Genomic DNA, 53,974 nt, shown 5'->3' with positions numbered 1-53,974 from the left:
CCGGACCCGCGGCGCTGGCGCGGTGAGCGGAGGCCTGATTCCAGGGCATTTTTTCCGTGCTCTGCCAAGAGCTTGACCGGCAACGTAACGACAGCGCGATTACCTTGTGAGATTTGGTCACTCTTTCGGGGGCCAGAGATCACAGCGTCTCCCGGCGATGTCATTTCCCCCTGTTTGCGGACCGTGGAAGCGTGTCTGCACACCACATAAGGAGGAGGGATAATCCCATGAAACAGGTGCATAACGGGCGCTTGACCCTGGCTGCTGCCGCGCTTGCCGGCAGCGCGGGCCTGGCGCAGGCGGACGCCGCATCCGAACTGCAGGATCTGCGCGCGCGGGTTGAAGCCCTGGAAGCTGAAAACCAGCAAGCAGCCAGCATCCCCGGCGATTTCCGGCTGGGCAATACGGCGGTCGATATCTACGGCTATGCCAAGGCCGATTTTTACTACGACTTTGATTTCGTTCAGGGCGATACGGCATTCGTCAACAATATCGGCGAGCCGGTAAACGCAACCGACGGCGAGTTCGGCGCCACCGTGCGCCAGTCGCGCCTGGGCATCCGCACCACCACGGAAAGCGATATCGGCACCCTGCGGGGGCAGCTGGAGTTTGACCTCTTTGCCTCTGGCGGGCGGTCCGAACTGCGGCTGCGCCATGCCAATATCCAGATCGGCGATCACTGGACCTTTGGCCAGACCTGGACCAACTTCATGCCGCTGGGCCAGTATCCCGCCAGCGTGGAGTTCAACGGCCCTGTCGGCATTGCCTTTGCCCGGGTGCCGCAGATCCGCTACAGCAACAGCTTTGGCGATGGCTTCGACTACAGCCTGTCGCTTGAGGAAAACAGCGCCTCCTCCAGCGATCCGGTGTTCACCGCCGCGGCGCAGTACAGCAACGATTTGTTCACCGCGCGGATTGCCGGGCTGACCGGCACCATCGAAAGCGGCGGCGTGGAAGTGGATCAGACCGGCATCACCCTGTCGGGTTCGATCACCCCCTGGGAAGGCGGTTTGTTCCAGGCCACCTATGTTGACGGCGAAGCCCTTGGGCCGCTGCTGATCGGTTTGGGTGATGCTGTGGTTGGCGGCCAGGCGAACGACGTGGAGGGCTACACCCTCGAGTTCCGCCAGGACATCGGCGACAAGTGGAATGTCGGCATCGGCTACGGGCGCGAGGATTACGATCTTCCGACCTCGACCGGGACGCTGTCGTTCACCGAGCTGGAAACCATTCACGTCAATGCGTTTTACCGCCCCACCGACAATCTGACGCTCAGCGCGGAGTATATCTTTGGCGAGCGCAATGACGCGGCCACCGGCAACAGTTTTGACGGAGACCGGGTGCAGCTGGCGGTGCAGCTGAACTTCTGAAGCACGGCGCCCCGAACGCTGCAGCAGGCATCGCGGAAAACTCCGCGGTGCCGTCTGCGTGCTTTGCGTCCAGGGCTGCGCCATTACTCGAACGCCTCCGGGAAGGACGCGCGCGCAACCGGCTCGTCAATAACCAGGAGCGCCTCATAGCTTTCCGGATCAAACGGATCCTCGGCCGGGATCACCTCGCGGCCGAACAGCCAGCTGAGACGGCCTGCATCCAGGTTGCCGCGCTCAAACGGCTGGTCGCCGAAATGCTCCCACAGCGCCTGCATGAACGTCTGATCGACGCGTCTGTCGACATTCTTGCGGTCGCGGAATCGCTCGCGCCGGGTCAGCGGCGTCACCCCCTTGGGGTTCGGACGGCGGATGGTGAATTGGAAATCGGTGCCGGGCATACGGCCCGGGAACCCGCGGTGTTTCAGCATTTGGGTGCCTCCGGTCCGGCACCCCACGGGGCGGCGGGGGCCGGCCGCAGGGCCGGACCCCTGATGTGATTAGTTGTACTTGCCGGTGAAAACCGGTTCTTCGGAAACCGGCTGCGGTTCGACAACCACGTATTCTTCTTCCTGCTGGGCGCAGGCAGTGACGGCGGCCAGCAGGCCGGCCAGGGCGATAAGCTTGATGCTCTTGGACATTTCTGTCTCCTGATAAATTTTGTGAAACCTGCGGCAGCTCTGCCGACCGCGTGCCTCAACCTCAATGCGAAGGCAGCCTTGTGACTGCCCGCGCCAAGGATAGCCGGGTTTGCCGCCATGTCACATGCAAATCGCGGCAACTGGCTGGTCTGTGGCTGCAATGCCGCAAGAATCCGCCGGTCCTGCCCATAGCCCGCAAGATATTGTGGATGCATCAGAAAGCCTCCCACATGCAGGCCGCGCCTTCGGGGCGGTAAGCTTCGAAATACTGCGTTGCAGCGGCATCCTGGGCGCCAAAAGGCACTATCCGGTCCGAGAGCGAAATCACCACCCGCGCCGCGGACAATCCGTGTTCGGCCAGATAGGGCAGCGCGATGCTGCCGCAGAGATGGTCCATGTCGGGGGCCGCCACCTCATAGCTGACGGCGCCGGTTCCGCGGGCGATCTGCGGCGCCAGGAAGCGGAACCGCGCCCATGTCTGGCCGGGCTGGCCGGGAGCGTCGTCCAAGAGAACCTCTGCCAGCGTCACCGCCTGGCCCGAAGGCACGGGAACTGCATCCGCAGCTGCGGCAGTGACCGCATAGAGAGCAAAGGGGATTGCCGCCAGATATCCGCAGCCCCGGCCCCTGGCGGACCAGGCTCCTCCGGCCGGAGCTGCAGGCGCTGCGCAAGTGGCGCGCGCTGTCTGATATCGGCTGAGGCGGATCATGACGCTGATTCGCTCTTCATGTCAATTTTTGCCGCGATTCTATGCGAATCCTTCGCATCTGCCTGGGAATCGGGCAGCGCGGCGTCCTGACCCCGCGCGGCATGGCGGATCCAGCGGGCGCGGCGGGCGGGATCTTCCAGCACATCCGCAATTTGCCCGGCTGCATTGGCAGGCACCCGGCCCCTCACCTGGCCGCCCGCGCGCACCCGCAGCCCCCGCCCTGCGGCGGAAATTTCCACCACCGGGGAGAAGCCGCGCAAGCGTTGCAGGCGCCGCCACATGTCCTGACGGATCTGATGCGCCAGCCGCAGCGGATCAGCGGCGGGCAGCACGGTTTCCGCCGCCACGTCGAAGCACGCAGGCAGGCGGCGCGACAGCGTCAGCGCGCTGTCCGTGCGGGTGATATGCCAACGGCTGCGGGTCAAGCTCCCGGCTCCCTTTTCATGTGGCTAAAAATATCCTCGGGGGTGCGGGGGCAGACAGCCCCCGCTGAGGCATCCGCCGTTACAGCGGAATGTTGTCGTGCTTTTTCCACGGGTTCTTCAGCTGCTTGCCCCGCAGAGAGGCAAAGGCGCGGCTGACCCGTTTGCGGGTGGACTGGGGCATGATCACCTCGTCGATGAAGCCGCGTTCGGCCGCCACGAAGGGGTTGGCGAAACGGTCTTCGTATTCGGCGGTCTTCTGGGCGATCTTGTCCGGGTCGTTCAGATCGGCGCGGTGGATGATCTCGGTGGCGCCCTTGGCGCCCATCACCGCGATTTCGGCGGTCGGCCAGGCGTAGTTGAAGTCGCCGCGCAGGTGTTTGGAGGCCATCACGTCATAGGCGCCGCCATAGGCCTTGCGGGTGATCACGGTGACCTTCGGCACGGTGGCTTCGCCATAGGCGAACAGCAGCTTGGCACCGTGTTTGATGACGCCGCCGTATTCCTGGGAGGTGCCCGGCAGGAAGCCCGGCACGTCGACGAAGGTCAGGATCGGGATTTCAAAGCAGTCGCAAAAGCGCACGAAACGGGCTGCCTTGCGGCTGGAGTCGATGTCGAGGCAGCCCGCCAGCACCATCGGCTGGTTGGCAACGACGCCGACGGTCTGGCCTTCGAGGCGGATGAAGCCGGTGATGATGTTTTTGGCGAAATCCTCCTGGATCTCGTAGAAGTCGCCCTCGTCCGCAACCTTGGTGATCAGCTCCTTCATGTCGTAGGGGCTGTTGGGGTTTTCCGGGATCAGGGTGTCCAGGCTTTCCTCGATCCGGCCGGGCTGGTCGAAGAACGGGCGCACCGGCGGTTTTTCCCGGTTGTTGAGCGGCAGGAAGTCGACCAGGCGGCGGACTTCGGCCAGCGCCTCGACGTCGTTTTCAAAGGCGCCGTCAGCGACGGAGGACTTGCGGGTGTGGGTGGAGGCGCCGCCCAGCTCCTCAGCGGTCACCACCTCGTTGGTCACGGTTTTCACCACATCCGGGCCGGTCACGAACATGTAGGACGTGTCCTTGACCATGAAGATGAAGTCGGTCATCGCAGGCGAATACACGGCGCCGCCCGCACAGGGGCCCATGATGACGGAGATCTGCGGGATCACGCCGGAGGCCATGATGTTGCGCTGGAAGATCTCGGCGTAGCCGGCCAGCGCATCGACGCCTTCCTGGATACGGGCGCCGCCGGAATCGTTGATGCCAATGACCGGCGCGCCGTTCTGCACCGCCATATCCATGATCTTGCAGATCTTCTGGGCATGGGTGGCCGAAACAGAACCGCCGAGCACGGTGAAGTCCTGGGAGAAGACATAGACCTGGCGGCCGTTGATGGTGCCCCAGCCCGTGACCACGCCGTCGCCGGCCGGGCGGTTGTTCTCCATGCCGAAATCGGTGCAGCGGTGGGAGATGAACATGTCAAACTCTTCGAAGCTGTCCTCGTCCAGCAACAGCTCGATCCGTTCACGGGCTGTCAGCTTGCCGCGCCCATGCTGTGCGTCGATGCGGCGCTGGCCGCCGCCCAGCCGCGCGTCCTCGCGGCGGTCTTCCAGCTCGGAAAGGATGTCTTTCATGGCTCATGTCCCCTGTAGATTTCACCGGGACCATATATTGCGCGCCCGCCAAGCCAAAGGACATTCTCGCAAATTTGCAAACCGTTTGCATACGAAGCTGGCAAAGTTGAAAATCAGCAAACCCCGGAGGCAATTCCCGGCTCCTGCTGCGGGGCCGGGCCGCCCTGTCAGGCGGCCTTTGCAATCCCGGCCATCTGCCGCAGGGCGCTGGTCAGCGGCGCCTTCACCGGGGCGGAGATGCCAAAGGGGTTGTCCTCCACCAGGGCAATCACCGGGTCGTCCTTGAGGAACTTGAGATAGGCGGCGATCTGGGCCAGCAGCGCCTGCGCCGCCGTCTTGCGGGCTTCGCCGGTGGCGGAGTTCATCTCGAACAGCGCCTTCATCAGCGCGGTTTGATTGCCATCAGTGGCACCGGCCAGCCCGGCATCGGCGATCTGCGCCAGTACCGGGTGGTTCTGGGTCCGCAGCGCCGTCTGCAATTCAGAGATGCCGCTGTCCACCTGCTCCTTGGCGGCCTGCCAGATTTCCATGACATCCGGTTGCGGCGTCTCTGTCTCCGCTTCTGCCGGGGTATCCAGCGCCTTGATCAGCGCCTTGAGGCCCTCTGCGGCCTGCGGCAGCGCGCCGGACTTGAGGCTGGCCGCAATGGCGCGGGCCTGTTCCGCCAGCGGCGCGGCCTGTTCCGGCGGCAACGTCTTGATCCTGGCCGCCTGTGCCGCCAGCAGCTTACTGAGCTTGGCGGCCTGGGCGGCATCCGCCGGTGCAGATTTGGGCTGGGCTTGCAGCTTGGCCAGTGCCGCGTCCAGCCGGTCGAGGCGGGCAGCGCAGCCATCGTGGTCGCCCTGCCCCAAGAGTTTGGCGCTGGCCTTCAGTTCCGGCGCCAGCTTGCCCGCAAGATCAGGATTGCCCAGCGCCTTCACCGCCTCTGCCGCGGCGGCGATGCGCTGTTTCAGCCCGGTGGCGGCGGCGTCACCGGATTGCGCCGGGGCAGCGGTTTCAAGCTCCTCCGCGTCGTCATCCGGCAGGCTGTCCTCATCGATGACGCTGCCGTCAGGGCCGACCAGCACCGGCTTGAACTTGACCATGCCTTCGCCCTTGAACCGCTTTTTCAGCTGTTTGACGATGCCCTTCAGCGGCTTTTCCGGCTGCAGGAAAACCTCGTTCTCCTCCACCCGCAGGGTGCCGAAACAGGTTTTCTTGATGCCCGGCATCTTCTTCAGGTCGCCGCGCAGCACCTTGCCGGGCTTGCGCAGGTCGATCATCAAACCGCAATTTTCCGGCTTGGCCGCAAGCCCGAAGGCAAAGGGCAGCTCTTTGCCGGACGCCTTGGATTTCTTGATCAGTTTCAGGACGGCGTCGGCGTCAAAAGCCTGGTCAGGCATGGCATTCTCCTAGCTGGCGCCGGTGGCGGCGGCCCATTCCTCTGCGCTCATTTCGGCAAACTCCAGATCAGCCTCGTCACCGGGTTCGGAGAGCGGCTGGTCCGGCCAGATCATCCCGTAGGCGCGGCGGAACAGCGCCACCAGCTCCGCATCGTCGAACGGGTACTGCTGGCCTGCAAACTGGCTGATGCGGCCGCCCGGGCTGGCGATCAGCGAGTCCAATGCGAGGCGCAGCCAATCCAGGTTGCCGTCCTTGTGGGCGCGTTTGTGCATGGCGCGGATGTCGGCGTCGAATTGCGCCAGGTCTGCCATCGGGTCAGGCGCGTTGACGGCCCGGCCCATGGTCAAGAGCCGCGTGTAGCCTTCGATCAGTTCCTTGCGTATCTTCATGGGATCATGTTGTCCGGATTGCCATTGGTGTAGGTCTTGGTCTCGTTATCCCAGCCGTCGGCGACCGGGTATTGCTGCATCATCACCCAACGGCCCGGAATCTTGGCCGGGGCGGCACCGTGCCGGGTTTTGTATCTCTCGACATAGTCGGCGTTATCCTGGGGCTTTTCCGCCGGGTAGTGCGTGCCAGGGTCAGGATGACTGGTGGTTTCATCCGGCAGTTCCTCCGGCTCCCAGATAAAGTTCACATAGGCGCGGGTCAGCCCCTCTACCTCCTCGAAGGTTTCATAAGTCTTGTCGGGGACCGGTTCGTCATCCATGCGGACGTGTTTCTTGTGGCCGATGTAGGCCTTGTCGATCGGGCGTCCGTGCTCGACGGTGAAATCGGCGGTTTCATCAGGGTCCGTGAGCGGATCGCCGGTGTATGTCATTTCCGTCTCAGTGATGTCGATGCCATCTGCCAGCGCCGCCTGCGCTGCCAGCTCGCGGCCCGCGAGCCAGTCCTGCGGGCTGTCGAACCTGGACGAGGCGCCAGTGTAGGAGCGCTCATCATCGGAGTGCGCGTTCGGCGGCTTGCCGGTCTTCAGACGGGTTATCAGATCCTCGTCGCTGACACCGGGGCCGTGGCGGTCCAGCGAATGGCCTGCATTGCTGCCGACACCGTCCATCATTTCATAGGCTTCCGCCGCCTCAGCGCTGAGCTTTTCCAGATCTTTGCGGATCTGATCGAAGGCGGTTTTGGCCTTGGAAAAATCCGGTTTCTTCGCCTCGGCCTCAGCCGCTGTAATCTTGACCTCGAAGGCGTCCAGCTCATCCTGGGGGGCGCTGGCCCGTTTCAGCGCTTTGATAATGCCCTGCACCTGATAGCGGGCGGTGGCCATCGGCTTCACCTCGGCCAGCAGCTTCTGGTGGGTATCGAGCATCAGGAAGGCGTCGCCGTATTCCCTGTCAGTGTCCGCACGGTCCGTGGCGGTCTTCAGCGCGGTATCCAGTGCGGCCTCGGCCTCCGGCAGTTTGAGGTATTTTTTGGTGCGGGCGTGTACCTTTTCAACCTTGGCGAGCTTGGCGCGGTAGTCGGCCATTGCCAGCACCAGATCCATATAGTCCGTGCCGTCCAGCACCGCCTGCAGGTCCACCGCTGCCTTGGCCGGATCGCCGCCGCGTGCGGTCACTTCCGCTGCCTTGATTGCGGCATCCAGCGGGTCGCGCAATTCATCCGCATCACCGGGCAGCACCGCCAGCAAGTCCCCTGCCGCCTGTTTGGCATCCAGATAGGCAGGCATTGCGCGCAAGAGCGCCAGGGCAGCCGGCACCGCGGCTATTGCATCAGCATACTTTCCGGCCGCCAGGGCATCCGCGACCGGTTTCTGGAAATCATAAGCCGCGGCAGCCGGATAACGCTGGAGGATCAGCGCCATCTCGCGGCGCTCGTCCACCACCTTTTCCAGGTTGAACAGCTGGTTCAGCTTGGCGTGGTATTGCGGCGCGCCGGTCTTTTTGTCGAAATCATCATTGTCGGCCAGTGCCTTGTGCGCGTTCCATGTGGTGGTCAGATCGCTCAGCTCCGGGTCGGAGAGCAGCTTTTTCAGGGCCTCGTATTTCTTTTCCAGCGCTTTGACGATCTGCTTGGAATGGCTCTTGCGCATCAGGGCGCGGTTGGCCTTTTCCCAAACCTTCAGATCCGCCATTGCGCCCGCCGGATCGTTGGCGCCTTTGAACTTCTGCTTGGTGCCTGCTGCCGCCAAAGCGTTGCGGAACCCCTCGTCCGCCCGCAGGGAGCCGTCAAAGCCGCGCATGTAGCGGGCCAGCTTGCCGCGGTCCTTGGAGCTGTAGGCGATCAGTTCCTGCAGCAGCGCTTCTGCCTCTGCAAATTTCTGGTCCTTATAGGCCTTCTTCTTGGCGTTTTTCAGGTGGTTCTTGAAGTCGCGGGCATCCGGCACCGCGCTGTTGATGATAAAATCGCTGCGCTCATGTGTGCTGGCCAGGTACTGCTCCATCAGCGTGGCAAAGCTGACAGCCGCAGCAAGGTCATCCTCGTCGCCAAGGTTGGTCTTCCAGCCCTCCAGAGCAGACTTGGCAGTGCCGAAGTCACCAGCTTTAGAATGGCCGGCCGCGGTTTTCATTCTGGCGCTGCGGTCGTCCTGCGCGTCATCTTTGCCGCTGCCGCTCATCGCGGCAATCAGCGCCAGCGTGCCGCGGGTCCAATTGTCGAAGAAGGTGCCGTAGGCCTTGGCGTCGTCCGCTTTGGCGGAGATATCCTTGGCCTGTGCCTCCACCGTTTCGAAATCAGTGTCCGAGACCGCCGCTGCCATCGCCTTATGCGCCGCTTTGATGCGCCCCTCCACATGAGTAAAAGCACCCTGGTCGAGACTGTCGCGCACCGATTTGAACTTGTCCTCTGCCGCAGCAAGGGCGGATTGCGCCTTGGCCCGGGCGGCAGCGACGGCCAGTTGAGCGGCGATCCGGGTTTCCAGTTCCTTGATGTCGCTGTCGATCTTGTCAAACACCTCTGCGGCGCCGGCGCTGATGATTTCCTTCTTCAACGCCTTGCGCCCGCCTGCCAGGCTGCGCCGCGCGCCGGAGCTGAGCGCGGCAGGGATGGTGATCTTGCCGAGGGCCGCCAGCGCAGCCGCGCGCCGCTGCTCCGTGGCCTCATCACCGCCGCCGGGCGGGTCAGGCATGGTCCAGGCCTTGACCGCGTAAAAGCGTTCCGCCCATTGGCGGATGGCCGGATTGTTGGCGAGCGGGTCCGGGGTATTGGCCATTTGTCACCTCGTCAGGACTGGGGGCGGCCTTGAAATCGCAAATAAATCTGTTGCCTGCCCCAGCATAGGAGACGCCATGATTTTTAAGCAAGCGCCATTTGACGCGGCGTCACCGCTGTGCGCCGCCGCACAGCGGACTGATGGACAACGCCCGCAGACTGTTCTAACCGGATGGTATGTCCACATATGATACCCGGGCCCCTGGCCAGCGGACGCCTCCGCGCATTTTCACCCTGATCCTGCTGGCAGGCCTGTCGGCGCTTGGCATGAACCTGCATCTGCCGTCGCTGGCGGGGATGGCAGAGTATTATGCGGTCGACTACCGGGTGATGCAGCTGTCGGTGGCGCTGTATCTGGCGGGCAATGCGGTGGTGCAGATCTTTGTCGGGCCGATCTCTGATCAGATGGGGCGGCGGCCGGTCATTCTGGGCAGCATCGTGCTGTTCCTGCTGGCCACGCTGGGCTGCATCTTTGCGCCGACCGCGGAGCTGTTCCTGCTGTTCCGGGTGGCGCAGACCGTGGTGGCCGCAACCATGGTGCTGAGCCGTGCGGCGGTGCGCGACATGTATGACACCAGCGAGGCCGCCAGCATGATCGGCTATGTCACCATGGGCATGGCGGTGGTGCCGATGATCGGCCCGGCGATCGGCGGGTTTCTGGACCAGTGGATGGGCTGGACCGCCAACTTCTGGCTGCTGTTCCTGGTCGGCGCGGTGACGCTGCTGATCACCTTCACCGACTTCGGCGAGACTGCGCACAAGAGCGGCAAGACACTGGTGGCGCAGTTCCGCGAATATCCCGAGCTGCTGCGCTCGCCGCGGTTCTGGGGCTACTCGCTGTCTTCCGGCCTCGCGTCTGGTGCCTTTTTTGCCTATCTCGGCGGCGCGCCTTTTGTCGGCACTGAGGTCTACGGGCTGAGCACAGCGGAACTGGGGGTGTATTTCTCGGCCCCTGCCCTGGGCTATTTTGCCGGCAATTTCATCTCCGGGCGGTATTCCACCCGTCTGGGGGTCAACCGGATGGTGCTGTGGGGCTGTGTGATCAATGGCGGCGGAGTGCTGCTGTCGCTGCTGATTGCAATGGCGGGCGCAGACACGGTGTGGACCTTTTTCGGCCTGATGTGCTTTGTCGGCCTTGGCAACGGCATGGCGATCCCCAATGCCACCGCCGGCGCGATTTCTGTCCGGCCGCATCTGGCGGGCACGGCGTCCGGCCTCAGCGGCGCGATCATGATCGGCGCGGGCGCCGCGCTCAGCGCCTTTGCGGGGATGCTGCTGGTGCCGGGATCAACTGCGGTGCCGCTGCTGGCAATCATGTTCGCCACCGCCCTGTGCGGGCTGATTGCAATCCTGCTGGTGGTCTGGCGGGAGCGGCAGATCGGCACATAGCGCCGCCGCGGGCTTGCAGGCGCTGATTTGCAATTATACCATTCGCAAGAATTGGATTTGCAAAGGCGCGCCGCATGGCCACCCAGAAACTATACGCCGGCGCCAAGCTGCGCGAGATGCGGCAGCGGCTGGAGCTGACGCAGAAGGATTTCGCCGCCAAGCTGGGCGTCTCCCTGCCCTATCTGAACCAGATGGAGAACAACAACCGCCCGGTGTCGACGACGGTGGTTTTGGCGCTGGCGCAGGAATTCGGCATGGATGTGACCGAGCTGAGCGCGGGCGACAGCGAACGCCTGGTCAGCGATATGCGCGAGGCCATGGCAGATCCGGTGTTTGCCGATGATGCGCCGCCCTTGGCCGATTTGCGGCTGACCGCATCCAACGCCCCGGCGCTCGCGCGGGCCTTTTTGTCCTTGCACCGGGCCTACCGGCAGACGCACGAACGCCTTGCCTCATTGGATGAGGCGCTGGGGCGGGAGGATGCGCGCATTCAGGCATCGCCTTGGGAAGAGGTGCGCGATTTCTTTCATTACTGCGACAATTACATCGACGCAGTGGACCACGCGGCAGAACGCTTTGCCGCCACCAGCGACATCCGTGCCGCCGCCATTGCCGAGCTGGAGCGCGGCGGCATCAAGGTGCGCCAGACCGAGATGGAGGGGCTGCGCCATTTCGACGCCGAGACGCAGGTGCTGCATCTGTCGAACCGCTCTGCGCCGCAGACGCAGCTGTTCCAGATGCTGCTGCAGGTGGCGCTGCTCAGGCAGAATACATTGCTGGAGGCGACGCTGGATTTTGCAAAATTCCAGAGCGAAGAGGCCCGCGCCATCGCCAAGATCGGACTTGCCAACTATTTCGCCGGCGCGGCGCTGATGCCCTACCGGCGGTTTCTGGAGGCGGCGCAGGCCTGCCGCCATGATCTGGAGCTGCTGGCGATCCGCTTTGGCGCCTCGATCGAGCAGATCGCGCACCGGCTTTCCACCCTGCAGCGGCCGGGCGCCAAGGGGGTGCCGTTCTTCTTTGTGCGCGTGGATCAGGCGGGCACCATCACCAAGCGGCACTCGGCCACGCGGCTGCAGTTTGCCCGTTTCGGCGGCGCCTGCCCATTGTGGAACGTGCACCGGGCGTTCGAGACCCCGGGCCGGTTCCTGCGCCAGTTGGCGGAGACGCCGGACGGGGTGCGCTATATCTCGCTGGCGCGGGATGTGTCGAAACCGGGCGGCTCCTTCGGCGCGCCGGTGCGGCGGTATGCGATTGCGCTAGGGTGCGAGGTGCGCCACGCGGATGCGCTGGTCTATGCCGACGGCATGGATGTAAGCCAGGACAGCGCCTATGAGCCGATTGGCATCTCCTGCCGGATCTGCGAGCGGAAAGACTGCCACCAGCGCTCTGTCCCGCCGCTGGAGCGGCGGCTGACCATCAACACAGATCAACGCGGGGTCTTGCCCTATGAGGTGAGCTGACGCACTGAAATGACAATCGCAAGAATGAGGTCCGAGTAATGCCACCGCGCCGCAGGAAGCGCCTGATCCTCCACGCCGGAATGCACAAGACCGGCAGCACCTCCATTCAGGCTGCGCTCGCCTCTGGTCGCTCCGAAGGCGCCCACGCCATGCGGCTTGGCCGCCCGAACCACTCGGCACCGTGCATAATCCTGTTCCAAGATCATCCGGAGCAGCACTTTGCCTTCAAGAATAAAGGGCTGAGCGCAGCGGACCTGAAGGAACAGCGCGGCAAACTGGAAAAGCGTGTCAGACGCCAGCTGCGCAATCGGCCGGAGAATACCTTTATCTTGTCTGCGGAGTGGTTTTCCACTGCAGGTGAAGCGGCATTGACGCGAGTGCGCAACCGGTTCAGCCCGCATTTCCAGGAGATCTCAGTCTACGCCTATGTGCGGCCTCCAGCCGACTATCTCGGAAGCTCGCTGCAGCAGGACATCAAGACCGGCGCTGCGGTCTTTGCCCCCCGCTGGCCCGACTACCGGAGGCGCTTTGAAGCCCTCGATCGCGTCTTCGGAGCGGAAACTGTCCGGCTGCGAGTCTATGCGCCCGGCAGTTTCACCGGCGGAGACGTCGTTCAGGATTTCACGGGCTGGGCCGGCATCGCGCCGGTAGCGGGCGCCCGTGAAAACCGCAATACCCGCATGACGGCCACCGCCTTGGCTCTCATCTCCTGCTACCGCCGGAACGGCAACGTCCGGTTTGGCACACCCGCCCTGGCACGCAGGGACCGCTTGATCGTCAATGCGCTTATGGAACTGCCCGGCCCGCGGTTTGAGTTGTGTCCGGATCTGGCTGCCAGCGCCATTTCAGCAAACGCGGAAGATCTTGCATGGATGGAAGCGCGGATTGGCCAGACGCTGGACTATGCGCCGCCGCAGCCTGCAAGCGGCACCTGCCGGATCGGCAGCGATGCGGATCTGAAACTGGCCGCTGCGGCCTTTGCCCCCGTGCTGTCGGGCGCAGCGCCGGAGCCCTGGACGGATGACCCCGAGCAAGCGGACATTGCGGCTTGGAAGTTGCTTTCGGAATTCATTGCAAAGCTTCCTGAACCCGAAGGCGGCTAGGCCGGCGCTGGGTCTTGCCCCGTGAGATTAGCTGACACGGCGGCTGGCCGGTGCGAACCGCGTGCCCTAGGTTAGGCGGCATGACAGCATTTGAACAACTGGTCCTGTCCGGCGGCGGCTGCCGGTGTTTCTGGCAGGGCGGCTTTCTGCACGTGGTGAAAGATGAGCTGCGGCTGCGCCCCGCCCGGGTGACCGGGGTGTCCGGCGGCGCGCTGACGCTGGCCGGGTTCCTGGCGGGCCGCGGCGAACGGGTGCTGGCGGAAATGAAAGACGCGTTCCGCAGCACCGATCACAACCTCAACTGGCACAAGCCCGGCGCCGACAAGCTGACGCCGCATCAGCGGATCTATGCAGAAGTGGTCACCCGGGCGCTGGACGGTGAGGCGGCGGCCAGGGTTGCTGCCGGACCGCAGGCGCAGATCCTCTTGGGACATCCGCCGTCGTCCCGCTGGGTGCGGCTGTCAGGCAGCCTGGCCACACTGGCCTATGAGGCCGAACTGCATCTGATCGGCTCGCCGCATTTCAACTGGGCGGAACGATTCGGCGTTTCCTCCAGCCTGGTGGACGCCCGCGCAGCAGCGCAGGAGGGCAAGCTGGCCGATCTGGTACGCTTTGCCGCCACCATCCCGCCGGTGTTCGACCCGCCCTGCTGGGACGGCCGTGCGGTGATCGACGGCGGCATGGCTGACCAGGCGCCGATGCCGGAGCCGGACAAGGGGCGCACGCTGGTGCTGCTGACCAGACCTTACAAACGCCTGCCGGACGTGGACGGGCGCCTGTATGTGTGGCCCGCAGAAGAGGTGCCAGCGGACAAGATAGACTTCACCGATCCGGACAAGATCCAGGCGACCTGGGACGCCGGGCTGGCAGCTGGAGAAGCATTCCTGCGAGAGAGCCGCAACGAACCATGATCCCAGCCGGCGCAAAGCGCAGTGCTGCGAGACGAGCTGTCGAGAATCTGCGATGAACGGGCTGGCAAATCACCCGCGCAGGCGGTCCAGCAGGCGGGTCATAAGGGCGCGGTCTGCTTTGGCAGCCGCTTCCGGCGGCTGTTTGGACTGGTCTGACGGAGCCGGGTGCCAGTGGGGCACGCGGCCTGGTTCCGGCTCCCGCCCCTGTGCCGGGACCTCTGCGTCGGCCCTGACCACGTTCCGGATCAACACAAGCATTTCCGCATCAGAGGTTTCGTCTGGCACCCCTTCGATCTCCTGCCAGCGCCCCGGCTGATAGATCTGTCCCATTGGGCTACTCCTTCGCACACAACAGCGCCACGGCCGGTCTGAGGCCGAACCCAGGCTGCAATCTGCATGTAGCGCATCAGGCCGCAATTTTGACCAATTTGCCTCAAATTCACCAAAATTTTCTTATTTTCCGGGCCGCTAACTCAACAGTCCCTAAAAATACCGGAACTGTTTCCAATTTACGGCCAATCCGCCCCCCCTCGAATCGCGAAACGGCGAGGATGCAGATGGACCCGCTTGCCAGAACGCGAAAAAGGGCGCCGCAGGCGCCCCTTTCCCAGAAGTTTCCGCACAGCCTTATGCCTGGGACAGGATCCCCCAGATTTCGTCTTTCAGCGCGGCACGCTGTTTGCGCATTTCGGTCTCGGCCTGTGCGCTCACCGGCTCCACGTTGGTTTCGGCCCGGTGCACGGCGCGGTTCACCGCGTGGTATTCATCAGACAGCTTGGCAAAATGCGCATCTGCCTGCTTCAGCTGGCTCATCAGCGCCGCTTTGTCCGGGAATTCCTCAGCCAGTTCATGGGGGGTATTGGACACCTGCTCGCTCCTTTTTCCTAGGGTCGGTTGCAGGGTATTGCCTGCCCTGCCCGGCCGCTTTGACGCGGATCAAAAGGTGCGGGAAAGGCGCTGATTTTCAGGCAAAAAGTAAGCCGCCCGCACAAAGGGGAGGTGGCGGGCGGCTTGCTGGCTTGGCAGCAGGATCAGCGCTGCGCTTCTTGCCAGTTCGGGTTGAACCACGGCTCTGCGTTGGACGACGGCAGGCGGCGGCCCAGGATGTGGTCAGAGGCCTTCTCGCCGGTCATGATCGAGGGTCCGTTGAGGTTGCCGTTGGTGATGCGCGGGAAGATCGAACTGTCGGCGACGCGCAGGCCGTCGACGCCGATCACCCGGCATTCCGGATCAACCACCGACATCGGATCCTCTGCCGCGCCCATCTTGCAGGTGCCGCAGGGGTGATAGGCGCTTTCCACGTGCTCGCGCAGGAAGCCGTCGATCTCGTCATCGGTCTGCAGGTCGGCGCCCGGCTGGATCTCGTGCTTGAGGAACGGTTTCATGGCGTCCTGGGCAAAGATCTCACGCGTGAGGCGCACGCATTTGCGGAAATCAATCCAGTCCTGTTCTGTCGACATGTAGTTGAATAGGATGTTCGGCGCGTCCTTCGGGTCGCCGGAGGCCAGCGTGACCTCCCCCCGCGAGGGGGAGCGCATCGGCCCGACGTGGGCCTGGAAGCCATGGCCCTCTGCCGCCGCCTGGCCGTCGTAGCGGACCGCAATCGGCAGGAAGTGGTACTGGATGTCCGGGTAATCCACGCCCTTGTCGGAGCGGATGAAAGCCGCGCTTTCGAACTGGTTCGAGGCACCCAGGCCGGTCTTGGTGAACATCCACTGGGCACCGACAAGGCCCTTGCCGAAGAGGTTCCAGTATTTGAACAGGGTGATCGGCTGCTTGCAGGCAAACTGGAAGTAGAATTCCAAGTGGTCCTGCAGGTTCTGGCCGACGCCCGGGCGGTCGACGACCACGTCGATGCCGTGCTCGGCCAAGTGCTTGGCCGGGCCGATGCCGGACAGCATCAGCATCTTGGGGGAGTTCAGCGAGGAGGCGGCCAGGATCACCTCGGCATTTGCGCGGATCACCTCCACCTTGCCGCCGCGTTCGATCTCGACGCCGACGGCGCGGCCGTCCTCAATCACCACCTTGCGGGCGAAGGCGCGGATCATATCGCAGTTTTCACGCTTGAGCGCAGGTTTCAGATAGGCGTTGGCGGCGGACCAGCGGCGGCCCTTGTAGACCGTCATCTCCATCGGGCCGAAGCCCTCCTGCTGCTCGCCGTTGTAGTCGGAGGTGACCGGGTAGCCCGCCTGGCTGCCTGCCTTGACGAAGGCATCATGCAACGGGTTGTCGCGGGGGCCGCGGGTCACATGCAGCGGACCGTCCTTGCCGCGCCAGTCCGGATCGCCGCCATGGCCGCGGTCGTTCCAGGTTTCCATGCGCTTGAAGTACGGCAGCACGTCAGCGTAGGACCAGCCCGCTGCGCCGCTTTCGGCCCAGTGGTTGTAGTCGCCCGCGTGGCCGCGCACGTAGACCATGCCGTTGATCGAGGAGGAGCCGCCGACCACCTTGCCGCGCGGGCAGACAAGTTCGCGGCCGCCCAGATGCGGCTCTGGCTGGGATTTGTATCCCCAGTCGTAAAGCGGCATGTTCATCGGGTAGCTGAGCGCGCCCGGCATCTGGATAAACGGCCCCGCATCGGTGCCGCCGTGTTCGATCACCAGCACCTTTTTTCCGGCTTCGGACAGCCGGTAGGCCATGGCACAACCGGCTGACCCGGCGCCGACAATCACATAATCCGCGTTCATTTCTACTCTCCATCCGGCAGCCGGAAGACCTGGACTGCTGCCGCTTTCTTCAGATTGGGCGGGCGCGCGCGGCGCCCTGCCCGGCCGTTGTTTTCAGGCAGGCGCCAATCAGAACGCCGCTTCGACGTCGCCCATGCGGACGTAGACAGACTTCACCTGGCTGAAGTGCTTGATCGCCTCTTTCGAGTTTTCGCGGCCAACGCCCGATGCCTTCACCCCGCCGAACGGCGCCTCGACCGGCGCGTCGTTGTAGGAGTTGATGAAGCAGCTGCCGGCCTCAAGGTTGCCGATCACGCGATGGGCGCGGGTGAAGTCCTTGGTGAAAACGCCCGCGGACAGGCCGAATTCGGTGTCGTTGGCCCGGGCCACGACTTCCTCTTCGGTTTCGAAGTCCAGAACGGACATGACCGGGCCAAAGATTTCCTCGCGCGCGATGGTCATATCGTCGGTCACGTCTGCGAACACTGTTGGTTCGATAAAGTAACCGTCCTTGTCGGCGCGGTTGCCGCCACAGATCAGGCGGGCGCCTTCTTCTTTGCCCTTCTCGATGTAGCCCAGCACGATGTTCATCTGGTTCTCGGTGACCATCGGGCCAAAGCTGGTGGCCTCATCCATCGGGTCGCCCAGGATGGCGTTGCCGGTGCGTTCTGCAAGGCGGGCGAGGAATTTCTCCTTGATGCCCTTCTGCACGAACACGCGGGTGCCGTTTGAGCAGACCTGGCCGGAGGAGTAGAAGTTGCCGTTGATGGCGCCGCCGACGGCGTTGTCGATGTCGGCATCGTCAAAGATGATCAGCGGCGACTTGCCGCCCAGTTCCATGGTGACGTGCTTCATGCCTTCGGCAGCGGCTGCATAGACCTTCTTGCCGGTCGGAACGGAGCCGGTCAGCGAGACCTTGTCGACGCGCGGGTCGGTGACCAATGCGCCGCCAACCTCGCCCATGCCCTGAACGACGTTGAAGACGCCCGCGGGGGCGCCGGCTTCGATCAGGATTTCAGCCACTTTCAGCGCGCAGAGCGGGGTGGTCTCGGACGGCTTGAACACCATCGAGTTGCCGCAGGCCAGCGCGGGCGCGCCTTTCCAGCAGGCGATCTGGGTCGGGTAGTTCCAGGCACCGATGCCGACGCAGAGGCCCAGCGCCTCGCGTTTGGTGTAAACCCAGTCCTCGCCCAGCGGGATATGCTCGCCGGTGAGGCTAGCGGCCAAGCCGCCGAAGTATTCCAGCGCATCAGCGCCGGAGGTGGCGTCAGCGACCAGAGTTTCCTGCAGCGGTTTGCCGGTGTCGTAGGTTTCCAGAACAGACAGTTCATGGTTGCGCTCGCGCATGATATCGGCGGCACGGCGCAGGATGCGGCCGCGCTCGGTGCCGGTCATCTTGGCCCAAGCCTTTTGCGCTTCCTTGGCGGTGGAGAGCGCCTGTTCCACGATCGCCGGGGTGGCGGCGTAGACGGTGGCGATTTGCTCACCCGTGGCGGCATAGATCACCGGGATCGGGGTGCCTGCGGTGTCTTCGACGTATTCGCCGTTGATGAAGTGGCTGGCTTTGGGTTGTGCGGGGTGGGTCATAATTTCATGCCTCCGGCGGGGATATTTGGGGCCAGATGAACTGGCGGGATGTTTGTTTCGGGTTATTCACCGCGGGGAAAGCGTTTGCTTTCCTCGAGGGTGTCGAGATTCATGTGGTTGCGCATGTAGCGCTCCGAGGCCTTCTGCAGCGGCTGGTAATCCCAGGGGTAATAGCCGCCCTGGCGCAGCGCCTCGTAGACGACCCAGCGGCGGGCCTGGCTGGCGCGCACTTCTGCGTCGAAAGTGTCCAGGTTCCAGCGCGCCTCTGACTTGGCGCGCAAGGATTCCAGCGTGCCTGCATGGGCCGGATCGTCCGCCAGGTTGTTGAGCTCGTGCGGGTCGGCCTCAAGATCGAACAACTGGTCGGGGTCAAGGGCGCAGCGGTTGTATTTCCACTTGCCATAGCGGAGCGACACCAGCGGCGCATAGGACGCCTCAGCCGCGTATTCCACGGCGACCGGGGCGGTACGCTCAGTACCGGTGGCCAGCGGCACCAGGTTCTGGCCGTCGGTCCAGGGTTCGATTTCACCCATATCGACACCGGCCAGCGCGCCCAGCGTCGGGGTCACGTCCAGCGTGGAGACCGGTGTTTCGATCAGACCCGCAGGCAGGTCCGGCGCGGAGATCATCAGCGGCACGCGGGAGGAACCCTCGTAGAAGCTCATCTTGAACCACAGTCCGCGCTCGCCCAGCATATCGCCGTGGTCGGAGACGAAAAGGATGATCGCCTCCTGCCGGGTGGTTTCCAGCACATTCAGGATCTCGCCGATCTTGTCATCGAGATAGGAGATATTGGCGAAATAGGCGCGGCGGGAGCGTTTGATGTTTTCTTCGGTGATATCGAAGCTGCGCCAGTCGTTGGCGTCAAAGATCCGCTGAGCGTGGGGGTCGTGGTCCTCGTATGCCATTGCCGGAACTTCGGGCAGCAGATGCTCGCAGTCCTCATACAGATCCCAGTATTTGCGGCGCGCCACATAGGGGTCATGCGGATGTGTGAAGGAGACCGTCAACGCCCAGGGGCGGTCATCGAGACCGCGCGACAGTTCATAAAGCTTGGCGGTGGCGTTGTAGGCGACCTCGTCGTCGTATTCCATCTGATTGGAGGTCTCAGCGACCCCTGCCCCGGTGACACTCCCCATGTTGTGGTACCACCAGTCGATCCGCTCTCCCGGCTTGCGGTAATCCGGGGTCCAGCCGAAATCAGCCGGGTAGATGTCGGTGGTTAGCCGGTCCTCGAACCCGTGCATCTGGTCGGGGCCGACAAAGTGCATCTTGCCCGAAAGGCAGGTGTAATACCCGGCGCGGCGCAGATGGTGGGCGTAGGTCGGGATGTCGCTGCGGAATTCGGCGGCGTTGTCATAGACGCCGGTGCGCGAGGGCAGCTGGCCGGACATGAAGGAGGCGCGGCCCGGCGCACAGAGCGGCGACGCGGTATAGGCATTTTTAAACCGGGTTGAGCGTTCCGCCAGCTTTTTCAGGTTCGGTGCATGCAGCCATTCGGCGGGGCCGTCCGGGAAAAGCGTCCCATTCAACTGGTCAACCATCAGGATCAGGATATTCGGGGCACTCATCGCGGACCTCCCAGTATTGGCGATGCTTTACAAAGGCGCCTGGCAGGCCCGAAGGCGCTGCCAGGCAGTTTGGTGGCTGGTCCCGTCATTCGGGGAAACTTGGGGGCCAGCCGGGAGACCGCCCTTAGTGGGCTGCCTTGATCTTTTCGAAGTCGAGCGTGTTTTCCTCGGGCGAGGCGTCGATGCTCATCACTTCGCTGCGTTTGACGAAAGCAATGTAGGCCAGGCAAGCGAGGTAGAGGCCGATCACCGCGGTGCCGATCCACTCAATCTTCAGCCAGTCGGACTTGAACGCCCAGGTCAGGCCGAACAGCACAATCGCGTTGCCGAGCACGTAGGGGATGGTGCCGAAACGTTTGGCCGTCAGGTTCAGGTTGTCAGTGTAAAGGCGGATCAGCGAGTCAAAGGAGTTGACCACGAAGATGATGCCCACAACCAGCATGGAAACATTGATCAGCAAGGTCAGCTCGATGCTGTTCAGGTGGTAGTAGTAGAGAACCGAGAACCACAGGCCCAGCGGGATCGACGGGAAGATCAGCAGCGCCGCCAGAACCTGCCAGGTCTTGAGGCCGCCGACAAAACGCGAGGTGAACTGACCGATCATGATCGACCATGCGAACCACCAGAACAGATAGAACTCGTGGTAGTCGGTGAGCGGCAGGATGAATTTGTGGATGTTCGCGAAGTAGCCGCCGATGTTCGACGCCGTGGCCGCAAACTCGCCCAGGCCGATGCCCGCATAGGCCCACATACCCAGGATCAGCGCCAGGAACAGCGCGGTGGAGCCGACCGACAGGATACGCACATATTTGATGTCGGTGGAGGAGAAGGCGGCAAACAAGATCACCAGGAAGACGATGACAAAGAATTCCGGGATCACGGTTTCGCCGTCACCCATGAAGGTGGCGTAATACGGCAGGTAGTTCAGGAACAGCGCACCGGTGAAGGCGCAGGTGCCGATGATCACGATGTTGTTGATCCATTTCACCAGCGGGATCTCAAAGAACTTCACCCGCGGCTCGACCACGCAGAAATAGAAGGTCGTCAGGAAGTAGAAGCCCCAGATCAGGAAGCCCCAGAAACCGAACTCCAGCGCCAGCGGGTTGGTGAAGCCATAGGCCGGTTCCGCTGCGGTGTCCGCATAAAGCGGGAAGTCCCAGGCCAGCGGGAACATGATGAGGCCCACGTCCAGACCGGAGGTGAACAGGATTGCGATGAAGGTGAAAAGATGAACGGGGGTTACGCCGACATTGCGGACGTTCCACCACTTGATCACGCAGAACGCCACCAGCGCAAAGGCCAGCAGAATCCCGAACGAGATGATTGAAGTCATATGTCCCTCCCATTTCCGGACGGTTTCCGCCCTAAGACATGGAAGGAGTACATATCACAGCGGACTGAGCCGCCAAACAGTTTTTTGAACGGCCATTCAAGTTTCGAATTCACGCGAACAACAGTTGAAACGTGGTCCCAATTGCCCCACAACTTATTCATGAGCAGGAAACGCATCCGGGACATCCGCAACGAAGAGCTGATCGAAGCCACTATCGTTGCCGTGCACAAGCGTGGTTACGGTGTTGTAACCATGGCAGAAATCGCGCGGGAAGCGGGTGCCTCGGCGGCCTCGATCAACTATTATTTCGGCTCCAAGGAAGGGCTGATGGAAGCCACCATGCTGCATCTCCTAGGTAAGCTGCGCGCGGCAATGAGTGAGGGCTACGCCACCGCAGGGACCCCGCGCGAACGGCTTTATGCGGTGATGGATGCGAATTTTGCCGATGGCCTGTTCACCGTCCCCCAATGCAGCATCTGGATGCAATTCTGGGCCAATGCGCCCTATTCCCCGCGTCTCAGCCGTCTGCACCGAATCAACCGGGCCCGGGTGCGCAGCCATTTCCTGGCTGAGCTGCGGGCGCTTCTGCCGGCCGGCCAGGTGGAGACCGCACGCCAGGCGCTGCAGTGCTACATGGACGGGGTCTGGCTGCAGGCGGCGCAGTCGGAAGAGGCGCTGGACCCGGAGGAAGCCCGCGCCGCGGCGCACCGGGTGGTGGATCTGGTGATCCCCTGACGCCCTGCCGGACTATCGTGCCCGCCGGTAATCCATGCGGATCCTCTGCGGCAGGTAGATCAGCGTCATCCTGTCCTGCGTCAGCGACTTGATCCGGTAGCACAGGCTGCTGCCGCGCAGGCTGTCCCAGGCCAGCAAAAACTCACCCTGCTCATCGCCTTGGCAGTTGTCCTGAACCGAGACGAATTCCGGCGTCATCAGGCGGCCGCCATAGCTGGCCCGGCGCACAGCACCCGAAATGGCGAACCTGTCCAGCGGGTTGCGTTCCGACAGCCATTGCCCCTGCATCTTTTGCAGTATCCCGTCAAAACGGTCCGGTGCCCGTGGCGTCACACTGTGCAAATCCAGCTCACCGAATGACCCCATGCGGAATGTCATTTCGCCGTCGATTTCCAGCGGAGTGGCGGCCAGCAGTCCCAACAGGTATGTAAACACCGGGTCATTGATCTGCAGCCGCCCTTGCGAGCCGATTTCCAAGCCCTCTCCAACGAATTTGCAGGTTACGGTCTCTTCTGCAGAGTTCAGCTTGCAGCCCTGAAAGACGACTTCGGCGGTATAGTGCAGCCCGCTGCTAGCTACATGATGCGCGTCCCGCGCCGCGGCGTCCGGGTCCTTGCCCTGCCGAGTGAGCGAGCGGGTGCTGAGCAAGACCGGCTGGTCTGCGGATGCCTTGGCAAACCGCCGCGTCGTGAGGCCCGGGCCGCTGCAATCACTGCCATGCGGGATCCGGAACCCCTCCGGCGCGGTGCAGAACCGGACGCTGTCGTCGCGGAAGCGGTGTCCGGGACCCTCGGCCCGGAAGTACATGAATTTTCCCGGATAGCCCTGCGGTGCCGGGTCCGCGCAGTCCCCCGGATTCAGCTGCTGCCAGCCCTGCGCCACCCAGCTGCCGCCGTCGCGCAGGACCACGGCCAAGTGATGCAGGGTTTCCGTATCGTTGCAGATACGGAAACCAGCCTGCGCCGGTGCCGGTTCAAGGAGCGCCGCCAGAAGCAGACCCGGCAGCCAAAGGAATTTCATCATTCACGGCCCCCGCGAGTTTCCATGAAGGCGGGAGATTACCCCAGGCGTGTAACATCCATAAGACGATCAGACACCAGCCGCATTACCGGAAGGTGAAAGGCTTTTCCTTTTTATCCTAGCTTCACGCCAAGTGATAAAACTGACCGCCGCCAGGATCAGGCCGCCGCCAGAGATCACCCAAATGTCGGCAGGCTCGCCAAAGGCCAGAGCCCCAAGCAGCGTGGCCCAGACCAGTTGCAGGAAAGTGACCGGCTGGGTGACCGCAACAGGAGCTGCGGCAAACGCCAGGGTCATGGTGTAATGCCCCGCGGTCGCAAAGCAGGCGACGCCGAACAGGATTGCGGTCTCTGCCAGAGTCGGCGTGACCCAGGCCGCCAGGGCAAATGGGGCCAGGCCGATTGTGACAAAGATCGACAGCATCCCCACCACTACCGCCGGGCTGTTGCTGCCGACGGTGAACTTGGCGATCAAATAGGAGGCGCCAAAAGACACCGCGGTAAACAGCATGGCGATGTGGCCAGGCGAGACCTCGCGAAAGCCCGGACGCAGGATGATCATCGCGCCGATCAGGGCGACGGCAATGGCGGTTATGCGGCGGAAGGCCAGCTTCTCGCCCAGAAACAGCGCCGCGCCCAAGGTGACATAGACCGGCGACAGGTAATTCATCGCCGTGACCTCAGCCAGCGGAATTTGTGTCATGGCGTAGAACCAGAGGATCACCCCCGCCGAATGCACCACGCCGCGGCCTGCAAACAGCGCCCAGAGCCGCGGTGTGAGATGCGCCCTGCGCAGCGCGCCAGCCATCGGGATCAGGAACACCAGCCCGAGGAGATAGCGCAGAAAGGCGCTTTCAGCTGGCGGGATGCGGGTGCCGAGCGATTTGACCAGCGCCGTTACCGCCACGAAACAAAGGCCGGTGACAACCATCCAGAACACGCCCTTCAACGGGTTCTGCACATGCTGGACGGGGGCGGCGGATTGGCTCATGGGCAGACAGAACACCCGTTCGGGCAGCGGCGCAAGACTTCACATGTGAATTATTTCCGCCGCTCAGGCAGCGGGATGAATTCCTGATCGTCGCCGGGCGGCAGCTGAAAGCGGCCATGCTGCCAATCGCCCGCGGCCCAGGATGCCTTGGCCGCCTCGATCCGGTCGCGGGATGAGGCGACGAAGTTCCACCAGATATAGCGCGGCCCGTTCATTGTCTCGCCGCCCAGCGCCATCAGCCGTGCGCCCTCAGCACCCGCGGTCACGGTGATTTCATCGCCGGGACGGAACACCATCATGCGGCCCGCCTCGAAGCTTTCACCCGCAATCTCCACTGAGCCTTGGGTAACATACAGCCCCCGGTCCTCGTGGTCGGCGGGCAACGGCAGCTTGGCGCCCGGGTGCAGCACCACATCGGCATAAAAAGTTTCCGAATAAAGGGTTGCCGGAGCTTTCTCACCCCAGGCGGAGCCAAGGATCAGGCGCACCGTCTTGCCCTCGCCCTCCAGAACCGGAAGCGCCTCCTTGCCGTGGTGCTCAAAGGCGGCGGGTACGTCCTCGTGGCTGTCCGGCAGCGCGATCCAGGTCTGGATGCCGAACAGGCTGCTTTTGCCCTGGCGGGTGGCGGCAGAAGTGCGCTCCGAGTGGGTGACGCCCTGCCCGGCCACCATCCAGTTCACCTCGCCCGGGTAAATCATCTGGTGGGTGCCGAGGGAGTCCCGGTGCTCGAATTCGCCCTGGTAGAGGTAGGTGACCGTGCCCAAGCCGATGTGCGGATGCGGGCGCACATCGATGCCCTGGCCGGTCAGGAATTCGGTCGGCCCGGCCTGATCGAAGAAAATGAAAGGGCCAACCATCTGGCGGCGCGGCGCAGGCAGCGCGCGGCGGACCTCAAATCCGCCGATGTCGCGGGCGCGCGGGATGATCACCGTCTCAATCGCATCAAGACTGCCCGCATCCGGGCATTGCGGTTCCAGTGCCGGGTTCCAGCTCATCCTTCCCTCCTGTCTGCTGTCATGGGGAAAGGTAGGGCATTTCTGCGCGGGTGTTAGGCCCGCCCGCGCACAGGGGCTGTTCATCACATCAAGCTGTTCATCACATCAAGAGGAGCTTGGCGGCAATCGCCCACATGGTCAGGCCGACAATGGCGTCCAGCACCTGCCAGGCACGCGGACTGGCAAAGACCGGCGCCAGCAGGCTGGCGCCGTAGCCGAGCGTGAAGAAGAATGTGAAACTGGCAATCGTGGCGCCGGCTGCAAAGACTAGCGGCTCGGGGTACTGGGCGGAGATCGAGCCCAGCAGCACCACCGTATCCAAGTATACATGCGGATTGAGCCAAGTGAGTGCCAGCACGGTAGCCAGTACCGGCAACAGCGCCTTGCCTGCGCCCTCCTGCGCCACTTCCAAGGTTTCGCCGCCCTGCCAGGCGGCGCGCAGGGCGCGGGCGCCGTACCAGATCAGGAAGGCCGCGCCGCCCCAGCGCATCGCCTGTTCGAACCAGGGCAGCGCCAGTGCGAGAGAGCCAAAACCGAGGACGCCCGCAGTGATCAGCACCGCGTCGGATCCGGCGCAGGTGAGGCAGATCCAGAACACATGCTGGCGCCGCAGCCCCTGGCGCAGGACAAAGGCGTTCTGGGCGCCAATGGCCATTATCAAGCTGAGGCCCAGGGCAAATCCGGCAATCAGGCTGGGGGGCATCACGGTCTCCATTGTTGTGCTGGGATTTGACTACAGCCCGCCATGGCATTAATCCAGTTAAAGAGATTTATGGCAGATTAGAGCTTCTAATGCAGATGGACCCTAGCCAGCTGGCGGCGCTGAGCGCGGTGCTGCGTCTGGGCAGCTTTGAGGCGGCAGCGCACGCGCTGATGGTGACGCCCTCGGCGGTTTCGCAGCGGATCAAGGCGCTGGAGGACCGCACCGGCGCCGCACTGGTGCTGCGCGGGTCGCCCTGCACCGGCACCGCAGCGGGTCTTCGGATAGCGAAACATGCCGAAGACATCGGCCTGCTGGAGGCACAGCTGGCGCGCGAGCTGGCGCTGGACGCAGATCACGGCCCGGTGCGGCTGCGGATTGCGGTCAATGCCGACAGCCTGGCGAGCTGGTTCATCGATGCGATGGCCGCCGTGGACGGTGTGCTGTTCGACCTATTGGTCGATGATCAGGACCACAGCGCCGACTGGCTGAAGCGGGGGGAGGTTTCAGCAGCCGTCACCGCCAGTTCCAAGCCGGTGACCGGATTTGACACCCACCCGCTGGGCAGGCTGGACTATGTAGCAACCACCAGCCCGGATTTCATGGCGCGCTGGTTCCCGGATGGCGTCACGCCCAAGGCTGCTGCCCGCGCGCCCTGTCTGATCTTCAATGCAAAGGACAATCTGCAACGCGTTTGGCTGGAGCGCAATGTGGCCTCAGGACTGGCGCCGCCTGCGCATTACCTGCCCTCGACCCAGGCCTTTCTTGATGCCGCCGCCGCGGGCATGGGCTGGGGCATGAACCCGCTGGCGATGGTGGAGGCGGACATCCGCGCGGGCCGCCTGGTGCCGCTGATCCCGGACACCGCATTGCCGGTGCCGCTGACCTGGCAGGTGGCGCGGGTGATGGCCCCGGCCCTTGCCGAAGTGACCCGCGCCGTGCAGAAATCGGCTAGACAGTATTTAACGCAAAGCTAATCCGGAAAGTTTGCAAATGTTTGCCAAAGACGCCCTCAGCTATGAACCGCTGCCCCTGCCTGACCGGGCGGAATATTCCGGTGCGGAAATGCAGGAGAAGGCGGCCACGTTTCTAGCGCATATGCGGCGGCGGCACACGGTGCGGGACTTCACAGACCAGCCGGTGCCGCGGGCGGTGATCGAGGATTGCATCCGTGCCGCCGGCACCGCGCCATCCGGCGCCAATCACCAGCCCTGGTTCTTTGCCGCAATCTCCAACCCGGATCTGAAGGCGCAGATCCGCGAAGAGGCCGAGGAGGAGGAACGCCGGTTCTATGCAGGCGGTGCGGGCGATGAGTGGATCAAGGCCCTGGAACCGATTGGAACCAATGAGGACAAACCGCATCTGACCACCGCACCCTGGCTGATCGTGGTCTTTGCCCAGCGTTGGGGCGAGTTCGAGGACGGCACGCGCTACAAGAACTACTATGTGCCCGAGAGCGTGAACATCGCCACCGGTGTGCTGCTGACGGCGCTGCATACCGCGGGGCTGTGCAGCCTGACGCATACGCCGAACCCGATGAAATTCCTGAACGGTGCCCTGGGCCGCCCTTCTTCAGAAAAGCCGACGATGATCATCGCCGTGGGCCGCCCGGCCGATAATGCCATGGTGCCGTCAGTTGCCAAGCTAAAGAAACCGCTGGAGCAAATCTGCCAGGTGTTTGAATGAAACCGCCAGCCGGATGAGCGGCGGCCCGGCCTCCCTGCCCCGCAGCCTGGCGCTGCAAGTGGTGCTGCCGCGGGCCGGTGTGCTGCTGGGGTGGCTGGTGCTCAATCACTGGATCAGGCTGCCGCTGCCGCTGCTGTTTGTGCTGATGGCTGCGGACTGGCTGTTGCTGCTTTGGCAAGCGCGGGCCTTTTTGCGCAGTGCAGACACCCACGTGCAGAGCACCGGGGCCATGGCGCCGGTCTGGGGCGGCTACCTGCTGCTGCTGTTTGCAGGCTTTGCAGCACTGACGCAATGGTGGGACGGGCTGCTGATTGCCCGGGCGGTGGAGGAGCCGGCTTATGCCGAGCAGCGGCGGCTGGAACGCGAGGCGCTCTATAGCCTGTCGGTCTCTGGCGACGGGCGCACCCTCCACTTTGACGGTGAAATTACCTTTGGCCTGACAAAACGGCTTCGGCAGCTGGCGGAGGTGAACCCGGATGTGTCTCAGGTGGTGCTGAGCGGACCCGGCGGGCTGATTGCCGAGGCACGCGGCGCCGCGCAGCTGATCCGGCAGCAGGGCTGGAACACCCGCGCCGCCGGGTTGTGCGCCTCGGCCTGCACGCTGATGTTTGCGGCCGGCATGGAACGCAGTCTGGGGCCGGACGGGCAACTGGGTTTTCACGGCTATGCGCTGCAGTTCGAGAGCGGCCTGCCGCAGATCGACCTGCGGCGGGAACAGGAGAAAGACCGCAGCTTCCTGCGGCAACAAGGCGTCAGTGCCGAATTTGCCGGCAAGATATTTGCGGTGCCAAGCACGGAGCTATGGCTGCCGGGCAGTGACGAGTTGCACCGTGCCGGGCTGATCAGACCGCCCCCGCGCTGAGTGCTCTGCCGCTGCGGTGAAGCAGCTCAGCCGGACAGCGCTTTGGTCATCCGGTAGTTATGCAGCGCGGCACCGCGGCGTTCAATTTCACGCCGGGCCTCAACTGTGAAGCCCTGACGCAGAAAGAACCGGCGGGCAGCTTCGCTGGCTTCCACGAAAAGAAACTTGAGGCCAAGACTGCAGGCTTCTGCTTCCAGCCGTTCATAAAGCGCGGTCCCCGTTCCGGTGCCCGCGGCCTGCGGATGGCAATAGAAACAGTCGATATGGCCATCCGTCTCCAGCTCAATGAAAGCTTGGGGCCGGCCCTGCGCATCCGCGGCCACAAAGACCCTGCGGCCATCGGCTGCACGTCTGCCCCAAACCTCTGCAGGGGCGGGTTCCGGGCTCCAGGCGCGGAGCTGTTCGGGGCTGTAATCGCGGGCGCCGATGCCATGAACCGCGGCATGAAAAATTTGCGCAAGCGCAGCGGCGTCTTCGGGGCGGAACTCTCTGATATGCATCGGGCAGCCTCTCAGCGGCATTGTTAAAGGGTTCAAAAGCAAAAAAGGCCCACCGTGCTGGCGGGCCTTGGAAAACGCATCCGGTGCCGGATTAGAGCTGCGCCATGACCTCGTCGGTGGCCTCGAAGTTGGTGGTGACACGCTGCACATCGTCGTCGTCTTCCAGCGCATCGACCAGCTTCATAAGCTTTTGCATGCCTTCCAGGTCAAGCTCGGTGGTGGTGGTCGGTTTCCACACCAGCTTGGTGCTCTCGGATTCGCCCAGTTCACCTTCCAGAGCGTTCGAAACGTCGTTGAGGTCAGTATCCGCGCAATAGATGATATGGCCGTCCTCAGAGCTTTCGACATCTTCTGCGCCGGCCTCGATCGCTGCCATCATCACCGTGTCCGCGTCGCCAACGGCGGCCAGGTAGGTCACTTCGCCCTTGCGCTCAAACATGAAGCCGACCGAACCGGTTTCACCCAGGTTGCCGCCGTTCTTGGAGAAGGTGGAACGCACGTTGGAGGCGGTGCGGTTCTTATTGTCGGTCATCGCCTCGACGATCACTGCAACGCCGTTCGGGCCATAGCCCTCGTAGCGGATCTCGTCGTAGTTTTCGGCGTCGCCGCCGATGGCCTTCTTGATGGCGCGGTCAATCACGTCTTTGGGGACGGACTGGCTTTTGGCTTCTTTGACCGCCAGGCGCAGACGCGGGTTCTTGTCGGGATCCGGGTCGCCCATTTTGGCGGCCACGGTGATCTCCTTGGCCAGCTTGGAAAACAGTTTCGACCGCGCCGCGTCCTGACGGCCTTTGCGGTGCTGAATGTTTGCCCATTTTGAATGGCCTGCCATGGTGCATCCTTGCTGCTGAATATCTGAATTGGCGCTCATATAGCCTCTGTCAGTGCCGGGTTTCAAGCACCCTGCCCCGGCTTGGCCCTTGCTCCGCGGGGTTTCGGGGCTAAGCTGGCCCGATGACATATGATCAAGCCGTTTTGTTTGCATTATTTGCTGCCGTCTTTGCCCTGCTGCTGTGGGGGCGCTACAGGTATGATCTGGTGGCCTTTGCCGCGCTGATGGCAGGGGTGGTGCTGGGGGTGGTGCCTGCTGGCGACGCCTTTGCCGGGTTTGGCCATCCGGCAACGCTGGTGGTAGCGCTGGTACTGATTGTGTCTGCAGGGCTGGTACGGTCAGGCGCGGTGTTCCTGATCACCCGGACGCTGGTGGACAGTGCGCGGGGCCTGGGCGGCCATATTACGCTGATGGGCGGCGTTGGCGCGGTGCTGTCGGCCTTCATGAACAATGTGGCGGCGCTGGCACTGCTGATGCCGGTGGACATCCAGACCGCGCGCAAGGCAGGCCGCGCGCCGGGGCTCAGCCTGATGCCCCTGTCCTTTTCCACCATCCTGGGCGGCATGGCGACGCTCATTGGCACGCCGCCCAACATCATCATTGCCGCGATCCGCGGCGAGACACTGGGTGAACCCTTCCGGATGTTCGATTTTGCGCCGGTGGGCGGACTCGCGGCGCTGGCGGGGCTGGGTTTTGTGGCACTGATCGGCTGGCGGCTGATCCCGGCGCGGGAAAACGCCGCCGGCGCGTCCGAAGCGCAGCTGGCGCCCTATATCGCAGAGCTGACAGTGGGCGAAGGTTCGGAGCTGACCGGGCAGCGTTTGGGGGAGCTGGATGAAGAGGCCGAAAAAGCCGATGTGGCGATCCTGGGACTGATCCGGGACGGCAAGCGGCGCTATGGGCGTTCCTCCGCTGCTACGCTGCGCGAGGGCGACACGCTGGTGATCGAGGCGGAACCCGAAGCACTGGACGAATTCCGCAGCGCGCTGAAGCTGGAGTTCGCCGATGCTGCCCGGAACGAGAAACTGGCTGCAGCGGGCGAAGGGCTGGAACTGGCCGAGCTGGTGGTACCGGAGACCGCCCGCATCCGCGGCCGGACCGCGCAGTCCATCGGCCTGTCCTGGCGCCAGAGCGCGGTGCTGCTGGGAATTTCCCGCCAGGGCACGCGGATCACCCGCCATATCCGGCAGACCGAGGTGCAGGCAGGCGACATCCTGCTGCTGCTGTCCCCGCGCGGGCGCAGCGCCGATGTGGCAGACTGGCTGGGCTGCCTGCCGCTGGCCGCGCGCGGCTTGTCCGTAACGGCGAATGACAAGACCTGGGCTGCCATCGGGCTGTTTGCCGCCGCGGTGCTCGCGGCCTCATTGGGGCTGATCTACCTGCCGGTGGCGCTGGGGCTGGTGGCCATCGGCTATGTGCTGCTGAAAATCCTGCCGGTGGCGGAGATCTATGACCATGTGGAATGGCCGGTGGTGGTCCTTTTGGGGTCAATGATCCCGCTGGGGGCGGCGCTGGACAGTTCCGGCGGCACCGCTTTGATTGCCAACACGCTGACAGGGCTCACCGCGGGCCTGCCCGCCTGGGCAGTGCTGACGGTGCTGATGGTGGTCACCATGACGCTGTCAGATGTGCTGAATAACACCGCCACAGCGATCGTTGCAGCGCCTGTCGGCATTCAGATGGCAGAGACGCTGGGCGTTTCCCCGGATCCGTTCCTAATGGCGGTGGCGGTGGCGGCCTCTGCCGCGTTTCTGACGCCCATCGGGCACAAGAATAATACGCTTGTGCTGGGCCCGGGCGGCTATCATTTCGGGGATTACTGGCGGATGGGGCTGCCGCTGGAAGCGCTGATCATTACCGTTTCAATACCGGCCATATTATTTTTCTGGCCGTTGTGAGACCGCAGTCTCCCCGGCGTGAACAGTTTCCTGCGTCAAAGCCTGCGACGCCAAAGCGATGGTGGTTGACCCAGCCAGAACCGTGACCAGAAACAGCATCCTGGAGTTCATTTCCTGCCCCTTTTATTAACATTCCTCCAATTACAACTGCGGGCCGGTATGAGAAGTTCCCGTAAACATCTGCGCAATCGGCGGAATCCCGCGCCCTTGCAATATGGCCACCCTGCTCAGAGCGGCCAGAAGAAGGGGATGAGCAGCGATGCGACCATGCCGACGGTGAGGTTCAGCGGGATGCCAACGCGCAGGAAGTCGGTGAATTTATAGCCGCCGGGGCCGTACACCAGCGTATTGGTCTGATAACCGATCGGGGTGGCAAAAGACGCCGAGGCCGCCACCATCACCGCCACCACCAGGGGACGCGGGTCGACTCCCATCGCCTGCGCCAGACCAATCGCAATCGGCGTCACCACCACGGCCACGGCGTTGTTGGAGACCAGTTCCGTCAGCACCGACGTCAGCAGATAGACAGCCCAGACCAGCAGGAACGGCGGCAGCATCGACAGGGCCGGCGCAATGGCGTTGACGATCAGCGCGACCGCGCCGGAGCTTTCCAGCGCCGCACCGATGGCCAGCATCGAAAAGATCAGCGCCAGCAGGCTCCCGTCGACAAAGGAAAACGCCTCATCCGCATCGATGCATCGGGTGACAAAGACCAGCGAGACCATCAGCAGCGACAGCATCAGGATCGGCGCCACGCCCAAGGCGGCCAGCAGCACGATGCCAAGGAGCGCAACAACTGCAATCGGCGCGTGGCTGCGGCGGTAGGCGCGCTGGGTCGGCTGCGACACGTCCGCCAGGTCCATATCCGCTGCCAATCGCTGGATATCGGCGGGCGCCCCCTCCAGCAGCAGGGTATCGCCGATGCGCACCACCAGATCATCCAACTGCACGCCGATGTTCTGGTTCCGCCGGTGCACCGCCAGCGTATAAACACCGTAGCGGCGGCGCAGACGCATGGCGCCAAGGCTGCGGCCCACCATCCGGCAGCCCGGGGTGATCAGCACTTCGACAGTGTGGGTTTCCACCGCCGACACCTGATCCACCCGCTTCAGTTCCTTGTTGGTTTGCAGGCTCAAAAGTTCTGTCATCCGGGTCCGCAGCACAACCCGGTCGCCGACCTGCAGCTCCACGCCCTTCAGGTTCCGTCGCAGCGAGGCGTCGCCGCGGACCACGTCGATGAGCCGCACGCCGGGACGCTTGAACAGCTGAACACCCGTCACTTCACGCCCGATCAGGTTGCTTTCCGGCGGGATCACCGCCTCGGTGAAGAATTTCATATTTGACTTATCGCTCAGCATTTCCGCCATGCTGTCACGGGCGGGCAGCAGCCGCGGCGCGATGAAGCGCAGGTAGATCATGCCGTAAACCACAAGGATCAGGCCCAGCGGGGTGACCTCAAAAATGGTGAAGGGCTTCAGGCCTTGCGCCCGGGCGACACCGTCCACCAGCAGATTGGTCGAAGTGCCGATCAGCGTCAGGGTGCCGCCCAGAATCGCCGCATAGCTGAGCGGGATCAGCATTTTGGAAGCGGAGACTTTCAAGGTGCGGGAAATCTGGATGAAGACCGGGATCATCACCACCACCACCGGCGTATTGGAGACCACGGCAGAAGCAGTGACAACAAAGGCCATCAGCAGGGCCACCGCCAGTCTGGGGTTCACCTCAGCCTGTTTCTTGGCGATCTGGGTGAAGGCATCCAGCGCGCCGGTGCGCACCAGCGCTCCCATGATGATAAACATCGCCGCAATGGTCCACGGCGCCGGGTTGGCCAGCACCGGAAGCGCCTCGTCATAAGGCAGCACACCTGTGGCCAGCATGGCGGCAACGCCGGTGAGCGCCACCACTTCGGTCGGATAAGTTTCCCGCAGGAACGCCACAAACATGGCCAGGACAATTGCCAGCGCCAGGAACGCGCTGCCGGTGTCACCAAATTGGAAGTACTGCATATACCGTGACTTTGCCCATGTTGTTCAAGCGGGGATCACCGCGCAAGACGGTCCGCCATCGCGCAGTTTCCCCGAAACCACATGGCTGGGCAAGGACTTCCGGAACCACAGCCGGTCTGAAGCGCGGAAAGGGCGTTTTACCCGGAGAACCGGTGTTCAACAGGCAATCCTCCCGCCCCGCAGCCGCCCGCAGGGACGGCAGGCGCAGTTCAGGGGGCAGCTTCCTCCAGCAGGCCGCCGTTCCGCACCATGCGAATCTGCTTGGCAGCGCCGGTGCGGTCGTCGGTTTCAACAAACACGCCGGACAGGGTGGCCTCGCCGTTTGCCGGGGTGAAGCGGGCCTTGGGCATGCCGGTCAGAAACCGCCGCATCGGTTCGGCCTTGTCCATACCGATCACGGAATTGTAGTCGCCGCACATGCCGGCATCTGTCAGATAACCCGTGCCCTCCGACAGAATCTGCGCATCCGCTGTCGGCACATGGGTATGGGTGCCCACCACCAGCGAAACACGCCCGTTGCAGAAATGGCCCATCGCCATCTTTTCCGAGGTCGCCTCGCAATGCACATCAACGATAATCGCCTGCGCCAGCCCGCCGCGCGGATGCGATTTCAGCACTGCCTCCACCGCGCCGAAGGGATCGTCGAAGGCGCGCTTCATAAATACTTGGCCCAGCACCTGCACCACCAGCACCTTGCGCCCGCCCGGTGCCTGAAACAGCCGGTAGCCGCGGCCCGGCGCGCCCTTGGCAAAGTTGAGGGGCCGGATGATGCGCTGTTCCTTCTCAATGAACTGCAGCATGTCTTTCTGGTCGAAGGCGTGGTCCCCCAGCGTCAGGCAATCGACGCCCGCGTCCAGCAGGAGTTTGGCGTGCTCGCCGCTCAGCCCCATGCCGTTGGAGGCGTTTTCGCCGTTCACCACAACAAAATCGAGCCGCCAGTCCTGCCGCAGCCGCCGCAGATTTTCGGTGATGGCACGGCGCCCGGCGCGGCCCATCACATCGCCTAGAAAAAGAATACGCATTGCGGCGTGGTACCCGCAGGCGCGCGGCAGGACAAGACCCGCCGCGGCAGCGCAAAACTTTTCCCAAAAGTTTTGCTAAGATTTTTGCTGAAAAATCTTGGGCGTTCGACCTGCGTCAGCGGGTAAACTGCAGGATGCGGCTTTCGGTGACAATCATGTCGAGCGGCTGGTCAGTAGGCTCCAGCGGCAGATCCTCGGCCTCCTGCGCATCGAAGGCAAAACCGATAGCGAGCGTGCCCCGTTTGCCGCGCAGCAGCTCCAGCGTGCGGTCATAGAAACCGCCGCCATAGCCCAGCCGCCCGCCTTTGGAATCAAAAGCAACCAGCGGAACCACTAGGATTTCCGGTTCAAAGAAGTCATCCACCTCAGGCACCATGGCACCGAACGGACCGTCCCGCAGCGGGCCCTCAGGCTGCCAGCGGCTGAACTTCAGCGGCTGGCCCTTGCCCATGATCACCGGCACGCCAACGGGCCCGTGTGCGGCGGCCTCTGCCATGGCAGGCACCGGGTCGATCTCAGTACGGATCGGCAGGAATCCCGACAGCGGCACCCCCCGGTAGCCGGCCAGCACCTCTGACAGGTGGCCCGCAGCGCCGGGTATGTTGCGGCCATACGCCTCTTTGCGGCGGGCAAAGGCGGCCTTGCGCGCCGCAGCCTTGATTTCGGTCAGATCCGTCATGGCGGTCTCCTATAGCAACAGAACGGCCGCAAGGCCCAGGAAGGCGAAAAAGCCCACCACATCGGTCACAGTGGTCACAAAGGCGCCAGAGGCCAGCGCCGGGTCAATTCCGGTTTTCTCCAGTAGAACCGGGACCACAGTGCCCGCCAGCCCTGCCACGACCAGATTGACCACCATCGCGACAGCAATGACCACGCCCAGCATCGGCGAGCCGAACCAGGCCAGGCCCACCAGCCCCATGACAATGGCGAAGATCACCCCGTTGACCAGCCCCACCAGCACTTCGCGGCGGATCACCCGCCAGACGTTGGAACCGGTAAGGTCGCGGGTGGCGATGGCGCGCACCGCGACGGTCAGCGACTGGGTGCCTGCGTTGCCGCCCATAGAGGCGACGATCGGCATCAGCACGGCCAGCGCCACGATCTGGGCAATCGCAGCCTCGAACTGGGCAATCACCAGCGAGGCCAGCACCGCCGTCACCAGGTTCACTGCCAGCCAGGGGAAGCGGCGCTTGGTGGTCTCGATCACCCGGTCTGCCAGCGAACTTTCCTCGCCGACACCGGCGAGGCGGAGGATGTCCTCCTCGTGCTCTTCGTCCAGCACGATCATCGCATCGTCGATGGTGATCACACCGACCAGCCGACCTTCGTCATCAACCACCGGAGCCGAAATCAGGTGGTACTGGTTGAAGGCATAGGCCACGTCTTCTTCGTCCTGATCGGCGGGAATGACCTGAAAAGTCTCCTCGACCAAATCGGTCAGCGTCACATGGCGTTTGGTGGCCATGATGCGGCCCAGGGTGACATTACCGATCGGATGCAAGCGCGGATCAACCAGCACCACATGGTAGAACTGGTCCGGCAGATCGTCGGAGTTTCGCATAAAGTCAATGGCTTGCCCGACGTTCCAGTGCTCAGGCGCCATCACTACCTCGCGCTGCATCAGGCGGCCGGCAGAATTTTCCGGGTAACTCAGCGATTGTTCGACCGCAACCCGGTCGGCGTCTTCCAGCGCGTCCAGGATGGCTTCCTGCTGCGGAACCTCAAGATCTTCCAGAAGGTCGACGACGTCATCGCTCTCCAGCTCCCGCACCGCGTCGGCCAGCACCAGCGGGTTGAGGGTCTCGATAACCTCCTCACGGATGCTTTCATCCAGTTCCGAGAGGATCTCGCCGTCGAACTCCCGGTCATAAAGCCGGATCAGGCTGATCCGGTCGTCGGAATCGATCTGCTCCAGAAGGTCGGCGATGTCCGCTGCGTGCAAGTCCTCCAGCAGTTCCGTCAGGGACTGCTGATCGCCCTGCTCCACCGCCTCCAGAACCTGCGCGACCAGCTTGCGGTCCAGATCATAGGCGTCTTCCTGAGAATGATCGCCGGTGATGTTGTCGCCGCTGCTCATCTGATGCCCCCGGATTTCTGCGTCTTTGCGTGCAAAATAGAAGACGCCGCCACCGGAAAACAATGGCGTTGCTGCAATTTACCCGCGCCCTTTCGGCGGGTATCCTGCGCGGAGCCATTTTGCAAGGAAAGGGTTGGACGCATGGGTACAGGTTACATCCTGAAGGGGCAGGTTCTCGCCTTTTCCGCCTCTCCCTTTGCCGGGGATCGCCCGGAAGATGCTGCCCGGCTGGAGGAGGCCGTAGCGGTGCAGGACGGGCGGATTTCCGGCACTGGTTCCCTGGCAGAAATGCAGTCGCTGCTGCCGGAGGCACAGGCCGTGGACCACAGCGGCAAGCTGATCATGGCCGGCTTCGTCGATGCCCATGTGCACTATCCGCAGACCGCGATAATCGCCAGCTGGGGCAAGCGGCTGATCGACTGGCTGAACAGCTATACCTTCCCAGAGGAAATGCGGTTTGGCGAGCGCAGCTATGCGGACGAAATCGCAAACCGCTACCTGGATCTGACCGCGGCCCATGGCACCACCACGGTCTGCAGCTACTGCACCATCCACCCCGAAAGCGCCGATGCGTTCTTTGCCGCAGCGCAGGCGCGCGGTCAGCGGGTGGCTGCGGGCAAAACCTGCATGGACCGCAACGCGCCGGAGGGGCTGCGGGACACCCCGCAGTCGGCCTATGACGACAGTGATGCGCTGATTGCCCGCTGGCACGGTGTGGACCGGCTGGAATACGCGATCACCCCGCGGTTCTCCCCCACCTCATCCCCGGAACAGCTGGAGGCGATGGGCGCGCTTTGGGCCAAACATCCGGAATGCCTGATGCAGACGCATCTGAGCGAGCAGACGGATGAGATCGAGTGGGTGAAATCGCTGTTCCCGCAGGCCCGCGATTATCTGGATACTTATGAGGAATTCGGCCTCTTGGGCGCCAGGGGGCTTTATGGCCATGCGATCCACCTGGAGGAACGCGAACGGCACCGGCTGCGCGAATTCGGCGCAGCACTGATCCATTGCCCGACGTCGAACACCTTCATCGGCTCCGGCCTGTTCGACATGGCCGGGCTGATGGCAGAGGGCCAGCGGATCGGACTTGCCACCGACACCGGCGGCGGGTCGAGCTTTTCGATGCTGCGCACTATGGCGGCGGCCTATGAAATCGGCCAGCTGCGCGGCACCCCGCTGCATGCGGCGCAGCTGCTGTGGCTGGCGACCCAAGGATCGGCCGCAGCGCTGCGGATGGAGGGTAAGATCGGCAACATCGCAGCCGGCATGGAGGCGGATCTGGTGGTGCTGGACCTGGCCTCCACCCCGGCCATCGCCCAGCGGGCCGCGCGGGCCGGCGATATCTGGGAAGCTGTGTTCCCGACCATCATGATGGGCGATGACCGGGCCATTGCAGAGGTCTGGATCAGCGGCCGGCGGGATTAGAAGAGGCGCTGGCGCGGATATTTGCAGCCAGAAGAAGACCAAGCCCCTTAGTCCATCAGCCGTTGCGCCAGTTGGCCGTGGCGTTCGATCAGACGCGGCAGGTCCAGGGTGATCAGGTCACCGCCACGGATAATCTGCTTGCCCTCGACAAACAGGTGTTTGACCTGCGTGGGACCAGCCAGCAGCAGGGCGGCAGCGTCCCAGCTGCCGCTGGAAGCCACGCCCCTGGTATCCCAGACCGCGATATCGGCGCGTTTGCCCGTTTCCAGGCGGCCGCAATCGGGGCGCCCCAGCACATCCGCACCGCCGCGGGTGGCGATTTCCAGCGCCTCATAGGCGCTCATCGCGTCGGCCCCGTTTGCAACCCGTTGCAGGAGCATGGCCTGCCGCGCCTCGGCGCTGAGGCTGGCCATGTCGTTGCTGGCGGACCCATCGACCCCCAGCCCCACCGGCACGCCCGCATCGCGCATCGCGCGCACAGGTGCGATGCCGCTGCCGAGGCGGCAGTTTGAACAGGGGCAATGGGCAACCCCGGTGCGGGTTCTGGCAAAGAGATCAATCTCTTGCGTGTCGAGCTTGACGCAGTGGGCGTGCCAGACGTCATCGCCGGTCCAGCCCAGTTCCTCAGCGTACTGGCCGGGGCGGCAGCCGAACTGGGCCTGGGAATAGGCGATGTCCTCGTCGTTCTCGGCCAGGTGGGTATGCAGCATCACCCCCTTGTCGCGGGCCAGCAGCGCGGCATCGCGCATCAGCTCGCGGCTGACGGAAAACGGCGAACAAGGGGCGAGGCCAACCCGGCACATGGAGCCTTCGGACGGATCGTGGAAGGCGTCCACCACCCGGATCATGTCATCAAGGATAGCGCGCTCAACCTCGACCAAGCGGTCCGGCGGCAGGCCGCCATCGCTTTCGCCGATGCTCATGGCACCGCGGGTGGGATGGAAGCGCAGACCCACATCGCGGGCGGCGTGGATGGTGTCCTCCAGCCGGGAGCCGTTGGGATAAAGGTACAGGTGGTCGGAGCTGAGGGTGCAGCCTGACAGCGCCAGTTCGGCGAGTCCCAGCTGCGCTGAGACGAACATCTCATCCGGGGTGAACCGCGCCCAAATCGGGTACAGGGTTTGAAGCCAGCCGAACAGCAACGCATCCTGTCCGCCCGGTACCGCGCGGGTCAGGTTCTGGTAGAGATGGTGATGAGTGTTCACCAGACCGGGCGTAATCACGCAGCCGCGACCGGAGACCACGTCGCCGCTGGTTTGCAACCCCTGCCCGACTGCGGCGATCACGCCGCCCCGGATCAGAACATCTGCGCCGTGCAGCACGCGGCGCTCATCATCCATCGTCAGGATGGTATCGGCATTTTGAATCAGGATCTCTGTCATATCCACACACTCCTACAGACAACCCGCTTCATGGAATGTGTGATGGGCCGATGGAAAACGGGCGAAGAACCGGCCTGCGGTAAATCTACAGGCCGGGGCTGCCGGATTCAACCCGCCTCTGTTTGCCGCAGCAGCTCCAGTGCGGCCGCGTGGATGTCCGCATTGGCCGCGGCCAGGGCGCGGCCGCCGTTGTGTGCCGGGTTGCCCTGCCAGTCGGTGACAATGCCGCCTGCCGCCTGAATCACCGCAATCGGCGCTTGGATGTCATAGGCGTTGAGGCCTGCCTCGATCACCAGGTCCGCTTGCCCGGCCGCAACCAGCGCATAGGCGTAGCAATCCATACCATAGCGGGTCAGCTTGGCTTGGGCAGAGACCCGTTCGAAGCCTGCGCGCTCTTCTGCGGTTCCGACCTCTGGGAAGGTGGTGAACAGGATCGCCTCCGACAGCGCCGTGGTGCCGCGGGTCTGCAGGGGCATTTCGCCGAGCGGGCCGGTCATCAAGGCGATCTCCGCGCCGCCGCAGAAGCGTTCCCCGGTATAAGGCTGGTCAATCACGCCAAGGAAAGGGCCATTTTCATCCCCCAGCGCAATCAGCACCCCCCAGGTCGGCGTGCCGCTGATGAAACCGCGGGTGCCGTCAATCGGATCCAGCACCCAAGTGCGGCCGGAGCTGCCGGCCTCAGCGCCGAACTCCTCGCCCAGGATAGCGTCCTGCGGGCGCAGCTCTGCCAGCACGGCGCGCATTGCCTGTTCGGCAGCGCGGTCAGCCACAGTCACCGGGTCGAACCCGCCCGTCAGTTTATTTTCGCTGTTCAGAGAAGAGGTTCGGAAATGCGGCAGGATGGCGGCGCGGGCTGCGTCTGCCATCCTGTGTGCAACGTCGAGATCGGAAAGTGCGGCCGGTGTCATAGCTAAACGGGTGCCACCAGGCCGCTTTCATTGCAAGCGCAAAGCCGGCCGACCGCCAATTTTGCGCTGCAAATTCGTGTCAACGGCAGCCCTGGCTTCAGGCGACGTCGCTCAGCACACGGGCCAGTTCGAACAGGCGGCGGCGCTGGTTTTCCGGAATGGCATAGTAGGAGCGCACCAGATCCAGTGCCTCCTTGTCACCCATCAGATCTTCCGGCACGGAGGCCTTCTCGGCGGGGGCCTTACCCTCTTCCTGCAGGCCTTCGAAGAAGAAGCTCACCGGCACTTCGAGCGCATCGGAAATATCCCACAGCCGGGAAGCGCTGACCCGGTTGGCACCGGTTTCATACTTCTGGATCTGCTGGAACTTGATGCCAACCTGCTCGGCAAGCTGCTGCTGCGTCATGCCAATCAGCCACCGGCGATGGCGGATGCGCTTTCCCACGTGCACGTCTACGGGATGAGCCATGCGATTCTCCTAAATCTATAAATCCGGCTGCGACCCGGACCGCTGTTCCAATACCATGTTGCGGCGCTTTCCACTGCTTGCCGGAAACACGTTTCCCCATCAGAGCGATCTGACCTCAACCTCTGATCAAAAGTGTACAACCCTTGCGGTTGATTGCAAGACTGCCGTCGCGTGTTGCGAGGGGCTGCAAGTCAAGCGCATGATTTCATGCATCATTTTTCTAAACGTTTTATTGCCAAGCCACTGCAGATCGCGTACCTCCCCAGAAATAGCGAGGTGTGCAGCGCGGCGCCAAGCCGCGAGTGTTGCTGCGCGAATCATGGCGATTCCCGTAACAGGTGAGGAGAGGACATGCAGGCTTTCCAGGTTTCAGCCTTCGGCCAGCCAGCCGCTTTGACGCAAACAGAGTGCCCGCCCCCGGCTGCCGGGCAGGCAGCCGTCGCCCTGCGGGCCTGCGGACTGAACTTTGCAGACCTCCTGATGATGAAGGGCAGCTACCAGGACACGCCAGAGCCGCCCTTTACCCTGGGGCTGGAAGCGGCTGGAACTGTCACGGCTCTTGGCAGCGGAACAGAGGGTCTTGCCATCGGCGACCGGGTGGCGGTGTTCGGCGGTTCCGGCGGGCTGGCAGAGGCCGGGGTGTTTGATGCCGCGCGGCTGATCCGGATCCCGGATGCGATGAGTTTTGAGCATGCCGCGGCCATTCAAATTGCCTATGGCACCAGCCACATGGCGCTGGATCACTGCGCCCGTCTGCAACCGGGGGAGACCCTGCTGGTGACAGGCGCCGCCGGCGGCGTCGGACTGACCGCGGTGGAGATCGGCAAGCTGATGGGTGCAACGGTGATTGCCCAAGCCCGCGGTCAGGACAAGCTGGAGGTGGCGGCAGCGGCGGGTGCCGATCACCTGATCGATGCAGGGGAGGACCTGCGCAGCGCGGTCAAGACGCTCGGCGGCGCTGATGTGGTCTATGACGCCATTGGCGGCGATGTGTGGAAGGCGGCCTTCCGCTCTGCCAATCCCGGCGCACGGCTGCTGCCGGTGGGGTTTGCCGGCGGCGAGGTGCCGCAGATCCCAGCCAACCACTTGCTGGTGAAGAACCTGACAGTGATTGGATTCTACCTGGGCGGCTACCTGAAATTCCGCCCCGAGGCGGTGCGCAAATCCTTTGAGACGCTGTTTGCCTGGCACGGCGCAGGCCGCATCAAGCCGCATATCAGCCACACCCTGCCTCTGGCGCAGGCGGCGGAAGGGCTGGAACTGCTGCGCAGCCGCAAGTCCACCGGCAAGGTGGTGGTTACCATGAGCGGCAGCTGACGGGTTGCAGCAACGCTTTGGCAGGGGGGGCAGCGCCCGCCCGCTGACAGCGCATTTTTTGCAAAATGCACCGCAACGGTTGGGCCAGGGTGCGTTGGCAAAGCCAGAGCAGCCTGCGAGAGCGGAAGGGCCGCCGCGCCTGTTTGCACCGCGGGTTCCCTGAAAGGCGACTTTAGCCAGAAGCCGGAGCTGCGCGACCCGCTGCCAGGTCAGCTGGCCGCCCGCAGCGGCGACGACCACAGCCCCTGGAAGCCTTGGCGGATGATTTCGGCCAGTTCCTCGACGTAGGGCGCGTGCACGCGCTCAGCGCCGTAGAGGTTAATGTGCTGCATCGGCAGTTCCGGCAGGCCGCAGCCCGGGCCGATCAGTTCCTGGTAAGACGGCTGAGTGCCTTCCATCAGAACGCCGACGGCCAGATCGGCGCTGATTGTCGCCTCAACCGTGCGGTCGGAATCGCTGTCCAGCGCCATTTCCCATCCGATGCCGGCCTCATCCAGCGCCGCAGTCGCCACCGGGCGGAAGCTGCAGTTGCGGCAGAAGCCAAGCCGCAGGGGCCGCTGCCGCCAGACTGATCCGTCCGGCGCGCCCGCCCAGCGCAACGGCATGCTGTGGATCGTCTCCGCACCCTCGCCCGCGCCGGTTTCGGTGGTCAGGATCAGGTCGAAGGCGCCGCGCGCAAACTCGGCCTTGAGGTCGCGGGTGTTCGAGGTGCAGAGGTTCACGTTTACCCGCGGGTAGCTGAGGCTGAACCGTTTCAGCACCTGCGGGATAACCGGGTGCACCACGTCATGCGGCACCCCCAGCAGCACCTCGCCTTCAAAGGCCTGATCGGTCAGTCGGCTGATCACCTCGTCATTCAGCGCCACCATCTTGCGGGCATAGCCCAGCATCTGCTCGCCCTCCGCCGTCAGCGCAATGGTGCGCCCGGACCGGTCCAGCAGCTCCAGCCCCAGAAGCTCCTCCAGCCGCTTCATCTGCATCGAAACCGCCGACTGCGTGAGGTGCAGGAAACCGGCGGCACGGGTCACTCCGCCGTACTCTGCCACCGCCACAAAGGAGCGGAGCGTGGTGATATCTAGATTTCTAACCATCACAGAACCTGATTCATTGGATCAAAAACATTCGTTTTCAAAATATGCCACAGGTCCTCATACTCATCAATACAATTGATCACCCAGAAGGGATGCATCACAAACTCAACTGAAGGACCAAGCCAATGACCCTCGTTACCTCCCATTGCTCGCCTGCCTGCCGCGCGGCAAAGCCGCAGCTGTCCGTGACCGCCCGCCTTCGGCTGCATCTGGCGGCCTGGCGCCAGCGCCGCCAACTGGCCCGGCTGGATGACCGCGCGCTCGAAGACATCGGCGTGACCCGTGCGCAAGCAGATGCGGAGGCCCGGGGCGGCTTCTGGAGGGCGCCGGATCATTGGAGTTTCTGAGTGAGCGCCGCCCTCACAGTCCCCAGCCTGACATGCGGGCCGCCGCAGCGCGGCCCGTTGGCTTGTTTTTCATGTATTTCTTTGTCCTAAATACTTGAACCGAACCCCGCTTCACCCGATATTTGGCAGGAAAGCTGCGGCCCGCGGTCCCATACGTGTGCCGACAGCGAGGGAGTAGATTACGGAGACCATTCAAAATGGCACAATTCGACACCATCCGCTCTGCTGCAGGCGCCCGCGCCCAGCAGATTGATGAGGGCCTCCGCGCCCACATGAACAAAGTCTATGCCACCATGTCGGCAGGCACGTTCATCACCTTCCTGGCCGCCTGGGCAATTGCCGGGCTGGCCGTCACCTCGGACCCGGCCAATGCCGTGGCCCAGCTGAGCGCTGACAAGTACCTGACCAACATCGGTTATGCGCTTTATGCCTCGCCGCTGAAGTGGGTGATCATGTTCGCCCCGCTGGCCTTCATCTTCGGCATCGGCGCCGCCGCCAACCGCATGTCTGCGGCGGGCGTGCAGCTGCTGTTCTATGTCTTCGCCACTGTGATGGGCCTGTCGATCAGCTCGATCTTCCTGGTCTTCACCGGCGAAAGCATCGTGCAGGTGTTCCTGATCACCTCCATTGCCTTTGCAGGCCTGTCGCTGGTGGGCTACACCACCAAGAAGGACCTGAGCGGCATGGGCTCCTTCCTGATCATGGGCCTGATCGGCCTGATCGTGGCCTCGATCGTCAACATCTTCCTGGCCTCCTCCGCCATGGCCTTTGCGATCTCGGTCATCGGCGTGCTGATCTTTGCGGGTCTGACAGCGTATGACACACAGCGCATCAAAAACGACTACCTGCAGATGGCCCACGCGGGCGACCAGGAGTGGCTGGCGAAGTCCGCGATCATGGGCGCCCTGAGCCTCTATCTGGACTTCATCAACATGTTCATGATGCTGCTCCAGCTGCTTGGAAACCGCGAATAACCGCAGGTCACATACCAAAACAGCGAGGGGCGGATCGTAATGATCCGCCCCTTTTCATTTGAACAACGATAACAGGGGGCATACCCATGAAAATCATTGAGATCCCAGCGGCAGAATCAAACCGCCTGCTGCCGCTCCTGCAGGACCTGCACGCGCTGCACGCAGAGCACCAGCCGGAGAGGCACATTCCAGCCCCTGGCAGCGACGATCTGGCCGCCTGGCTGCAGGACTGGCTGCAGGATGAAAACGTCTTTGCACTGGCCGCAGAAAGCCCGCAAAGGGCGTTGCTGGGCTACCTGATCTATGAACTGCAGGACCGCCCTCCCCTGCCCGTCCGCGCTGCAGAGAAACGCGCCATGCTGCATCATATCTCGGTCACCGAAGCCTGGCGCCGGATGGGTGTCGGTAAAACGCTGGTGGAGGCGATGAAGACGCGCGCGCTGGCAGAAGGCGCAACGGTGGTTGCGGCCACTTACGCGCCATTCAACAGCGCCTCAGCCGCGCTGATGCAGGGCATGGGCATGGAGCCGGTGCTGACCGTCGCAGAGTGGCGCGCCTGAGGTCAGGCGCCAGAGCAATCAAGGCCGGCGGAAATGGCAACCGTTCCTTGCCGGCCAGCCTGCACCCTGCGCAGGCCCCCGTCCACACGGCAGCCTGAGGCGCTGTGCAGCAGGCTGCGCAGTTCTTCTGCCTCCGCGATCTCCGGCAGGACCGGCACCGCGCTGGTTTCTGGCACGCTCAGCACCGCTATACCAGCACTGCCGTCGCGCAGCAGGCTCAACGCCAGCCTGCGCCCGTTCACTCGGACATAATGTTCAGAAACCATCTGCTGCGGTGTCCCCCGAGCTCGGGAGGCTGATGCCGCAGCGGGCAAACGCGCAGCACTGACCGCCGGAGGCAGCGGCACCGCCGCCTTTGCTTCATAAAAACTGGACACCGGCGCCCCGGCCGCTGACAGCACCATCGCTAACAAAACCACTTTCACAGCACATCCGCCCGCTTGCTTCCAAACCCACGCGTCTTAGGTTAGGCCGGAAATGGGGCAGGAAGGTGCCGCGGCACGTGGCAATCCGCGCAGCATTTTCCGACAATTGCAGACAGGCGGCCGATCCAGCAGCGCAGGCTAAGGAAAGGCGCAAAAGAAAACGGGCCGCGCATCGCGCGACCCGTTTCCGGAAATCAGTCAGCAAGGAAGGCTTACTTGATTTTGCCTTCTTTGTACTCGACATGCTTGCGCACAACCGGGTCATACTTACGCACAACCATTTTCTCGGTCATGGTGCGTGCGTTTTTCTTGGTCACATAGAAGTGGCCGGTGCCCGCGCTCGAGTTCAGGCGGATCTTGATGGTGGTCGGCTTCGCCATGGTGCTTCTCCTGCGTCCGAAAAGGCAGGGGCCTCTCGGTAAATTCCTATCTGAAGCCCGGCTTTTACCCTCCCTGCGCCCCAAGTCAACAGCCAAATCGCCCGGAAGCCGCCACTGTGGGCCGATTCTGCCTGCCCGGCCCGCACATCGGAGCCTTTCGGCGGCTTTGCCCCCTGCAGGAGGCCGCGAAACACGGCCTTCGGGGAAAATCGCTTCATTTCCAAGGACCCGAGACCTGTCCCACCGCCCGGTACTGTTGCCGAATCCCGAGAGAGGAGAGGCCGGCCGCCAGGGCCGGAAAACGAGTCTTTTAAAGCGCGCGTTGACCGGCTGTTGATTGCGCCGCAGTACGCGAGATCACGGCCCGGACCGGCCACCGCCTATGAGCCGATGAAACGCGCAGAAGGCCTGTAAGCCGGATCCTGTCCCCCCTGCCCCGTAAGGCAGGGATCGATGGCCATTCATCTAGGCGGCGCATTGCTGCACCGCTCAAGCTGCCAACCCGGTCCCTCTCGGCTGAAGCGAACCTAGCGGCGGTATCCCGGAGAACCGGAACCAGCCCGCGCGGGGACCCTATTTGGCATTGCTCCCGGTGGGGCTTGCCATGCCGCCCCTGTTGCCAGGGGCGCGGTGGGCTCTTACCCCACCGTTTCACCCTTACCAGCCCGGGGGCTGGCGGTCTGTTTTCTGTGGCGCTTTCCGTCGGGTTTCCCCGCCCGGGCGTTACCCGGCACCGCTGCTTCATGGAGTCCGGACTTTCCTCGCGGAGCTGACGCTCCCCGCAGCCATCCAGCCTTCTGCGCGAAGGGAGGCGTAGGAACAACGGCGCGCGGCGTCAAGCGGATAGTGTGATTTTCAGGGGCTTTGCCCCTCTTGGCCCCAGGGCCAATTCCCCCCCAGGATACTTCCAGCCACAAGAAGACTGGATCCCGTTTTTCTTCTGGCCTCAAATATCCCGGAGCGCGAGGCAGAGCCTCGCAAATGCGCGTCCTCAGCAGGCAGGCGGGTGCTGCGGCGGGAAATCCTCTGCCGAAAGCGGCCCGTGCGCCCAGGGCCGGAACCGCAGCCGCACGGCCGATAAAAGTGTATTGTCGTCTGCCGGAGCTGTGAAACCAGCCGCGGCGGCGGCTTGGCGGAAAACCGGGAAAGTCACCGGCCCCGGCGGAGGTGTGCCCGCGCTGCCCGCAGCCAGCCCCTGCCGGGCCAGGCGCGCCCAATCAAAACGCGGGCCAGGATCGCATTTGCGCCCTGGCGCCATGCAGGAATGGCCGATCACCCCGGCGGGGGGGATGTCCCAGCGCTGCATGATGCCGCGCGCCAGAGCTTCCAGCGCCGTCATCTGCGGCTCGCTGAACGGATGGGTTCCGCGGTTGTCGAGTTCGATGCCGATGGAGCGGGAATTGATATCCGCCTGCCCGGCCCATTCGCCCGCACCGGCATGCCAGGCGCGGCGGCCTTCGGCCACCATTTGCCAAAGGCTGCCGTCCGCACCGATCAGGTAGTGGGCGGAAACCTCTGCCGCGGGATCGCAGAGCCGCTCCAGCGCGGCTGCAGCGCTGTCCATTGCGGTGTAGTGCAATACGATCAGGGACGGCATCAAGCCGTCCCTGCGCGGCCCGTGGTTCGGGCTGGGATGCCACCTGGCGCCTGCCTGGTCAGGCGTCATCAGTTCTGGACGGCCTGCCGGTAGGGCGCCGGGTCCCAGCCGCAGGCAAAGCCGTCGCCATCCGGGTCCAACGCCTTGCGGTCGCGCTTGGGGCCGCCGCTTTCGAGAAAGGCTATCTGGGCCTGATCGGGTGAGGCGAACTCAGCGCAATTGCGCAGGCTGCGGGCCTTCAGGTTGATGCCAGCGCGTGTATAGAGCCGCACGCCCTTGGGGTTGGAGGTGCTGAGCGCGTATTTCACGATATTCGGGCCGGTGCCGTCAGCGCGTTCCGGCACCGCGGTGGGCTGCACCTGCTGGTACTGCGACCGCTGGCGCTGCAGCCGGGCGGCGTCGCTTTCGATCGACTGGCGGGCGGATACCGCCTGGAAATCGTTCTCGTCCGAGATGCCCGCGTTGCCTGCCAGCTGCGGCGCCGGGTTGGACGGGCTGGCGTCCAGCAGCGCCGTGCCGGAATTGCTGCCGGAGGCTGCCAGGGCCGCTTGGGTTTGCCGGGCAATGTCCGCGTCGCTGGCGGATGCAGCGGAGCTGCTGAACGTGCCGGCCGTTGTGGTGGCGGCAGCGCTGCGCGGTGCTGTACCCGCCGGAGACGGTACGGCCTCAGCAGACACCCGCGCAGGCGGCACCAGCGGGTCGCCATTGATGGTGGTGCCTGCGGCAGGCGGCGGCGCAAACGGGTCGCCGTCGATGCCAACGCCTGCGGCGCTGTCGGGAATCTGGGGGGAACAGGCAGCCATAACCAGAAGGCTGCCTGCGGCGGCGTAAGATGCGAATGCGCGCATGGGGTACCTGTCAGCTCTGCTCAATTGCTTGCGCAGATGCTTACCACCATTGCTGCGGCTTGGCTACAAAGCCAGCCGCATTCTCCAGCGCATAGGCAGTGTTCAGCAGATCGCCCTCTTCCCACGGCTTGCCGATCAGCTGCAGGCCCAGCGGCAGGCCCTGGCTGTCCAGGCCCGCAGGCACCGCGACGCCGGGCAGGCCCGCCAGGTTCACGGTGACGGTGAAGACGTCGTTCAGGTACATCTGCACCGGATCCGCTTCGGTCATCTCGCCCAGGCCAAAGGCCGCGGACGGGGTGGCCGGGGTGAGGATCGCATCGACACCGGCGGCAAAGACGTCCTCGAAGTCCTTCTTGATCAGGGTGCGGACGCGGCGGGCGCGATTGTAGTAAGCGTCATAGAAGCCTGCCGACAGCACATAGGTGCCAACCATCACCCGGCGCTGCACCTCGTGGCCGAAGCCCTCGGCGCGGGTCTTCTCGTACATCTCGGTGATGCCGTCGCCGGCTTCCAGCGTGGCGCGGCGGCCATAGCGGACACCGTCGTAACGGGCCAGGTTCGAGGACGCCTCAGCCGGGGCAATCACGTAATATGCCGGCAGCGCATACTTGGTGTGGGGCAGCGAGATATCGACGATCTCGGCACCGGCTGCTTTCAGCATGTCTGCACCGTCGGCCCACAGTTTCCCGATCTCAGCGGGCATGCCGTCCATGCGGTATTCCTTGGGAATACCGATCTTCTTGCCGCGGATATCGCCGGTCAGCATCGCCTCGAAATCCGGCACCGCCAGTTCGGCAGAGGTCGAATCCTTGGGGTCATGGCCGCACATGGTTTCCAGCATGATGGCAGCATCGCGCACCGATTTGGTCATCGGCCCGGCCTGATCCAGCGACGAGGCAAAGGCGACGATGCCCCAGCGCGAGCAGCGGCCGTAGGTCGGCTTGATGCCGACGGTGCCGGTGAAGGCGGCGGGCTGACGGATCGAGCCGCCGGTGTCGGTGCCGGTCGCAGCCAGGCACAGGTCAGCCGCAACAGCGGAAGCCGAGCCGCCGGAGGAGCCGCCCGGGGTCAGCTGGGCGTCATCATTGCCGCGGCGCCAGGGGCTGACGGCATTGCCGTAGACGGAGGTCTCATTGGAGGAGCCCATGGCGAACTCATCCATGTTCAGCTTGCCCAGCATGACGGAGCCGGCATCCGCCAGTTTCTGGCTGACGGTGGATTCATACTCCGGCTTGAAGCCTTCGAGAATCTTCGAGGCCGCCTGTGACGGCACGCCCTTGGTGCAGAACAGATCCTTGATTCCGATAGGCAGGCCGCACATGGAGGGTGCATCGCCCGCTTTGATGCGGTCGTCCGCAGCCTTGGCGCGGTCCATCGCCAGCTCGGGCGTCTTGTGCACGAAAGCGTTCAGGGCGTCAGCCGCATCAATCGCCTTGAGGCAGGCTTCGGTCAGTTCAACGGAGGTGGTGTCGCCCTTGCGCAGCGCGTCGCGGGCCTCTGCCAGGCCCAGTTTGTTCAGATCGCTCATGTCTCTTACTCCACGACTTTGGGCACAGCGAAGAAGCCTTCGCGGGCGTCCGGCGCATTGGCCAGCACCTTGTCCTGCTGGCTGCCGTCGGTGACTTCATCCACGCGGCGCTTCAGGCGCTGCGGGGTGACGGAGGTCATCGGCTCGACCCCCTCGACGTCCACCTCGTTCAGCTGCTCGATGAAGCCCAGGATATTGTTGAACTCGTCTGCCAGCGCCGGAAGTGCTGCGTCCTCAACCTTGATCCGGGCCAGTTTGGCCACCTTGGCGGCGGTGCTTTGGTCAATCGACATGGAAACCCTCATCTGGTGTTGGATAGGCATTTACCGCTGTGGTGCCTGCGCTGCAAGCCGGCATGGGGTGTTCCCTGCGTTGCGCCGGCCTCCAGGGGCAAGCGCGGCAAATTATCCGCAGGCTTCAATTCCATTTCGCACCCAGCCTGTTAGGCTTCCGCCAAGCACAACGGGAGGAGAAAACCGATGAAGATCATTTGGCTGGGCCACGGCTCATTCCGCATCGAAACCAGCGGCCAGGTGCTGCTGGTGGATCCCTGGCTGAGCGGCAACCCGGTGCTGCCAGAGGACAGCCACGAGGACGCCATTGCGGGCGCCACCCATATCCTGCTGACCCATGTGCATTTCGACCACGTCGTGGACGTGCTGCCGCTGGCGAAGCGGCTGGAAGTGCCGGTGGTCGGCCAATACGACCTGATGGGCCTATGGGGCGAGACCGAAGGGGTGCAGACCGTTGGCTTCAACAAGGGCGGCACAGTGGATTTGGACGGGGTCAAGGTTGCCATGGTGCCAGCCTCGCACAGCTCCACCTTTAACACTCAGGACGGGTTGCGCACCGGCGGCTCTGAAGTGGGCTATATGCTGATGGCAGAGGGCAAGACGGTCTATCTGTCCGGCGACACAGCGATCATGGCCGACATGGAGTGGATGGGCGATTATTATAAGCCGGACGTGGGTATCCTGTCGGCAGGCGGCCATTTCACCATGGATATGAAACAGGCGGCCTATGCGGCAAAGCGGTATTTCGATTTCAAGACGGTGATTCCCTGCCACTACAAAAGCTTCCCGGTCCTGGAGCAGGACGCCAAGGACCTGATCGAAGGCCTGCCGGGGGTGGAGGTGATCGAGCCGCAGGTGATGCAGGCGATCGAAATCTGACACGCCCGGGCTGGCGGTGCCCCTCCCGCCCGTCGCCGGATCTGCCGCGCAGATCCGTTCCCGTTGGGCGTGGCGCCGGGCCTGGCGGCCCGGCGCGGGCGGCTTTCAAGCCGCCGGCTTCATCTGCGGCACGGTGAACGCAGCGCGCGCTGCCGCTGCCTTCCCGCGGCAGATGCAACCGCGGGCGTGGTCATTGATCAGCCCCATCGCCTGCATAAAGGCAAAGGCGGTGGTCGGGCCGACAAATTTCCAGCCGCGTTTTTTGAGCGCCTTGGAAAGCGCCACGGATTCAGGACTTGTAGAGGCGGTCTGCGGCTCCGGCAGGTCTCCCGGCTTCGGCTCGAAGCTCCAGAAAAACGCCGCCAGCGAGCCAGCCTCAGCCACCAGTTCCTGAGCCCGGGCGGCGTTGTTGATCACCGCCTCAATCTTGCCGCGGTGACGGATAATGCCCTTGTCCTGCAGCAGCCGCTCCACGTCTGCCGCGCCGAATTCCGCCATCTCGTTGAAATCAAATCCGGCAAAGGCGGCGCGAAAATTCTCGCGCTTGTCCAGAATGGTCCGCCAGCTGAGGCCGGACTGAAAACTTTCCAGGCACACTTTCTCGAACAGGCGGATATCGTCGCCCACCGGGTAACCCCATTCCTCGTCGTGGTAGCGCAGGAAATCCGGTGCCGCGGCGCTCCAGGCGCAGCGGGGATGGCCATCGGCGGCTGTGACGGTATGGCTCATTCCCCGCCCCGCAGGAAATCAAGCCGGGGATCCATCATGGTGGGTGCCACGCCAATGATTTCCGGCTCCACCACGCCGCCGGTTACAAAAGGGTCCTGCGCGACGCGGGCGGCCAGGTCCTCTTCGCTTTCCCCCACGGCAAGGATCGCGCCCCCCTCGCCATCGGTCATTGAGCCGGCGGCAAGGAACACTCCATCTTCGAAACCCTGCTGGAGCCAGGCCTTGTGACCCTCCAGAAATTCGGCCAGGCGGTCTGTCTCCGCCGCAAATGAAAGCAAAATGAAATACATGTTTGTCTCCTGTGATGAGTGTTAGGCAGGGTGATCTCTCGGCAGCTGTTCCTTGACCCAGTCCTGCATCAGTGCCACCTCGCGGCAGATGAAATCCGCGTCGCCAAACGCTTGCGCCAAGGTCGCCACGCCCTGGCTTCGGGCCAGAAGATGCATCGCCAGCCCGCTGGACCGCGCGCCGCACCCCAGCGCCTGAAACTGCTGGCTGAGCCAATCCTGGAACATTGTAAAGAGAGCAACAGCCTGAACTTGCGCGGCGTGATTCAGCTTACCCAGCTCGGTGGCCAAGGACCCAACCGGGCAGCCGTAGAGAGTGATTTTGGCCTGATTGACAATCAGGATACGAATAAAGCAGATGATCCGCTGCTCAGGGCCGGCGCCTTCCGCCTGCCAGCCGTTCAGCATGGTGCGGGTTTTGGCCATACGCCGTGCGATCACCGCTTCAAGGATGTCGTCCTTAGTCTTGAAATGATAATAGAAATTGCCGCGCGAAATGCCGACCGCCGCGGCGATGTCCGCAAATGACGTGGCCTCGAACCCGCGCTCATAGAACAGCTGATCCGCGGCTTCCGCGATCCGGTCCCTGGTTGTTTCCTGTGCCATCCGCGCCCCTAGGACAATTGACCCACCCGCTTATAGGACAAGTGACCTAATTCAGCAACAGCAAATCCAGCATTGGCGCACCACCCCGGCGCTCAGCGTTTCTGCGCGAAGAATTCCTTGAGCAGCGCGCTGGCCTCGCCTTCCGCAATCCCGTCATAGACCTCGGGCGCGTGATGCGCCTGCGGATGGGAGAACACGCAGGCGCCATGGGCCACTCCGCCGGACTTGGGGTCGGAGGCACCGTAGTAAACCCGGCGGATGCGGGCTGCGGCAATGGCAGCGGCGCACATGGCGCAAGGTTCGAGTGTCACATAGAGGTCGAAGCCGGTCAGCCGCTCACTGCCCAGATGCGCGCAGGCTTCGCGGATGGTCAGGATCTCGGCATGAGCTGTTGGATCGTTCAGCTCGCGGGTACGGTTGCCCGCCTGCGCCGCCACCCGCCCGTCCGGCGCAATCAAGGCAGCGCCTACCGGAACCTCGCCGCGCGCTGCCGCGGCCCGCGCCTCAGCCAGCGCCTTATCCATATGCGATTTGAATGCCATGCCCCTTCCTGCCCGCGAATGCCCGCTTTCGCAAGACGGCGGAATGCTCTATGGCACAGGCATGAGCAAAGCACCCGCATCCCCCAAGGGCAAACCCGGCCCGAAATCCCAGCCCCGCAAGGCACCGGCAAATCCCGAAGCAGGCGCCGCGCCCGAGGGCGACCGCATTGCCAAGGTCCTGTCGCGCGCCGGTGTCGCGTCCCGCCGCGAAGCGGAACGCATGATTGCCGAGGGCCGTGTTTCGGTGAACGGCAAGAAGATCGACAGCCCGGCGCTGAACGTGACCGCCATTGACCGGATCAGTGTAGACGGCCAGCCGCTGCCGGAGGCGGAAGCGCCGCGGATGTGGCTGTATTACAAGCCCATCGGGCTGGTAACGTCGAACAGCGACGAAAAGGGCCGCAAGACCATTTTTGACGAGCTGCCGGAAGACATGCCGCGGGTGATGACGGTGGGCCGTCTCGACCTCAACTCAGAAGGCCTGCTGCTGTTGACCAATGACGGCGGCATCAAGCGCAAGCTGGAGCTGCCCTCCACCGGGTGGCTGCGCCGTTACCGGGTGCGCATCAATGGCCGGCCCAAGGACGAGGATTTTGCCCCGCTGCGCAAAGGCCTGGTGATTGAGGGCGAGAGATTCCAGCCGATGACCGTGTCGCTGGACCGCCAGCAGGGTGCCAATGCCTGGCTCACCGTTGGCCTGCGCGAGGGTAAGAACCGCGAGATCCGCCGCGCAATGGAGGATATCGGC

General features: G+C 63.6%; 56 protein-coding genes and 1 other RNA gene (2 of these 57 only partly in view). 18 read left to right on the top strand and 39 right to left on the bottom strand.

Features of this window, described 5'->3' with window-relative positions; genetic code table 11:
- Window positions 1–26, top strand: partial view of a hypothetical protein gene (locus tag AC5STB_RS14405; RefSeq protein ID WP_495443496.1) — the final stretch only. It extends 139 nt beyond the left edge of the window; only the last 26 of its 165 coding nucleotides appear in the window; the start codon falls outside the window, past its left edge; its stop codon occupies window positions 24–26.
- A 201-nt stretch (window positions 27–227) separates the two neighbouring features.
- Entirely contained in the window at window positions 228–1,370 is a 1,143-nt protein-coding gene (locus AC5STB_RS14400) for a DcaP family trimeric outer membrane transporter (RefSeq protein ID WP_495443495.1), read from the top strand.
- Window positions 1,371–1,453: 83 nt separating this feature from the next.
- Here AC5STB_RS14400 and AC5STB_RS14395 read toward each other — a convergent pair whose 3' ends face one another.
- From AC5STB_RS14395 to AC5STB_RS14360, 8 genes are all read right to left on the bottom strand, one after another.
- Window positions 1,454–1,798: a hypothetical protein gene (locus AC5STB_RS14395; protein ID WP_495443494.1), complete on the bottom strand. Its 345-nt coding sequence runs from the start codon at window positions 1,796–1,798 to the stop codon at window positions 1,454–1,456.
- Between the two features lie 69 nt (window positions 1,799–1,867).
- A complete protein-coding gene (locus tag AC5STB_RS14390; RefSeq protein WP_495443493.1) occupies window positions 1,868–2,008 on the bottom strand; it encodes a hypothetical protein in 141 nt (46 codons plus the stop codon).
- A gap of 214 nt (window positions 2,009–2,222) precedes the next feature.
- Window positions 2,223–2,717, bottom strand: a complete 495-nt coding sequence (locus AC5STB_RS14385; protein ID WP_495443492.1) for a DUF6497 family protein — start codon at window positions 2,715–2,717, stop codon at window positions 2,223–2,225.
- The gene (locus AC5STB_RS14380) at window positions 2,714–3,142 is read right to left on the bottom strand and encodes a hypothetical protein (RefSeq protein WP_495443491.1); all 429 of its coding nucleotides are present in this window, start codon (window positions 3,140–3,142) and stop codon (window positions 2,714–2,716) included. Before AC5STB_RS14380 ends, AC5STB_RS14385 begins: the two co-directional genes overlap by 4 nt.
- A gap of 79 nt (window positions 3,143–3,221) precedes the next feature.
- Window positions 3,222–4,754 carry an acyl-CoA carboxylase subunit beta gene (locus AC5STB_RS14375; RefSeq protein ID WP_495443490.1) on the bottom strand — a complete coding sequence of 511 codons (1,533 nt, stop codon included), beginning with the start codon at window positions 4,752–4,754 and terminating at the stop codon, window positions 3,222–3,224.
- Between the two features lie 167 nt (window positions 4,755–4,921).
- Window positions 4,922–6,136: a hypothetical protein gene (locus AC5STB_RS14370; protein WP_495443489.1), complete on the bottom strand. Its 1,215-nt coding sequence runs from the start codon at window positions 6,134–6,136 to the stop codon at window positions 4,922–4,924.
- Between the two features lie 9 nt (window positions 6,137–6,145).
- Window positions 6,146–6,526, bottom strand: a complete 381-nt coding sequence (locus tag AC5STB_RS14365; protein WP_495443488.1) for a hypothetical protein — start codon at window positions 6,524–6,526, stop codon at window positions 6,146–6,148.
- Window positions 6,523–9,291, bottom strand: a complete 2,769-nt coding sequence (locus AC5STB_RS14360) for a hypothetical protein (protein ID WP_495443487.1) — start codon at window positions 9,289–9,291, stop codon at window positions 6,523–6,525. The genes AC5STB_RS14365 and AC5STB_RS14360 overlap by 4 nt, the downstream gene beginning before the upstream one ends.
- A 176-nt stretch (window positions 9,292–9,467) precedes the next feature.
- Here AC5STB_RS14360 and AC5STB_RS14355 point away from each other — a divergent pair, with 176 nt between their 5' ends.
- The 4 genes from AC5STB_RS14355 (at window position 9,468) to AC5STB_RS14340 (ending at window position 14,156) form a co-directional block, all read left to right on the top strand.
- Complete coding sequence (locus AC5STB_RS14355) at window positions 9,468–10,679, top strand: multidrug effflux MFS transporter (RefSeq protein ID WP_495443486.1); 1,212 nt, start codon at window positions 9,468–9,470, stop codon at window positions 10,677–10,679.
- Between the two features lie 74 nt (window positions 10,680–10,753).
- Window positions 10,754–12,142, top strand: coding sequence for a helix-turn-helix domain-containing protein (locus AC5STB_RS14350; protein WP_495443485.1), 1,389 nt, complete (start codon window positions 10,754–10,756; stop codon window positions 12,140–12,142).
- Window positions 12,143–12,180: 38 nt separating this feature from the next.
- Window positions 12,181–13,245 (top strand): hypothetical protein, encoded by a 1,065-nt coding sequence (locus AC5STB_RS14345; RefSeq protein WP_495443484.1) that lies wholly within the window; start codon window positions 12,181–12,183, stop codon window positions 13,243–13,245.
- A gap of 80 nt (window positions 13,246–13,325) precedes the next feature.
- Window positions 13,326–14,156, top strand: coding sequence for a patatin-like phospholipase family protein (locus AC5STB_RS14340; protein WP_495443483.1), 831 nt, complete (start codon window positions 13,326–13,328; stop codon window positions 14,154–14,156).
- Between the two features lie 69 nt (window positions 14,157–14,225).
- Here the strand turns inward: AC5STB_RS14340 and AC5STB_RS14335 are convergent, their stop codons facing one another.
- The 6 genes from AC5STB_RS14335 to AC5STB_RS14310 form a co-directional block, all read right to left on the bottom strand.
- Window positions 14,226–14,486 carry a hypothetical protein gene (locus AC5STB_RS14335; protein WP_495443482.1) on the bottom strand — a complete coding sequence of 87 codons (261 nt, stop codon included), beginning with the start codon at window positions 14,484–14,486 and terminating at the stop codon, window positions 14,226–14,228.
- 297 nt (window positions 14,487–14,783) lie between these two features.
- Window positions 14,784–15,023 (bottom strand): HP1242/YdcH family protein, encoded by a 240-nt coding sequence (locus AC5STB_RS14330; protein ID WP_495443481.1) that lies wholly within the window; start codon window positions 15,021–15,023, stop codon window positions 14,784–14,786.
- A 164-nt stretch (window positions 15,024–15,187) separates the two neighbouring features.
- Window positions 15,188–16,843, bottom strand: a complete 1,656-nt coding sequence (gene betA, locus AC5STB_RS14325) for a choline dehydrogenase (protein ID WP_495443480.1) — start codon at window positions 16,841–16,843, stop codon at window positions 15,188–15,190.
- 108 nt (window positions 16,844–16,951) lie between these two features.
- A complete protein-coding gene (betB, locus tag AC5STB_RS14320; protein WP_495443479.1) occupies window positions 16,952–18,409 on the bottom strand; it encodes a betaine-aldehyde dehydrogenase in 1,458 nt (485 codons plus the stop codon).
- Window positions 18,410–18,471: 62 nt separating this feature from the next.
- Window positions 18,472–19,980: a choline-sulfatase gene (gene betC / locus AC5STB_RS14315; RefSeq protein WP_495443478.1), complete on the bottom strand. Its 1,509-nt coding sequence runs from the start codon at window positions 19,978–19,980 to the stop codon at window positions 18,472–18,474.
- 124 nt (window positions 19,981–20,104) lie between these two features.
- The gene (locus tag AC5STB_RS14310; protein WP_495443477.1) at window positions 20,105–21,313 is read right to left on the bottom strand and encodes a BCCT family transporter; all 1,209 of its coding nucleotides are present in this window, start codon (window positions 21,311–21,313) and stop codon (window positions 20,105–20,107) included.
- Window positions 21,314–21,472: 159 nt separating this feature from the next.
- Here AC5STB_RS14310 and betI point away from each other — a divergent pair, with 159 nt between their 5' ends.
- Window positions 21,473–22,048, top strand: a complete 576-nt coding sequence (gene betI, locus AC5STB_RS14305) for a choline-binding transcriptional repressor BetI (RefSeq protein ID WP_495443476.1) — start codon at window positions 21,473–21,475, stop codon at window positions 22,046–22,048.
- Window positions 22,049–22,060: 12 nt separating this feature from the next.
- Here betI and AC5STB_RS14300 read toward each other — a convergent pair whose 3' ends face one another.
- The 4 genes from AC5STB_RS14300 to AC5STB_RS14285 all read right to left on the bottom strand — a co-directional run bounded on the left by AC5STB_RS14300 (window position 22,061) and on the right by AC5STB_RS14285 (window position 25,756).
- Window positions 22,061–23,071, bottom strand: a complete 1,011-nt coding sequence (locus AC5STB_RS14300) for a DUF1036 domain-containing protein (protein ID WP_495443475.1) — start codon at window positions 23,069–23,071, stop codon at window positions 22,061–22,063.
- Window positions 23,072–23,137: 66 nt separating this feature from the next.
- The gene (locus AC5STB_RS14295) at window positions 23,138–24,058 is read right to left on the bottom strand and encodes a DMT family transporter (protein WP_495443474.1); all 921 of its coding nucleotides are present in this window, start codon (window positions 24,056–24,058) and stop codon (window positions 23,138–23,140) included.
- 50 nt (window positions 24,059–24,108) lie between these two features.
- A complete protein-coding gene (locus AC5STB_RS14290) occupies window positions 24,109–25,053 on the bottom strand; it encodes a pirin family protein (RefSeq protein ID WP_495443473.1) in 945 nt (314 codons plus the stop codon).
- A 100-nt stretch (window positions 25,054–25,153) separates the two neighbouring features.
- Complete coding sequence (locus AC5STB_RS14285; RefSeq protein ID WP_495443472.1) at window positions 25,154–25,756, bottom strand: LysE/ArgO family amino acid transporter; 603 nt, start codon at window positions 25,754–25,756, stop codon at window positions 25,154–25,156.
- Between the two features lie 89 nt (window positions 25,757–25,845).
- On the opposite strand from AC5STB_RS14285, the gene AC5STB_RS14280 reads away from it, so the two are divergent.
- From AC5STB_RS14280 to AC5STB_RS14270, 3 genes are read left to right on the top strand one after another with little or no spacing between them, the layout of a single operon-like run.
- On the top strand, window positions 25,846–26,730 hold the full coding sequence (locus tag AC5STB_RS14280) for a LysR family transcriptional regulator ArgP (RefSeq protein WP_495443471.1): 885 nt from the start codon (window positions 25,846–25,848) through the stop codon (window positions 26,728–26,730).
- A gap of 16 nt (window positions 26,731–26,746) precedes the next feature.
- The gene (locus AC5STB_RS14275) at window positions 26,747–27,439 is read left to right on the top strand and encodes a nitroreductase family protein (RefSeq protein WP_495443470.1); all 693 of its coding nucleotides are present in this window, start codon (window positions 26,747–26,749) and stop codon (window positions 27,437–27,439) included.
- A 13-nt stretch (window positions 27,440–27,452) separates the two neighbouring features.
- Complete coding sequence (locus AC5STB_RS14270) at window positions 27,453–28,301, top strand: COG3904 family protein (protein WP_495443469.1); 849 nt, start codon at window positions 27,453–27,455, stop codon at window positions 28,299–28,301.
- Window positions 28,302–28,327: 26 nt separating this feature from the next.
- Here the strand turns inward: AC5STB_RS14270 and AC5STB_RS14265 are convergent, their stop codons facing one another.
- Together AC5STB_RS14265 and AC5STB_RS14260 are read right to left on the bottom strand one after the other, a co-directional pair.
- Window positions 28,328–28,801, bottom strand: coding sequence for a GNAT family N-acetyltransferase (locus tag AC5STB_RS14265; protein WP_495443468.1), 474 nt, complete (start codon window positions 28,799–28,801; stop codon window positions 28,328–28,330).
- A 91-nt stretch (window positions 28,802–28,892) separates the two neighbouring features.
- Window positions 28,893–29,633 carry a YebC/PmpR family DNA-binding transcriptional regulator gene (locus AC5STB_RS14260; protein ID WP_495444608.1) on the bottom strand — a complete coding sequence of 247 codons (741 nt, stop codon included), beginning with the start codon at window positions 29,631–29,633 and terminating at the stop codon, window positions 28,893–28,895.
- 122 nt (window positions 29,634–29,755) lie between these two features.
- Here AC5STB_RS14260 and AC5STB_RS14255 point away from each other — a divergent pair, with 122 nt between their 5' ends.
- Complete coding sequence (locus AC5STB_RS14255; protein WP_495443467.1) at window positions 29,756–31,531, top strand: SLC13 family permease; 1,776 nt, start codon at window positions 29,756–29,758, stop codon at window positions 31,529–31,531.
- Window positions 31,532–31,758: 227 nt separating this feature from the next.
- On the opposite strand, the gene AC5STB_RS14250 is transcribed toward AC5STB_RS14255, so the two are convergent.
- The 4 genes from AC5STB_RS14250 to mgtE all read right to left on the bottom strand — a co-directional run bounded on the left by AC5STB_RS14250 (window position 31,759) and on the right by mgtE (window position 36,636).
- Window positions 31,759–33,537 carry an SLC13 family permease gene (locus AC5STB_RS14250; protein WP_495443466.1) on the bottom strand — a complete coding sequence of 593 codons (1,779 nt, stop codon included), beginning with the start codon at window positions 33,535–33,537 and terminating at the stop codon, window positions 31,759–31,761.
- 209 nt (window positions 33,538–33,746) lie between these two features.
- Entirely contained in the window at window positions 33,747–34,559 is an 813-nt protein-coding gene (locus AC5STB_RS14245) for a TIGR00282 family metallophosphoesterase (protein WP_495443465.1), read from the bottom strand.
- Between the two features lie 115 nt (window positions 34,560–34,674).
- On the bottom strand, window positions 34,675–35,238 hold the full coding sequence (locus tag AC5STB_RS14240; protein ID WP_495443464.1) for a 5-formyltetrahydrofolate cyclo-ligase: 564 nt from the start codon (window positions 35,236–35,238) through the stop codon (window positions 34,675–34,677).
- 9 nt (window positions 35,239–35,247) lie between these two features.
- Window positions 35,248–36,636, bottom strand: coding sequence for a magnesium transporter (gene mgtE / locus AC5STB_RS14235; protein WP_495443463.1), 1,389 nt, complete (start codon window positions 36,634–36,636; stop codon window positions 35,248–35,250).
- Window positions 36,637–36,777: 141 nt separating this feature from the next.
- On the opposite strand from mgtE, the gene guaD reads away from it, so the two are divergent.
- Window positions 36,778–38,064, top strand: coding sequence for a guanine deaminase (guaD, locus tag AC5STB_RS14230; protein ID WP_495443462.1), 1,287 nt, complete (start codon window positions 36,778–36,780; stop codon window positions 38,062–38,064).
- 47 nt (window positions 38,065–38,111) lie between these two features.
- Here guaD and AC5STB_RS14225 read toward each other — a convergent pair whose 3' ends face one another.
- The 3 genes from AC5STB_RS14225 to AC5STB_RS14215 form a co-directional block, all read right to left on the bottom strand.
- Window positions 38,112–39,446: an 8-oxoguanine deaminase gene (locus AC5STB_RS14225; protein WP_495443461.1), complete on the bottom strand. Its 1,335-nt coding sequence runs from the start codon at window positions 39,444–39,446 to the stop codon at window positions 38,112–38,114.
- A 107-nt stretch (window positions 39,447–39,553) separates the two neighbouring features.
- Complete coding sequence (gene hisN, locus AC5STB_RS14220) at window positions 39,554–40,354, bottom strand: histidinol-phosphatase (protein ID WP_495443460.1); 801 nt, start codon at window positions 40,352–40,354, stop codon at window positions 39,554–39,556.
- A 97-nt stretch (window positions 40,355–40,451) separates the two neighbouring features.
- A complete protein-coding gene (locus AC5STB_RS14215) occupies window positions 40,452–40,823 on the bottom strand; it encodes a helix-turn-helix domain-containing protein (RefSeq protein ID WP_291728680.1) in 372 nt (123 codons plus the stop codon).
- Window positions 40,824–41,174: 351 nt separating this feature from the next.
- On the opposite strand from AC5STB_RS14215, the gene AC5STB_RS14210 reads away from it, so the two are divergent.
- Window positions 41,175–42,140, top strand: coding sequence for an NADPH:quinone oxidoreductase family protein (locus AC5STB_RS14210; RefSeq protein WP_495443459.1), 966 nt, complete (start codon window positions 41,175–41,177; stop codon window positions 42,138–42,140).
- A 209-nt stretch (window positions 42,141–42,349) separates the two neighbouring features.
- Here the strand turns inward: AC5STB_RS14210 and AC5STB_RS14205 are convergent, their stop codons facing one another.
- Complete coding sequence (locus tag AC5STB_RS14205; protein WP_495443458.1) at window positions 42,350–43,231, bottom strand: LysR family transcriptional regulator; 882 nt, start codon at window positions 43,229–43,231, stop codon at window positions 42,350–42,352.
- Between the two features lie 125 nt (window positions 43,232–43,356).
- Between AC5STB_RS14205 and AC5STB_RS14200 the strand changes: the two genes are divergently transcribed.
- From AC5STB_RS14200 to AC5STB_RS14190, 3 genes are all read left to right on the top strand, one after another.
- Window positions 43,357–43,578 (top strand): DUF1127 domain-containing protein, encoded by a 222-nt coding sequence (locus tag AC5STB_RS14200; protein ID WP_495443457.1) that lies wholly within the window; start codon window positions 43,357–43,359, stop codon window positions 43,576–43,578.
- A 197-nt stretch (window positions 43,579–43,775) separates the two neighbouring features.
- Window positions 43,776–44,552 (top strand): Bax inhibitor-1/YccA family protein, encoded by a 777-nt coding sequence (locus AC5STB_RS14195; RefSeq protein ID WP_019295727.1) that lies wholly within the window; start codon window positions 43,776–43,778, stop codon window positions 44,550–44,552.
- Between the two features lie 86 nt (window positions 44,553–44,638).
- The gene (locus AC5STB_RS14190; protein WP_495443456.1) at window positions 44,639–45,112 is read left to right on the top strand and encodes a GNAT family N-acetyltransferase; all 474 of its coding nucleotides are present in this window, start codon (window positions 44,639–44,641) and stop codon (window positions 45,110–45,112) included.
- Window positions 45,113–45,114: 2 nt separating this feature from the next.
- On the opposite strand, the gene AC5STB_RS14185 is transcribed toward AC5STB_RS14190, so the two are convergent.
- From AC5STB_RS14185 to gatC, 7 genes are all read right to left on the bottom strand, one after another.
- The gene (locus tag AC5STB_RS14185; RefSeq protein ID WP_495443455.1) at window positions 45,115–45,378 is read right to left on the bottom strand and encodes a hypothetical protein; all 264 of its coding nucleotides are present in this window, start codon (window positions 45,376–45,378) and stop codon (window positions 45,115–45,117) included.
- A gap of 371 nt (window positions 45,379–45,749) precedes the next feature.
- Window positions 45,750–45,917: a 50S ribosomal protein L33 gene (rpmG, locus tag AC5STB_RS14180; protein ID WP_008554190.1), complete on the bottom strand. Its 168-nt coding sequence runs from the start codon at window positions 45,915–45,917 to the stop codon at window positions 45,750–45,752.
- Between the two features lie 395 nt (window positions 45,918–46,312).
- Window positions 46,313–46,718, bottom strand: an RNA gene (gene rnpB, locus AC5STB_RS14175) — RNase P RNA component class A.
- A 190-nt stretch (window positions 46,719–46,908) separates the two neighbouring features.
- Window positions 46,909–47,583 carry an N-acetylmuramoyl-L-alanine amidase gene (locus AC5STB_RS14170; RefSeq protein ID WP_495443454.1) on the bottom strand — a complete coding sequence of 225 codons (675 nt, stop codon included), beginning with the start codon at window positions 47,581–47,583 and terminating at the stop codon, window positions 46,909–46,911.
- Complete coding sequence (locus tag AC5STB_RS14165) at window positions 47,583–48,362, bottom strand: hypothetical protein (protein ID WP_495443453.1); 780 nt, start codon at window positions 48,360–48,362, stop codon at window positions 47,583–47,585. The genes AC5STB_RS14170 and AC5STB_RS14165 overlap by 1 nt, the downstream gene beginning before the upstream one ends.
- Window positions 48,363–48,402: 40 nt before the next feature.
- Window positions 48,403–49,890: an Asp-tRNA(Asn)/Glu-tRNA(Gln) amidotransferase subunit GatA gene (gatA, locus tag AC5STB_RS14160; protein ID WP_495443452.1), complete on the bottom strand. Its 1,488-nt coding sequence runs from the start codon at window positions 49,888–49,890 to the stop codon at window positions 48,403–48,405.
- Between the two features lie 5 nt (window positions 49,891–49,895).
- Window positions 49,896–50,183, bottom strand: coding sequence for an Asp-tRNA(Asn)/Glu-tRNA(Gln) amidotransferase subunit GatC (gene gatC, locus AC5STB_RS14155; RefSeq protein ID WP_495443451.1), 288 nt, complete (start codon window positions 50,181–50,183; stop codon window positions 49,896–49,898).
- A gap of 186 nt (window positions 50,184–50,369) precedes the next feature.
- On the opposite strand from gatC, the gene AC5STB_RS14150 reads away from it, so the two are divergent.
- Entirely contained in the window at window positions 50,370–51,062 is a 693-nt protein-coding gene (locus tag AC5STB_RS14150) for a metal-dependent hydrolase (RefSeq protein WP_495443450.1), read from the top strand.
- 105 nt (window positions 51,063–51,167) lie between these two features.
- Here the strand turns inward: AC5STB_RS14150 and AC5STB_RS14145 are convergent, their stop codons facing one another.
- From AC5STB_RS14145 to AC5STB_RS14130, 4 genes are all read right to left on the bottom strand, one after another.
- Window positions 51,168–51,791, bottom strand: a complete 624-nt coding sequence (locus AC5STB_RS14145) for a DNA-3-methyladenine glycosylase I (protein ID WP_495443449.1) — start codon at window positions 51,789–51,791, stop codon at window positions 51,168–51,170.
- Complete coding sequence (locus AC5STB_RS14140) at window positions 51,788–52,081, bottom strand: YciI family protein (RefSeq protein WP_495443448.1); 294 nt, start codon at window positions 52,079–52,081, stop codon at window positions 51,788–51,790. The genes AC5STB_RS14145 and AC5STB_RS14140 overlap by 4 nt, the downstream gene beginning before the upstream one ends.
- Before the next feature lie 21 nt (window positions 52,082–52,102).
- Entirely contained in the window at window positions 52,103–52,684 is a 582-nt protein-coding gene (locus AC5STB_RS14135; protein ID WP_495443447.1) for a TetR/AcrR family transcriptional regulator, read from the bottom strand.
- A gap of 92 nt (window positions 52,685–52,776) precedes the next feature.
- A complete protein-coding gene (locus AC5STB_RS14130; RefSeq protein WP_495443446.1) occupies window positions 52,777–53,226 on the bottom strand; it encodes a nucleoside deaminase in 450 nt (149 codons plus the stop codon).
- A gap of 61 nt (window positions 53,227–53,287) precedes the next feature.
- Here AC5STB_RS14130 and AC5STB_RS14125 point away from each other — a divergent pair, with 61 nt between their 5' ends.
- Window positions 53,288–53,974, top strand: partial view of a pseudouridine synthase gene (locus AC5STB_RS14125; RefSeq protein ID WP_495443445.1) — the 5' portion only. 327 nt of this gene lie beyond the right edge of the window; only the first 687 of its 1,014 coding nucleotides appear in the window; its start codon is at window positions 53,288–53,290; the stop codon falls past the right edge of the window.

The sequence above is a fragment of the Leisingera sp. CC-HEC093 genome (assembly GCF_059429195.1).
This window is presented reverse-complemented; position numbering and strand designations above follow the sequence as displayed.

What these genes read in the sequence shown, in the direction of transcription:
- AC5STB_RS14400 (WP_495443495.1), top strand. Translation starts at nt 228, where the DNA reads ATGAAACAGGTGCATAACGGGCGCTTGACCCTGGCTGCTGCCGCGCTT.
- AC5STB_RS14395 (WP_495443494.1), bottom strand. Translation starts at nt 1,798, where the DNA reads ATGCTGAAACACCGCGGGTTCCCGGGCCGTATGCCCGGCACCGATTTC.
- AC5STB_RS14390 (WP_495443493.1), bottom strand. Translation starts at nt 2,008, where the DNA reads ATGTCCAAGAGCATCAAGCTTATCGCCCTGGCCGGCCTGCTGGCCGCC.
- AC5STB_RS14385 (WP_495443492.1), bottom strand. Translation starts at nt 2,717, where the DNA reads ATGATCCGCCTCAGCCGATATCAGACAGCGCGCGCCACTTGCGCAGCG.
- AC5STB_RS14375 (WP_495443490.1), bottom strand. Translation starts at nt 4,754, where the DNA reads ATGAAAGACATCCTTTCCGAGCTGGAAGACCGCCGCGAGGACGCGCGG.
- AC5STB_RS14370 (WP_495443489.1), bottom strand. Translation starts at nt 6,136, where the DNA reads ATGCCTGACCAGGCTTTTGACGCCGACGCCGTCCTGAAACTGATCAAG.
- AC5STB_RS14365 (WP_495443488.1), bottom strand. Translation starts at nt 6,526, where the DNA reads ATGAAGATACGCAAGGAACTGATCGAAGGCTACACGCGGCTCTTGACC.
- AC5STB_RS14360 (WP_495443487.1), bottom strand. Translation starts at nt 9,291, where the DNA reads ATGGCCAATACCCCGGACCCGCTCGCCAACAATCCGGCCATCCGCCAA.
- AC5STB_RS14355 (WP_495443486.1), top strand. Translation starts at nt 9,468, where the DNA reads ATGTCCACATATGATACCCGGGCCCCTGGCCAGCGGACGCCTCCGCGC.
- AC5STB_RS14350 (WP_495443485.1), top strand. Translation starts at nt 10,754, where the DNA reads ATGGCCACCCAGAAACTATACGCCGGCGCCAAGCTGCGCGAGATGCGG.
- AC5STB_RS14345 (WP_495443484.1), top strand. Translation starts at nt 12,181, where the DNA reads ATGCCACCGCGCCGCAGGAAGCGCCTGATCCTCCACGCCGGAATGCAC.
- AC5STB_RS14340 (WP_495443483.1), top strand. Translation starts at nt 13,326, where the DNA reads ATGACAGCATTTGAACAACTGGTCCTGTCCGGCGGCGGCTGCCGGTGT.
- AC5STB_RS14335 (WP_495443482.1), bottom strand. Translation starts at nt 14,486, where the DNA reads ATGGGACAGATCTATCAGCCGGGGCGCTGGCAGGAGATCGAAGGGGTG.
- betA (WP_495443480.1), bottom strand. Translation starts at nt 16,843, where the DNA reads ATGAACGCGGATTATGTGATTGTCGGCGCCGGGTCAGCCGGTTGTGCC.
- betB (WP_495443479.1), bottom strand. Translation starts at nt 18,409, where the DNA reads ATGACCCACCCCGCACAACCCAAAGCCAGCCACTTCATCAACGGCGAA.
- betC (WP_495443478.1), bottom strand. Translation starts at nt 19,980, where the DNA reads ATGAGTGCCCCGAATATCCTGATCCTGATGGTTGACCAGTTGAATGGG.
- AC5STB_RS14310 (WP_495443477.1), bottom strand. Translation starts at nt 21,313, where the DNA reads ATGACTTCAATCATCTCGTTCGGGATTCTGCTGGCCTTTGCGCTGGTG.
- betI (WP_495443476.1), top strand. Translation starts at nt 21,473, where the DNA reads ATGAGCAGGAAACGCATCCGGGACATCCGCAACGAAGAGCTGATCGAA.
- AC5STB_RS14300 (WP_495443475.1), bottom strand. Translation starts at nt 23,071, where the DNA reads ATGATGAAATTCCTTTGGCTGCCGGGTCTGCTTCTGGCGGCGCTCCTT.
- AC5STB_RS14295 (WP_495443474.1), bottom strand. Translation starts at nt 24,058, where the DNA reads ATGAGCCAATCCGCCGCCCCCGTCCAGCATGTGCAGAACCCGTTGAAG.
- AC5STB_RS14290 (WP_495443473.1), bottom strand. Translation starts at nt 25,053, where the DNA reads ATGAGCTGGAACCCGGCACTGGAACCGCAATGCCCGGATGCGGGCAGT.
- AC5STB_RS14285 (WP_495443472.1), bottom strand. Translation starts at nt 25,756, where the DNA reads ATGCCCCCCAGCCTGATTGCCGGATTTGCCCTGGGCCTCAGCTTGATA.
- AC5STB_RS14280 (WP_495443471.1), top strand. Translation starts at nt 25,846, where the DNA reads ATGCAGATGGACCCTAGCCAGCTGGCGGCGCTGAGCGCGGTGCTGCGT.
- AC5STB_RS14275 (WP_495443470.1), top strand. Translation starts at nt 26,747, where the DNA reads ATGTTTGCCAAAGACGCCCTCAGCTATGAACCGCTGCCCCTGCCTGAC.
- AC5STB_RS14270 (WP_495443469.1), top strand. Translation starts at nt 27,453, where the DNA reads ATGAGCGGCGGCCCGGCCTCCCTGCCCCGCAGCCTGGCGCTGCAAGTG.
- AC5STB_RS14265 (WP_495443468.1), bottom strand. Translation starts at nt 28,801, where the DNA reads ATGCATATCAGAGAGTTCCGCCCCGAAGACGCCGCTGCGCTTGCGCAA.
- AC5STB_RS14260 (WP_495444608.1), bottom strand. Translation starts at nt 29,633, where the DNA reads ATGGCAGGCCATTCAAAATGGGCAAACATTCAGCACCGCAAAGGCCGT.
- AC5STB_RS14255 (WP_495443467.1), top strand. Translation starts at nt 29,756, where the DNA reads ATGACATATGATCAAGCCGTTTTGTTTGCATTATTTGCTGCCGTCTTT.
- AC5STB_RS14250 (WP_495443466.1), bottom strand. Translation starts at nt 33,537, where the DNA reads ATGCAGTACTTCCAATTTGGTGACACCGGCAGCGCGTTCCTGGCGCTG.
- AC5STB_RS14245 (WP_495443465.1), bottom strand. Translation starts at nt 34,559, where the DNA reads ATGCGTATTCTTTTTCTAGGCGATGTGATGGGCCGCGCCGGGCGCCGT.
- AC5STB_RS14240 (WP_495443464.1), bottom strand. Translation starts at nt 35,238, where the DNA reads ATGACGGATCTGACCGAAATCAAGGCTGCGGCGCGCAAGGCCGCCTTT.
- mgtE (WP_495443463.1), bottom strand. Translation starts at nt 36,636, where the DNA reads ATGAGCAGCGGCGACAACATCACCGGCGATCATTCTCAGGAAGACGCC.
- guaD (WP_495443462.1), top strand. Translation starts at nt 36,778, where the DNA reads ATGGGTACAGGTTACATCCTGAAGGGGCAGGTTCTCGCCTTTTCCGCC.
- AC5STB_RS14225 (WP_495443461.1), bottom strand. Translation starts at nt 39,446, where the DNA reads ATGACAGAGATCCTGATTCAAAATGCCGATACCATCCTGACGATGGAT.
- hisN (WP_495443460.1), bottom strand. Translation starts at nt 40,354, where the DNA reads ATGACACCGGCCGCACTTTCCGATCTCGACGTTGCACACAGGATGGCA.
- AC5STB_RS14215 (WP_291728680.1), bottom strand. Translation starts at nt 40,823, where the DNA reads ATGGCTCATCCCGTAGACGTGCACGTGGGAAAGCGCATCCGCCATCGC.
- AC5STB_RS14210 (WP_495443459.1), top strand. Translation starts at nt 41,175, where the DNA reads ATGCAGGCTTTCCAGGTTTCAGCCTTCGGCCAGCCAGCCGCTTTGACG.
- AC5STB_RS14205 (WP_495443458.1), bottom strand. Translation starts at nt 43,231, where the DNA reads ATGGTTAGAAATCTAGATATCACCACGCTCCGCTCCTTTGTGGCGGTG.
- AC5STB_RS14200 (WP_495443457.1), top strand. Translation starts at nt 43,357, where the DNA reads ATGACCCTCGTTACCTCCCATTGCTCGCCTGCCTGCCGCGCGGCAAAG.
- AC5STB_RS14195 (WP_019295727.1), top strand. Translation starts at nt 43,776, where the DNA reads ATGGCACAATTCGACACCATCCGCTCTGCTGCAGGCGCCCGCGCCCAG.
- AC5STB_RS14190 (WP_495443456.1), top strand. Translation starts at nt 44,639, where the DNA reads ATGAAAATCATTGAGATCCCAGCGGCAGAATCAAACCGCCTGCTGCCG.
- AC5STB_RS14185 (WP_495443455.1), bottom strand. Translation starts at nt 45,378, where the DNA reads ATGGTTTCTGAACATTATGTCCGAGTGAACGGGCGCAGGCTGGCGTTG.
- rpmG (WP_008554190.1), bottom strand. Translation starts at nt 45,917, where the DNA reads ATGGCGAAGCCGACCACCATCAAGATCCGCCTGAACTCGAGCGCGGGC.
- AC5STB_RS14170 (WP_495443454.1), bottom strand. Translation starts at nt 47,583, where the DNA reads ATGACGCCTGACCAGGCAGGCGCCAGGTGGCATCCCAGCCCGAACCAC.
- AC5STB_RS14165 (WP_495443453.1), bottom strand. Translation starts at nt 48,362, where the DNA reads ATGCGCGCATTCGCATCTTACGCCGCCGCAGGCAGCCTTCTGGTTATG.
- gatA (WP_495443452.1), bottom strand. Translation starts at nt 49,890, where the DNA reads ATGAGCGATCTGAACAAACTGGGCCTGGCAGAGGCCCGCGACGCGCTG.
- gatC (WP_495443451.1), bottom strand. Translation starts at nt 50,183, where the DNA reads ATGTCGATTGACCAAAGCACCGCCGCCAAGGTGGCCAAACTGGCCCGG.
- AC5STB_RS14150 (WP_495443450.1), top strand. Translation starts at nt 50,370, where the DNA reads ATGAAGATCATTTGGCTGGGCCACGGCTCATTCCGCATCGAAACCAGC.
- AC5STB_RS14145 (WP_495443449.1), bottom strand. Translation starts at nt 51,791, where the DNA reads ATGAGCCATACCGTCACAGCCGCCGATGGCCATCCCCGCTGCGCCTGG.
- AC5STB_RS14140 (WP_495443448.1), bottom strand. Translation starts at nt 52,081, where the DNA reads ATGTATTTCATTTTGCTTTCATTTGCGGCGGAGACAGACCGCCTGGCC.
- AC5STB_RS14135 (WP_495443447.1), bottom strand. Translation starts at nt 52,684, where the DNA reads ATGGCACAGGAAACAACCAGGGACCGGATCGCGGAAGCCGCGGATCAG.
- AC5STB_RS14130 (WP_495443446.1), bottom strand. Translation starts at nt 53,226, where the DNA reads ATGGCATTCAAATCGCATATGGATAAGGCGCTGGCTGAGGCGCGGGCC.